This is a genomic window from Cohnella sp. OV330, from assembly GCF_900112065.1.
Taxonomy (GTDB): domain Bacteria; phylum Bacillota; class Bacilli; order Paenibacillales; family Paenibacillaceae; genus Cohnella.
In genome coordinates this window covers 115,343-173,013 of sequence record NZ_FOKE01000002.1, presented here as the reverse complement: position 1 = coordinate 173,013, position 57,671 = coordinate 115,343, and the positions used below count along the sequence as shown (strand labels likewise).

General features: G+C 61.7%; 48 protein-coding genes and 1 riboswitch (2 of these 49 running past the window's edge). Of the genes, 44 read left to right on the top strand and 4 right to left on the bottom strand.

Annotated elements, in window-relative coordinates; genetic code table 11:
• On the top strand, positions 1-1,434 hold the 3' portion of the coding sequence (ppk1, locus tag BM235_RS04600; protein ID WP_090109910.1) for a polyphosphate kinase 1. The gene continues 660 nt to the left of window position 1, outside the view; 1,434 of the gene's 2,094 nt are visible here — the last part of the coding sequence; its start codon lies beyond the left edge, outside the window; it ends in the stop codon at positions 1,432-1,434.
• An 81-nt stretch (positions 1,435-1,515) separates the two neighbouring features.
• Positions 1,516-1,677: a mechanosensitive ion channel protein MscL gene (locus tag BM235_RS04595; RefSeq protein ID WP_090109908.1), complete on the top strand. Its 162-nt coding sequence runs from the start codon at positions 1,516-1,518 to the stop codon at positions 1,675-1,677.
• 65 nt (positions 1,678-1,742) lie between these two features.
• Here BM235_RS04595 and BM235_RS04590 read toward each other — a convergent pair whose 3' ends face one another.
• Positions 1,743-3,287, bottom strand: coding sequence for a Ppx/GppA phosphatase family protein (locus tag BM235_RS04590; protein WP_090109906.1), 1,545 nt, complete (start codon positions 3,285-3,287; stop codon positions 1,743-1,745).
• A gap of 185 nt (positions 3,288-3,472) precedes the next feature.
• On the opposite strand from BM235_RS04590, the gene BM235_RS04585 reads away from it, so the two are divergent.
• The 7 genes from BM235_RS04585 to BM235_RS04555 all read left to right on the top strand — a co-directional run bounded on the left by BM235_RS04585 (position 3,473) and on the right by BM235_RS04555 (position 10,922).
• Complete coding sequence (locus BM235_RS04585; RefSeq protein ID WP_090109904.1) at positions 3,473-3,784, top strand: hypothetical protein; 312 nt, start codon at positions 3,473-3,475, stop codon at positions 3,782-3,784.
• A 317-nt stretch (positions 3,785-4,101) separates the two neighbouring features.
• Positions 4,102-5,214 (top strand): citrate synthase, encoded by a 1,113-nt coding sequence (citZ, locus tag BM235_RS04580; RefSeq protein WP_090109902.1) that lies wholly within the window; start codon positions 4,102-4,104, stop codon positions 5,212-5,214.
• A gap of 153 nt (positions 5,215-5,367) precedes the next feature.
• Entirely contained in the window at positions 5,368-6,663 is a 1,296-nt protein-coding gene (gene icd, locus BM235_RS04575) for an NADP-dependent isocitrate dehydrogenase (protein ID WP_090109900.1), read from the top strand.
• Positions 6,664-6,986: 323 nt separating this feature from the next.
• A complete protein-coding gene (gene mdh / locus BM235_RS04570; protein WP_090109898.1) occupies positions 6,987-7,931 on the top strand; it encodes a malate dehydrogenase in 945 nt (314 codons plus the stop codon).
• Positions 7,932-8,033: 102 nt separating this feature from the next.
• Complete coding sequence (locus tag BM235_RS04565) at positions 8,034-9,158, top strand: M24 family metallopeptidase (RefSeq protein ID WP_255374055.1); 1,125 nt, start codon at positions 8,034-8,036, stop codon at positions 9,156-9,158.
• Between the two features lie 12 nt (positions 9,159-9,170).
• Positions 9,171-10,403, top strand: coding sequence for an aminopeptidase (locus BM235_RS04560; RefSeq protein WP_090109894.1), 1,233 nt, complete (start codon positions 9,171-9,173; stop codon positions 10,401-10,403).
• Between the two features lie 93 nt (positions 10,404-10,496).
• Complete coding sequence (locus tag BM235_RS04555; RefSeq protein WP_090109891.1) at positions 10,497-10,922, top strand: DUF2269 family protein; 426 nt, start codon at positions 10,497-10,499, stop codon at positions 10,920-10,922.
• 264 nt (positions 10,923-11,186) lie between these two features.
• Here BM235_RS04555 and BM235_RS04550 read toward each other — a convergent pair whose 3' ends face one another.
• Both BM235_RS04550 and yfbR read right to left on the bottom strand, forming a co-directional pair.
• Positions 11,187-11,762 carry a hypothetical protein gene (locus BM235_RS04550; protein WP_090109890.1) on the bottom strand — a complete coding sequence of 192 codons (576 nt, stop codon included), beginning with the start codon at positions 11,760-11,762 and terminating at the stop codon, positions 11,187-11,189.
• A complete protein-coding gene (gene yfbR / locus BM235_RS04545; RefSeq protein ID WP_090109880.1) occupies positions 11,752-12,363 on the bottom strand; it encodes a 5'-deoxynucleotidase in 612 nt (203 codons plus the stop codon). The genes BM235_RS04550 and yfbR overlap by 11 nt, the downstream gene beginning before the upstream one ends.
• A gap of 182 nt (positions 12,364-12,545) precedes the next feature.
• Here yfbR and pnpS point away from each other — a divergent pair, with 182 nt between their 5' ends.
• The 11 genes from pnpS (at position 12,546) to BM235_RS04490 (ending at position 24,182) form a co-directional block, all read left to right on the top strand.
• Positions 12,546-14,360 (top strand): two-component system histidine kinase PnpS, encoded by a 1,815-nt coding sequence (gene pnpS, locus BM235_RS04540; RefSeq protein WP_090111020.1) that lies wholly within the window; start codon positions 12,546-12,548, stop codon positions 14,358-14,360.
• Positions 14,361-14,474: 114 nt separating this feature from the next.
• A complete protein-coding gene (locus BM235_RS04535) occupies positions 14,475-15,206 on the top strand; it encodes a response regulator transcription factor (protein ID WP_090109878.1) in 732 nt (243 codons plus the stop codon).
• A gap of 98 nt (positions 15,207-15,304) precedes the next feature.
• The gene (locus tag BM235_RS04530) at positions 15,305-17,407 is read left to right on the top strand and encodes a molybdopterin-containing oxidoreductase family protein (RefSeq protein WP_090109876.1); all 2,103 of its coding nucleotides are present in this window, start codon (positions 15,305-15,307) and stop codon (positions 17,405-17,407) included.
• 397 nt (positions 17,408-17,804) lie between these two features.
• Positions 17,805-18,203: a Fur family transcriptional regulator gene (locus tag BM235_RS04525; protein WP_090109874.1), complete on the top strand. Its 399-nt coding sequence runs from the start codon at positions 17,805-17,807 to the stop codon at positions 18,201-18,203.
• Positions 18,176-18,880, top strand: coding sequence for a winged helix-turn-helix transcriptional regulator (locus BM235_RS04520; RefSeq protein WP_090109872.1), 705 nt, complete (start codon positions 18,176-18,178; stop codon positions 18,878-18,880). Before BM235_RS04525 ends, BM235_RS04520 begins: the two co-directional genes overlap by 28 nt.
• 139 nt (positions 18,881-19,019) lie before the next feature.
• Positions 19,020-19,970, top strand: a complete 951-nt coding sequence (trxB, locus tag BM235_RS04515) for a thioredoxin-disulfide reductase (protein ID WP_090109870.1) — start codon at positions 19,020-19,022, stop codon at positions 19,968-19,970.
• A gap of 91 nt (positions 19,971-20,061) precedes the next feature.
• Positions 20,062-20,625 (top strand): peroxiredoxin, encoded by a 564-nt coding sequence (locus tag BM235_RS04510; RefSeq protein ID WP_090109869.1) that lies wholly within the window; start codon positions 20,062-20,064, stop codon positions 20,623-20,625.
• A gap of 174 nt (positions 20,626-20,799) precedes the next feature.
• Positions 20,800-21,546 carry an oxygen-insensitive NADPH nitroreductase gene (gene nfsA, locus BM235_RS04505; protein WP_090109867.1) on the top strand — a complete coding sequence of 249 codons (747 nt, stop codon included), beginning with the start codon at positions 20,800-20,802 and terminating at the stop codon, positions 21,544-21,546.
• A gap of 133 nt (positions 21,547-21,679) precedes the next feature.
• Positions 21,680-22,315: a hypothetical protein gene (locus BM235_RS04500; protein ID WP_177244190.1), complete on the top strand. Its 636-nt coding sequence runs from the start codon at positions 21,680-21,682 to the stop codon at positions 22,313-22,315.
• Between the two features lie 134 nt (positions 22,316-22,449).
• Positions 22,450-23,001, top strand: coding sequence for an NADPH-dependent FMN reductase (gene ssuE, locus BM235_RS04495; RefSeq protein ID WP_090109863.1), 552 nt, complete (start codon positions 22,450-22,452; stop codon positions 22,999-23,001).
• 212 nt (positions 23,002-23,213) lie between these two features.
• Positions 23,214-24,182, top strand: coding sequence for an aldolase catalytic domain-containing protein (locus BM235_RS04490; RefSeq protein WP_090111018.1), 969 nt, complete (start codon positions 23,214-23,216; stop codon positions 24,180-24,182).
• A gap of 97 nt (positions 24,183-24,279) precedes the next feature.
• Here the strand turns inward: BM235_RS04490 and BM235_RS04485 are convergent, their stop codons facing one another.
• Complete coding sequence (locus tag BM235_RS04485; protein WP_090109861.1) at positions 24,280-24,585, bottom strand: hypothetical protein; 306 nt, start codon at positions 24,583-24,585, stop codon at positions 24,280-24,282.
• A 156-nt stretch (positions 24,586-24,741) separates the two neighbouring features.
• Between BM235_RS04485 and BM235_RS04480 the strand changes: the two genes are divergently transcribed.
• From BM235_RS04480 to zapA, 24 genes are all read left to right on the top strand, one after another.
• Positions 24,742-25,176: a gamma-glutamylcyclotransferase family protein gene (locus BM235_RS04480; RefSeq protein WP_090109859.1), complete on the top strand. Its 435-nt coding sequence runs from the start codon at positions 24,742-24,744 to the stop codon at positions 25,174-25,176.
• A 161-nt stretch (positions 25,177-25,337) separates the two neighbouring features.
• Positions 25,338-27,032 (top strand): copper resistance CopC/CopD family protein, encoded by a 1,695-nt coding sequence (locus tag BM235_RS04475; protein ID WP_090109857.1) that lies wholly within the window; start codon positions 25,338-25,340, stop codon positions 27,030-27,032.
• 62 nt (positions 27,033-27,094) lie between these two features.
• Positions 27,095-27,964 carry a sensor histidine kinase gene (locus BM235_RS04470; protein ID WP_090109855.1) on the top strand — a complete coding sequence of 290 codons (870 nt, stop codon included), beginning with the start codon at positions 27,095-27,097 and terminating at the stop codon, positions 27,962-27,964.
• Positions 27,933-28,640, top strand: a complete 708-nt coding sequence (locus BM235_RS04465; protein WP_090109853.1) for a response regulator — start codon at positions 27,933-27,935, stop codon at positions 28,638-28,640. Before BM235_RS04470 ends, BM235_RS04465 begins: the two co-directional genes overlap by 32 nt.
• 185 nt (positions 28,641-28,825) lie before the next feature.
• Positions 28,826-30,622 (top strand): histidine kinase, encoded by a 1,797-nt coding sequence (locus BM235_RS04460; RefSeq protein WP_090109851.1) that lies wholly within the window; start codon positions 28,826-28,828, stop codon positions 30,620-30,622.
• The gene (locus BM235_RS04455; protein ID WP_158544103.1) at positions 30,615-32,171 is read left to right on the top strand and encodes a response regulator transcription factor; all 1,557 of its coding nucleotides are present in this window, start codon (positions 30,615-30,617) and stop codon (positions 32,169-32,171) included. Before BM235_RS04460 ends, BM235_RS04455 begins: the two co-directional genes overlap by 8 nt.
• A gap of 176 nt (positions 32,172-32,347) precedes the next feature.
• Entirely contained in the window at positions 32,348-33,316 is a 969-nt protein-coding gene (locus BM235_RS04450; protein ID WP_090109846.1) for an ABC transporter permease, read from the top strand.
• Between the two features lie 14 nt (positions 33,317-33,330).
• Complete coding sequence (locus BM235_RS04445; protein WP_090109844.1) at positions 33,331-34,236, top strand: carbohydrate ABC transporter permease; 906 nt, start codon at positions 33,331-33,333, stop codon at positions 34,234-34,236.
• 144 nt (positions 34,237-34,380) lie between these two features.
• On the top strand, positions 34,381-36,078 hold the full coding sequence (locus tag BM235_RS04440) for an ABC transporter substrate-binding protein (RefSeq protein ID WP_369803480.1): 1,698 nt from the start codon (positions 34,381-34,383) through the stop codon (positions 36,076-36,078).
• Between the two features lie 137 nt (positions 36,079-36,215).
• Positions 36,216-36,833: a YcnI family copper-binding membrane protein gene (locus BM235_RS04435; protein WP_090109840.1), complete on the top strand. Its 618-nt coding sequence runs from the start codon at positions 36,216-36,218 to the stop codon at positions 36,831-36,833.
• 466 nt (positions 36,834-37,299) lie between these two features.
• Positions 37,300-37,406: riboswitch (TPP riboswitch) on the top strand.
• A gap of 357 nt (positions 37,407-37,763) precedes the next feature.
• Positions 37,764-39,527: a phosphomethylpyrimidine synthase ThiC gene (thiC, locus tag BM235_RS04430; RefSeq protein WP_090109838.1), complete on the top strand. Its 1,764-nt coding sequence runs from the start codon at positions 37,764-37,766 to the stop codon at positions 39,525-39,527.
• Complete coding sequence (locus tag BM235_RS04425) at positions 39,520-40,683, top strand: ThiF family adenylyltransferase (RefSeq protein WP_090109832.1); 1,164 nt, start codon at positions 39,520-39,522, stop codon at positions 40,681-40,683. The genes thiC and BM235_RS04425 overlap by 8 nt, the downstream gene beginning before the upstream one ends.
• On the top strand, positions 40,680-41,660 hold the full coding sequence (thiE, locus tag BM235_RS04420) for a thiamine phosphate synthase (RefSeq protein WP_090109831.1): 981 nt from the start codon (positions 40,680-40,682) through the stop codon (positions 41,658-41,660). Before BM235_RS04425 ends, thiE begins: the two co-directional genes overlap by 4 nt.
• 3 nt (positions 41,661-41,663) lie before the next feature.
• Positions 41,664-42,479, top strand: a complete 816-nt coding sequence (locus BM235_RS04415; protein WP_090109830.1) for a thiazole synthase — start codon at positions 41,664-41,666, stop codon at positions 42,477-42,479.
• A complete protein-coding gene (gene thiO, locus BM235_RS04410) occupies positions 42,476-43,648 on the top strand; it encodes a glycine oxidase ThiO (RefSeq protein ID WP_158544105.1) in 1,173 nt (390 codons plus the stop codon). The genes BM235_RS04415 and thiO overlap by 4 nt, the downstream gene beginning before the upstream one ends.
• Positions 43,645-44,526, top strand: a complete 882-nt coding sequence (thiD, locus tag BM235_RS04405) for a bifunctional hydroxymethylpyrimidine kinase/phosphomethylpyrimidine kinase (protein WP_255374050.1) — start codon at positions 43,645-43,647, stop codon at positions 44,524-44,526. The genes thiO and thiD overlap by 4 nt, the downstream gene beginning before the upstream one ends.
• Before the next feature lie 122 nt (positions 44,527-44,648).
• Positions 44,649-46,055, top strand: coding sequence for a phytase (locus BM235_RS04400; protein ID WP_090109826.1), 1,407 nt, complete (start codon positions 44,649-44,651; stop codon positions 46,053-46,055).
• A gap of 242 nt (positions 46,056-46,297) precedes the next feature.
• Positions 46,298-47,425: an acyl-CoA dehydrogenase family protein gene (locus BM235_RS04395; RefSeq protein WP_090109825.1), complete on the top strand. Its 1,128-nt coding sequence runs from the start codon at positions 46,298-46,300 to the stop codon at positions 47,423-47,425.
• A gap of 22 nt (positions 47,426-47,447) precedes the next feature.
• Positions 47,448-48,266, top strand: coding sequence for a phosphate/phosphite/phosphonate ABC transporter substrate-binding protein (locus BM235_RS04390; protein WP_090109823.1), 819 nt, complete (start codon positions 47,448-47,450; stop codon positions 48,264-48,266).
• 78 nt (positions 48,267-48,344) lie between these two features.
• Positions 48,345-49,538 carry a cobalamin-independent methionine synthase II family protein gene (locus BM235_RS04385; protein ID WP_090109821.1) on the top strand — a complete coding sequence of 398 codons (1,194 nt, stop codon included), beginning with the start codon at positions 48,345-48,347 and terminating at the stop codon, positions 49,536-49,538.
• On the top strand, positions 49,522-50,010 hold the full coding sequence (locus tag BM235_RS04380; RefSeq protein ID WP_090109819.1) for an OsmC family protein: 489 nt from the start codon (positions 49,522-49,524) through the stop codon (positions 50,008-50,010). Before BM235_RS04385 ends, BM235_RS04380 begins: the two co-directional genes overlap by 17 nt.
• A gap of 474 nt (positions 50,011-50,484) precedes the next feature.
• Positions 50,485-51,519 carry a phenylalanine--tRNA ligase subunit alpha gene (gene pheS / locus BM235_RS04375; RefSeq protein WP_090109817.1) on the top strand — a complete coding sequence of 345 codons (1,035 nt, stop codon included), beginning with the start codon at positions 50,485-50,487 and terminating at the stop codon, positions 51,517-51,519.
• A gap of 53 nt (positions 51,520-51,572) precedes the next feature.
• Positions 51,573-54,026, top strand: coding sequence for a phenylalanine--tRNA ligase subunit beta (pheT, locus tag BM235_RS04370; protein ID WP_090109815.1), 2,454 nt, complete (start codon positions 51,573-51,575; stop codon positions 54,024-54,026).
• A 103-nt stretch (positions 54,027-54,129) separates the two neighbouring features.
• On the top strand, positions 54,130-57,671 hold the 5' portion of the coding sequence (gene zapA, locus BM235_RS04365) for a cell division protein ZapA (RefSeq protein WP_158544106.1). The gene runs 79 nt beyond the window's last position; the window shows 3,542 of its 3,621 coding nt (coding positions 1-3,542); the start codon lies at positions 54,130-54,132; its stop codon lies off the right edge, out of view.

Below are 57,671 nucleotides of genomic sequence, written 5' to 3'. Positions count from 1 at the left end.
GGGTATGTGACCGAATCGGTGCACGCGTTTCGCGTGACCCGCAATGCCGACCTTGCGCTTAACGAGGAAGGCGCGGAAGACCTGCTCAAGGAGATGGAAAAAGAGCTGCGGCGCAGGCGGAGAGGATTCCCCATACGGCTCGAGATCGAGAAGGGGATGTCGATTCAGGCCAAGGAGCTGCTCATGGAGGAGCTCGAGATCGGCGAGGAGGAAATTTTCGAGATCGACGGTCCGCTCGACCTGACGTTCCTCTCGAAGTTTACGGGATCGCTTCCCAATATGGAGCAGCTGCGATATCCGCCTATCGAGCCCGTTTACCCGGCCGCCTTCGACGTGTCGGAGGACATCCTTTCCGTGCTGCGGGAGCGGGGAGACGCGCTCGTCTATCATCCCTACGAATCGTTCGAGGTCGTCAACGATTTTATCAGCGAAGCAGCGGAAGATCCGGACGTGCTCGCGATCAAGATGACGCTCTATCGGGTCAGCGTCAACTCGGTGCTCGTCCAGGCGCTTGCGAGGGCCGCCGAATCTGGCAAGCAGGTGACGGTCGTCGTCGAGATCAAAGCAAGGTTCGACGAGGCTCGCAACATTGCCTGGGCCAAGCAATTGGAGCGCGCGGGCTGCCACGTCGTCTACGGCCTGGTCGGTCTGAAGACGCATGCCAAGATCACGCTGGTCGTGCGCCGGGAGGCCGGCTCGCTGCGGCGGTACGTGCACGTGGGTACGGGCAATTATAATGAAAATACGGCCAAGCTGTACACCGATGCCGGATTGTTCACCTGTCATCCGTGGATCGGCGCGGACGCTTCGGCTCTTTTTAACGAGATGACGGGCTATTCGACGCCGCACGACTGGCGCGCGTTCGCGGTCGCGCCTGCGGGTCTTCGCCCTCGGCTGTACGAATTGATCGACCGCGAGATCGCGAGCGCCAAACAAGGCAAGCCGGCGCGGATCGTCGCGAAAATCAATTCCCTATCCAGCCAGCCCATGGTAGACAAACTGTACGAGGCGTCGCAAGCGGGCGTGAAAGTGGACCTGATCGTGCGCGGCGTATGCTGCCTGCGGCCCGGCGTACCGGGACTGAGCGACAACGTGCGCGTCGTCAGCATCGTGGACCGCTTTCTCGAGCATTCCCGCATCCTGTACGTGTCCGCGGACGGCGAAGACGAGGTATTCATCTCGAGCGCGGACTGGATGAGCCGCAATCTGAGCCGCCGCGTCGAACTGCTGTGTCCGGTATACGACCGCGGCCTCCGGCTTGCGCTCCGCAACATGCTGGAACTCAACTTGCAGGATAACGTCAAGGCCAGGGAGCTCCTGCCTTCGGGCGGCTACGTTCGGGTGCACAACGATCAGCCGCCGCTTCGCAGCCAGTTCGCTTCCAGCGACATTCCGCTTTGGAAGACCATCGCCGACGCCAAAGATTTCACATGAATAACTAATTCGTCTAATCTGCCATTTACATTCCCGGCATAAGATAAGATTGCGGGACGGAAATGGAGAGGAGGGACGAGGATGATCGAGTTCGATGTCATCGTCGGAGGCGAAGTCAAAGAGACGCTCAGGCCGAACACTTCTAGGCTGAAGGAAGTCTACGACTACATCAACGAGCAGATGAAGCTGATGCGAGGGAAGTACGGTTACGAAGTAAGAGTGATGCGCAGAATTTTATATTAAAAAAAAGGAAGCCCGAAGGCGTCCTTTTTTTTATGGCGGGATATAGGCAAACATCCGGATGAGGGCTAGACAAGGCGAAGCGTCGGCGTCAGTCCCCAGCATTTCTTGAAGTCCTTGGCAAGCGCCTGAACTTCCGTCGTCTCGACGGGCAACGCGTGACTGGCGGCGGCTTCTAGCAGCAAGCGGCCGCCTGCGACGCCGGTTACGCCGGTGACGCGAAGCGACGTGATCGCTTGGGATTCGCTGCGATCGAGCGCAGCGGCAAGCTGCAGCAGCATGCCGAGCTTGGCGCAGAGTTCTTCGTCGCCGGGTCGGAGCAGCGCCCTGTAGCCGGCGAGGCTCCGCTTCAGCGCGTTCGAATTGCGATAGGAAGCGATCGCCGCGACGAGCAGCTTTTCGCGATGGGACATGCCGTTCCAGTGCGCATGCATGAGGATGTAGAACGTATGCTGGGCGCAATCGTTATAATCGAGCACGGCTCCGATCCGGAACAGCCGGGATGCCGCGCTCAGCAGGCGGCGCCATTCGGCATGTACTTCGAAGCCCGGCGCCAGCTGGTCGTAAAGGGCGAGCGAGAGCCGGTTCACCTGGTCGAGATGGCTCAAAGGCGCTCCGGGGTACAGGGCGCATAAATTGCGAATGCTTTCTTCCGCAACGGCGTCCTCGCCGTCCATCCGCAGATCGGGCAGGCAAGTATCGTAGAAGAGGCCGTCCCTAAGACCGGCGCCGCAAACGACGATGCCGGAAGAGCGGCAGGCGCGCAGCACGGCTTGAAGGATGACGAGCCCGGGCACGATGACGTCCGCGCGGTCCTTGGACAAACCAGGCAGCTTCCGGCGCTTCTCGACCGTCAGGGGCGCGAGTAGGTCGACGGCGGAAGTCAGGCTTTCCGCCGAAATCTCATACCCGTGGAGATTGGCGAAAGGGTATTCGTCCAGCCGCTGGCGCAGCTTGCCGAGCGCGCGCACGGTGCCGCCCAGACCGATGATCGGAAGTCCCGGATGCTGAGAGATCCAAGCCTGCGCCGACAGCTTGTCCAGGAGATCGGACTCCATGGCATCGAGCGTCGTCTTGGCGACGGGCGCTTCCCCGAGATCGAACCGGGTAGACGTATTGACGCAGCCGATGGGAAACGAGACCGATGAGACGATCTGGCGGTTCCGGAGCAGCGTGATCTCCGTGCTGCCGCCGCCGATATCGACGACGAAGCCGTCTTCGATGTTCATCGTCCGGAGCATGGCCAGGCTGCCGAGTCGGGCTTCCTCCTCGCCGGGCAGCAGCTCGATGACAAGGCCCGTCTCTTCGAACAGCGCGGACAGCGCCTGATCCCGGTTCGACGCTTGGCGCACAGCGGCGGTCGCGACCGTCCGGATGCGCTCTACGCCGTGAATGCGGCAAATGCGCTTGTAGTGGCGCAGCACCTCGCCGAGCTCGGACACGGCTTCGGCGGGGAGCCTGCCGTCCGCCGTCAGGCGTTGGCTGAGCCTGGCCGGCCACCGGCCTTGATCGATGACGCGGTACGCGCCATCCTCGGTCACGCGATAGACCGACAGACGAACCGTATTGGAACCGATATCGATCATGCCCGTCGTTTGGGCTGTGAATGACATAATATCCTCCTCCGGCAGCGTTCGCGCTGTAGCGAGCGACCGCCCTGAACGCTTTATCGCTTTATTCTAACATCACCGGCCCTTGCGCAAAAGCGCCGTGCATGCCGCCGATGCGCGAATGGGCATAAATCCGCTCGGCGCTTGGACACAATACGTGTAACATCACCCAGCGCGGGGAGGATCTTATGGAAAAATCCAAGTATTACGTGTCGGTCCAGGCCAGGACGATCAATACGCACCGCGGCGACGCCGCTTACGAGTTCGAGATCGAAGCGGGCGAAGAAGAGCTCGTCCAGCTCCAGGAGCTGTTCGATTCGATGGACGAATTCGATCAGGCGGGCTATTGGCGGGCGCACCTGCCATTTTTGGAGTACAGCAACGATCTGGAAAACGACGGCTACGATTATTACCTCAAAGAAATTTATCGCCGCCTGAGCGATTGGGGCACGGAGGAGACCAAGCGCCATATCGCCACGATGGACGTCGGTTCGATGTGATCGTCGGACCTGATCTAAAGAAGATTGACGCGGCGATCCGAGTGTGTCGGAATCGCCGCGCCGACGCGTCAGCGCGCGAATGTGAGAGTATTCGTCTATATATGCGATAAAGCATTTTTATGCTTCGTTCGGTTCCATTCCCAATTGAAATCGTTTATCATTAAATGAGGCTTTAAAAACCGAAAGTAATATGGGTTTACGCGGACTAAGCGGAAGGCAAGCTCTGAAGGCGCATCCGAACCGCCGGCCCCGAAATTCCGTAAAGCGCATCGTGCGCTTATTTGATTCGTTATCTTGGAATTGAAGGAGAGAGAACCATGACAGCTACCAAAGGCCTAGAAGGAATCGTCGCCGCATCCTCGTCCATCAGTTCCATTATCGACGGCGTGCTGACGTACCGAGGGTACAACATCGACGAGCTGGCCGAAAAGGCGAGCTTTGAAGAAGTCGCATATCTGCTTTGGAACGGCAAGCTCCCTACGCAAAGCGAACTGGACGCGCTGAAGTCGCAGCTGAGCGAAGCCGCCGCGGTGCCGGGCGAAGTCATCGACGGCCTTCGTCTTTATCCGAAGGGCGCGAACTCGATGGCGGCGCTTCGCACGGCGATCTCCAGCCTCGCGCTGTACGATGCCGAAGCGAACGATCCGGGCAAAGAGGCCAACTACCGCAAGGCGATCAAGCTGCAAGCCCAGATGGGCACCGTGATCGCCGCCTTCGCGCGCCTGCGCCAGGGCAAAGAGCCCGTCGCGCCGAAGTCGGGCGTCGGCGTCGCGCACAACTTCCTGTACATGCTGACCGGCGAAGAGCCGTCCGAAGTCGCGGTTACCGCGCTCGACAAGGCGCTCGTCCTGCACGCGGACCACGAACTTAACGCTTCGACGTTCGCCGCGCGCGTCACCGTCGCGACGCTGTCGGACATCTACTCCGGCGTCACTTCCGCGATCGGCGCGCTCAAGGGCCCGCTGCACGGCGGCGCCAACGAAGCGGTCATGGTCATGCTGGACGAGATCGGCACGCTGGACAACGTCGAGCCGTACATCCAGAACAAGTTGAACAACAAAGAGAAGATCATGGGCTTCGGCCACCGCGTCTACCGTACGGGCGACCCGCGCGCCAAGCACCTGCAGCAAATGTCCAAAAACCTGAGCGAGCTGAACGGCGACAGCCGCCTGTACGACATGTCCGTTCGCATCGAAGAGCTCGTGACCGGCCAGAAGGGTCTGAAGCCGAACGTCGACTTCTACTCCGCTTCCTGCTACACGCTCCTCGGCATTCCGCGCGACCTGTTTACGCCGATCTTCGCCATCAGCCGCGTCTCGGGCTGGACCGCGCACATTCTCGAGCAGCTCGCGGACAATCGCCTGATCCGTCCTCGCGCGGAATACGTTGGCCCTGTCGATCAGCACTACGTGCCGGTCGACGAGCGTTAATCGACCGCTCCAGTCAACGGCGTGCCGTACGACCATCCGGTTGCGCGGCGCGCCGGTTTGACGCGCGTTTCAGCGCGCCTTTGCGAGCGGGAACGCCTGCGTTTGCATCCTTTTCTACCCATCACTTTTTAAATTCCAGGAGGCTACCTACCCATGCAACTCGAAAAATTCGAACTGCCGCAATCCGGCGAACCGATCAAAGTCGACCAAAACGGCGTCTTAAACGTCCCTAACAATCCGATCATCCCGTTCATCGAAGGCGACGGCACGGGCCGCGACATCTGGGCCGCCTCCAAGCGCGTGCTCGACGCAGCCGTTGAAAAAGCATACGGCGGCGAAAAGCAAATCGCCTGGTACGAAGTATTCGCCGGCGAAAAGGCGTTCAACGCTTACGGCGAATGGCTGCCTGCCGACACGCTGACCGCGATCCGCGAATACATCATCGCGATCAAAGGCCCGCTGACCACGCCGATCGGCGGCGGCATCCGCTCCCTGAACGTCGCGCTTCGCCAAGAGCTCGACCTGTACGTGTGTCTGCGTCCGGTTCGCTACTTCGACGGCGTGCCTTCGCCGGTCAAGCGTCCCGAGCTGGTCGACATGGTTATCTTCCGCGAAAACACGGAGGACATCTACGCCGGTATCGAGTATCAAGCCGAGACCGCTGACGCAAAGAAGGTCATCGAGTTCCTGCAGCAGCAAATGGGCGTCAAGAAGATCCGTTTCCCCGAGACTTCGGGCATCGGCATCAAGCCGGTATCCAAGGACGGCTCCGAGCGCCTGATCCGCGCCGCGATCGAATATGCGATCAAGCACAAGCGCAAGTCGGTCACGCTGGTGCACAAAGGCAACATCATGAAGTTCACCGAGGGCGCGTTCAAGAACTGGGGCTACGAGCTGGCTGAGCGCGAGTTCGGCGATCAAGTGTTCACTTGGAACCAATATGACGCGATTAAGGCTGAGCAAGGCGAAGAAGCGGCTAACGCAGCGCAAAAGTCCGCGCTGGCCGAAGGCAAGCTCCTCGTGAAGGATTCTATCGCCGACATCGCGCTGCAGCAAGTGCTGACGCGTCCGACGGACTTCGACGTCATCGCGACGCTGAACCTGAACGGCGACTATCTGTCCGACGCTCTGGCTGCGCAAGTCGGCGGCATCGGCATCGCTCCTGGCGCGAACATCAACTACTTGACCGGCCATGCCATCTTCGAGGCGACTCACGGCACCGCTCCTAAGTACGCTGACAAGGACGTCGTCAACCCGGGCTCCGTCATCCTGTCCGGCGTCATGATGTTCGAGCACCTGGGCTGGCTTGAAGCGGCCGACCTGATCTACAAAGGTCTGGAGAAGTCCATCAACAGCAAGATCGTCACGTACGACTTCGCTCGTCTGATGGAAGGCGCGACCGAGGTCAAGTGCTCGGCGTTTGCGGATGAAATCATTAAAAACATGTAGTTGAGTGCACCCCCTAGATCCCCCATTCGGGGATGCGACAACCCCCTAGATCCCCCTTCCAAGGGGGACTCCAAGGGCTTCGCCCTCTGGACACCCTGCTAATTAACGGCTGGGGGACAGAGGTGCGTGTGCGTGGGTTAGATGGGGGAGAAGAACTGTAGATAACGATCCTCTTTGTCGGTGCTAACGTGTCGGCGAGGGGGATTGTTGTTTTTAGGGGATTAGAGCAGAGAAGGGCAAGAGGCAGACAGGAACAAGGGAAGAGTAAGGCAGGCGAGGTAACGGGTAACCTATTCGTGAGGAACTTCTAGGAGGGAATTCGAATGGCAATGAAACGGGCGAAAATTACAGTCGTGGGGGCCGGTTTTACGGGCGCGACTACGGCGTTGATGCTGGCGCAGAAGGAACTGGGGGATGTCGTGCTGGTGGACATTCCGCAGCTTGAAAATCCGACGAAGGGCAAGGCGCTGGATATGGCCGAAGCTGCGCCGGTCCAAGGCTTCGATGCCAAAATCGTCGGCACCGCGGACTATGCGGATTCGGCGGATTCGGACGTCGTCATCATCACGGCCGGCATCGCGCGCAAGCCGGGCATGAGCCGCGACGATCTGGTGAGCACGAACGCGGGCATCGTCAGGTCCGTCTGCGAAAACGTGAAAGCGACCAGTCCGAACGCTTACGTCATCATCCTATCCAACCCGGTCGACGCGATGACTTATGTCGCCAACAAGGCGCTCGGTTTTCCTAAAAACCGCGTCATCGGCCAATCCGGCGTTCTGGATACCGCCCGCTACAATACGTTCCTCGCCCAAGCGCTGAATGTCTCCGTCGAAGACGTGCGCGGCGTCGTGCTGGGCGGTCATGGCGACGACATGGTTCCGCTCGTGCGCTACACGACGGTCGGCGGCATCCCGATCGAGCATCTGCTGCCGAAGGACGAGATCGATGCGATCGTCGCGCGCACGCGCGTCGGCGGCGGCGAGATCGTCAGCCTGCTCGGCAACGGCAGCGCCTATTACGCGCCGGCAGCCTCGCTCGTCCAGATGACCGAAGCGATCTTGAAGGATAAGAAGCGGATCCTTCCGGTCATCGCCTTGCTGCAAGGCGAATACGGCTACGACAACCTGTTCATGGGCGTGTTGGCCGTGCTCGGCGGCGACGGCATCGAGAAGGTTTTCGAGCTCGACTTGACCGAAGAAGAAAAAGCGGCGCTCGCCAAGTCCGCGGATTCGGTACGAAGCGTCATCAAGATCGTCGAAAACGCCTGATCGACCGCAGCGGCTGCTCGCGCATTCCCCGACTCCAAGGTCCGACGACCTTGGAGTTGTTTATGCTCAAGCGCACAGAACAAAGAAAGGGAGTTGATCCGATTGCCATCGGAAGTATACAAGGAGCGAAGAGGTCGGCTTATTTCCTATATGGAAAAGGAAGGCATTCGAATCGGCCTGGTGACTTCGCCTACGAATGTCGCCTACCTCACGGGCTTCGCTTGCAATCCGCACGAACGATTCCTGGCGCTCGCGCTCGACAGCTCGAATCGCGCTACGAAGCTGTTCGTGCCGCTGCTGGACGCAACGGCTGCCAAAGAGGCGGCGCCGGGCCTCGCGATCGTGCCGATCTCGGACGTCGACGACGCTTATGCGCTGCTAGGCGGCCAGATGCCTGCAACAGGCGTGGCATCGATCGGCGTCGAGAAAGGAACGGTCTCGCTGGCCAAGGCGGAATTGCTCCAGGCGGTTTATCCCGGCGTGGTCTTTGCGGATCTGGAGCAAGCGATTCTGGACATGCGAATCGTCAAGAGCGCGGACGAGATCGGCCGGATTCAGCGGGCGGTCGATATCGTCGAGGCAGTCATGGCTCACGCGGTCTCGCAGGTTCGCGTCGGGATGACCGAGCTTGCGCTGGCCGCGGAGATCGAGCGCAAGATGAGAGAGCTCGGCGCGGATCGTCCGGCCTTCGAGACGATCGTGCTGACGGGGGCGCGTTCGGCGCTGCCCCATGGCGTGCCGGGCCAGCATGCGATTCGTCGCGGCGACTTTTTGCTCATCGACATCGGCGTACAGGCGGGCGGCTATTGCTCCGATATTACGCGAACCTTCGTCGTCGGCGAAGTTTCGGAGGCGCAGCGCGCCATTTACGAGGCGGTGCTGGCTGCCAACGAGGCGGGCATCGCCGCGTCCGCGGCCGGCGTCGCGGTGTCCGCGGTCGATGCGGCGGCGCGCAAGACGATCGAGCAGGCCGGCTTCGGATCTCTCTTCACGCATCGGGTCGGGCATGGCTTCGGCATGGACATTCACGAGCAGCCTTCCATGTCGGGGGCGAACGGCACGCTAATGGCGCCGGGCATGGTGTTCACGGTCGAACCGGGCGTTTACGATTCGGTCGCAGGCGGCGTACGCATTGAAGATGACGTCTATATCCAAGATAACGGCACGGCCGGCGTGCTCACGCGTTATCCGAAGCAATTGACCGTCATCGCGGCGGAAGATCTTTAAGGAGGGCTTTTCATGAGCGATTTTGCGAAAAAGTTGGATCGTTATGCCGACCTGATCGTAAAAGTCGGCGCCAACGTTCAGCCGGGCCAGACGGTCGCGGTCAACGCGTCCCTGGACAGCGTGGAGCTGGCAAGGCTGGTCGTGCGAAAGGCTTACGAGGCGGGCGCGCGTAACGTAAAGGTGTTTTGGACGGACGAGGTCGTCACGAGGCTGAAATACGATCTGGCCCAGGACGAGGCGTTCTTGGAGGAACCGAAGTGGTCGGCGGCGGAGAAGCTGGAACTGGCCCGCGCAGGCGCGGCTTCGATCAATCTGATGTCGGACGATCCGGACCTGCTCAGCGGCGTGCCGGGCGAACGGATCGCCAACGCCCAGAAGGCGGCGAGCCGCGTCATGAAGGACTATCGCGTCCTGTCACGAGGCTTTAAGTTCAGCTGGACGATCGCGACGGCGCCGTCGAAGGGCTGGGCGGACAAAGTGTTTCCGGACGCGCCTGAATCGGAGCGGATCGGCCTGCTATGGGAAGCGATATTCAAGCTCGTGCGCGCCGACCGGGAGGATACGCTGGGGGCATGGGAGACGCATCTCTCCGAGTTGAAGCGCAGGGCGGATATATTGAATGCCAAGCAGTACCGCGCGCTTCGATATGCGGCTCCCGGCACGGATCTGACGATCGAGCTTCCGACCGACCATGTCTGGCTCGGCGGGCGCAAGCAGAACGCCGACGGCGTCTGGTTCGTGCCGAATCTGCCGACAGAAGAAGTGTATACGGCGCCGAATCGGGACGGCGTGCGGGGCACCGTATCGAGCACGAAGCCGCTCAGCTACGCCGGACAAATCATAGACGGCTTTACCTTCGTGTTCGAAGAAGGACGAGCGCTTCGCACCTCGGCAGCAAAAGGCGCCGAAGCGCTCGCGACGTTGGTGCAGATGGACGAAGGCGCCGCCTATCTCGGCGAAGTCGCGCTCGTGCCGCACCGGTCGCCGATCTCGGACAGCGGCCTGCTTTTTTACAAGACGCTATTCGACGAAAATGCGTCCTGCCACCTGGCGGTAGGCGGCGCGTACTCCTCTTGCGTCGCAGGCGGGGCGGACATGAGCCAAGAGGAGCTGTCGGCCCGCGGCTTGAACAACAGTACCGTTCATACCGATTTCATGGTGGGCTCGGGCGAGCTGGACATCTTCGGCGTCACCGCGGACGGCAGCGAAGAGCAAGTGTTCGTCAAGGGCGCCTGGGCGTTTTAAAGCGAGACCTGCACGGCCTTTTTTACTTGTCCGCCCGGTTTGTGTATACTAGGGGTGACTTGTCTTATTATGGTTGTGGAGGTACATATCGCGATGTATGACGTTATGATTTTTCTGCACATCGTCGGAGCGGTCGGGATGGGGATTTATGCCATTTTGCCGTTTCTGGCCAAGCGTTTCCGTCAGCTGTCTACGCCGGCCCAGGAAGGCCTCGCCAGCGGTCTGGTGACTGCGGGGCGAATCGGTCAATACGCCTTGGTGCTGCAGCTGCTCACGGGAGGGTATCTCATCTCTCAATCGGATTACAAGGTATCGTGGATGGTTACGGTCATCGTGCTGTTCGTCGCGCTCGGCGCATTGTCGGGCATCGTGCAGGCACCGCTCAAGCGGATCGCGGCCGCGGCAGCGAGCGGTCAGGACGCTTCTGGCAACGTTTCGCGCGTGCAGACGCTGAGCATCGTGATTTTGGTCATTTTCCTTGTCGTCATTTGGCTGATGGAGAACCGTTGGTACGCTTAATGTTTTTGCAGTGTTGAGATCAAAAGGCTCTGCCCGGCGCGACAAGCGCAGGCGGAGCCTTTTGCTTTGAAGAGAACGAAAGGACCACAGGGCCGCTATTATCGCCGTTTACGCTAATTATCGCAGGCTGATGGACCGTACATCCGCTATTTCTCTTAAACAGGTCTCAAAAGACCGTTTGGAGCCGAAATAGCGGATCAACGATCCGCTAAGTTATGGAATAGATCGTTTTCGACTTCGATAGCGGATCTAAGGTCCGTTGGCTCATGGAGGGGGTTGCAAATATGTTTGTTCTCGTTCGCTGAATGCTTGTTCAATTGCCACGGCTTCTTCTATTGTGTCCGCCGGCGCGATCAGCGTAAGGCCTTTCCATTGTTTTTCGCTCGCGCCTATCGGTTCGGAAATCGTGAACTTTAGTTCCTTCATATCGTCATGCTGCCAGATTGCGCCTAACATTTCCATCTTAATGGTCCTATTTAAGTACGCGCTGTAGCCAAAGGATCCCCAACCGTTCAATACGTCGCTATTGAACTTCACCGTAAACATCGTATAATCCGCGGAAGCGGTGAAATCGTACTTATCGATCGCGATGCGTCCTTTAAAATACCGATCCCGAAACAAAGGCCGGTACAGCTTCCCCTTTACATGAATGGCCGTATGCTCCGCGGAAGACGGTTCTCCGGTCCGATATTCGACGGCCGGATAATCGGCGGCGATTCGCTTCGGAAAATGATACTTATAGCCGAATATCGCGGCGGCGATCAGTAGCGGGATGACGATCCACATCGCGTCTCTGGCGATGGACCATGCTAGCCTGAAGCCGGTCTCCTTAATCGGCATCGGCATCCCGCTCCCGTTCGGACAACTCGTCGATCGTCTTTTCGAAGCTCGGAGCGAGCCGGTTGAGGAACCAGTCTACCTCCGGCATGCCGAGCGCGGCGAGCCGGCCCTCGAACTGCCTGCGCGCGGTAGCGAATTCGCGGTTGCCGGCCGACATTTCCGATACGCATTTGAGGTAGCCGTCGAGGATATCGGCGGCTTTGACGTATCGGTTCAGCTCGTCGTCCTGCGCCTGCCGCATGAGCAGAGGCTCGTAAGCATCGATGAGCTCGGGCGGCACGGTGCCGAGGAGCCGTTCGGCGGCCAACCGCTCTAAGTCCCTGAAGTTCGATAGCAACGCGGGATTGTGATGTTTGACGGGCGTCGGGATATCCCCGGTGATGACTTCGGTCGCATCGTGGAACAGCGCGCGGCTTGCCGCTTTGTCCGGATCGACGTCCCGCCCGAATACGTCTTTGGCGATCGTGCACAGCAAGTGGGCGAGCAGCGCGGTGTGGTAGGAATGCTCGGCGACGTTTTCTTTGGTCGAGTTGCGCATAAGGCTCCAGCGTTCAATGTATCGCAGACGATATAAATACGCTATAAAATGATGCTGCTGCATATCGCGCTTCCTCCTTATTCGTTCCTCGCTTTACTATAACTTACATCTGCCGGCGGAGACATCCCTATCGGTCTGTTAAGTTGGTCTGAATTTACACTGCGCTAATACTCCTGTGTTAAGATAAAGAAAAGTCGGCAATTGGAGGATTGGCTATACGCATGGCAAGCCGCACGGGAGCGCACATGAGCAAATTCCGCTTGAAGCTGACCGCGTTGTTTATGCTGCTCATCGGGTTGTCCGTGCTGGCGGCGGGCATTTTCACGGGACAGTTTTACAAGCACAATCATCTAGAAGCGCTCGGCAGCCACATGGAGACGCAGCTTCGCGTGCTCTCTGCCGCGGCGCCTTGGCCGAAGGGCGAGTCCAAGACGGCGCAGACCGAATACCTGGAAGCGCAGGCGATCCGGTTCAAAGAGCTCGCGGACATGCGGGTCACGTACATCGCGGTTGACGGCGAGGTGGTCGGGGATTCGGATCACGCGCCGGGCACGATGGACAACCATGCCGGTCGCGAAGAAGTGCGGGAAGCGCTGGAGAGCGGCATGGGCCGGAGCATCCGGCACAGCGACACGCTTGACGAAAACATGCTGTACGTCGCATACGCGGCCAAAGACGGCGAGACCGGTGAGACGCTCGGCGTCATCCGGCTGGCCATGTCCCTGTCGGCCGTCGAGAAAAGCCTCGATCGCATGTGGATGGCGCTCGCGCTCGGCCTGCTCGCGGTATTCGCGCTGGCGGCGCTCGTCAGCTACAGGGTAGCGCTCAGCGTCACGCGTCCGCTGGAACGCATGACGTCCGCTGCGAAGCGAATGGCGGGCATGGACTATAAGGTCCGCATTCCGGACGCGGGCAAGGACGAGATCGGCGAGCTCGGCCGGGCGCTGAACGCGATGGCCGCCAACCTGCAGGATCATATGGGCGAGATTCGCAGGAACGAGCTTCATCTGCAATCGGTGCTCGATCATATGATCAGCGGCGTCGTCATGATCGGCCCGGACGGACGGATCCGAATCTACAATCGAAGCGCGGAGCTGTTGCTCGGCAGCCTGGCCCGGGAGCGGGTCGGCCGCAGCTATACCGAGGCCAAGCAGCAGTACGAGCTGCTGCAGTTAATCCGCAGCGGCTTCGATACCGGCGAGCCGATCCACGAGGAGCTCACGGTCTACTATCCGGAGGAACGGCTGCTCGAGCTTCATCTGGTGCCGATCCCGATGGACGACGATACGGCGCCGGGTTTGCTCCTCGTCCTGCAGGACGTGAGCGCGATCCGCCGTCTCGAGCGGATGCGCAGCGAGTTCGTCGCGAACGTGTCCCACGAGCTCAAGACGCCGGTCGCCGCGGTCAAAGGCTTCGCGGAGACGCTGCTTGCCGGCGCGGTCAACGATCCGGAGACGGCGCGTTCCTTCTTGAAGATCATCCAAGACGAGAGCGACAGGTTGAATCGCCTGATCGGCGACATTTTGGAGCTGTCGAAGATCGAGTCGCGCCGCTCGCCGCTGCAATTTTCCCCGATCGACCTTCGGTCTTTCCTGGAGAGGCAGTTGGAGTTCCTCGGGCCGGAGGCCGCCAAGAAGGAGATCTCCCTGGAGCTTGATGCGCCGGAGGAGCTGTTCCTCGAAGCGGACGAAGACCGGCTTGGACAGATCACGCTGAACCTGCTGCAGAACGGCATCAGCTATACGCCGGAAGGCGGCCGGGTGCGGGTGAAGGCGATCATCGTCGAGAGCGAGAGGGAAGATGGCGGGGATTTCGAAGAGCATGTCCGGATCACGGTTTCCGACACGGGCATCGGCATTCCGAAGAAGGATCTGCCCCGTATTTTCGAGCGGTTCTACCGCGTCGACAAAGCGCGCTCGCGCAGCTCCGGCGGCACGGGACTCGGGCTGTCGATCGTCAAGCACCTGGTGGAGCTGCATCACGGCACGATCCGGGTGGAGAGCACGGTAGGCGTCGGATCGACGTTCGTAATCGAGCTGCCGCTGATTCAAGACTATTAGCATTACGTTATTTTACATGGCGTTGACATTCGGATGATGCTGGATTTACGGCGGCATGATAAATTGACTGGAGAGGCCGGGACGTCAGACGGACCGATCGGACTGGAGGAGCTTATGTCGGACAAGGTGCTCATTATTGAAGACGAACCTACGATAGCGCGTCTGGTCACGTACAACTTGTCGCAGGACGGTTATGAGACCGAAGTGATAGGCAACGGCGCCGAGGGACTGCACAAGGCGATTCAAGACGAATACGCGATTATATTTCTGGATTTGATGCTGCCCGGGATGAACGGCTTCGAGGTGCTGCAGAAGCTGCGCCAGCACGGCGTGAAGACGCCGGTCATCATCCTCACCGCCCGCAACGCGGAAGAAGAGGTCGTGCAGGGGCTGAAGCTCGGCGCGGACGACTACATCACCAAGCCGTTCGGCGTCGCGGAGCTGCTCGCCCGCACGTCGGCGGTGCTGCGGCGCTCGCGCAACGAAGAAGCCAGGCCGAAGTCCGATCCGACCGGCGAAAAGGTGATCTCGCTCGGCGCGCTGCAGATTTATCCGGAAAAATACGAGGTGCAGGTCGGCAGCGAATGGATTACGCTTCGCCCAAAGGAGTTCGAGGTGCTGCTGTACTTGGCCGAGCGCCCGGGCATCGTCATCACGCGCGACGACCTGATGAATGTCGTATGGGGCTTCGACTACATCGGCGGACAGCGGACGGTGGACGTGCACGTGAGCTCGCTGCGCAAGAAGCTGGAGCTGAACCAGCAATCGGTGCAGATCGAATCGATCCGGGGCGTCGGCTACAAGCTGACGGTCAGCCGGAAAACAGGGATTGCGGGGAAGGTATAACGGGCAGTTCAAGCAGGCGGATTCGACCGTTTAGGACGGCGGATTCGTCTTCTTTGTGTTAAAATGGGAGCACGGATTTAAAGGGAGTGGATTTAGAAATGAACGATTATACTGCACGTCCGGACGGCGTGTTTCGTTCGGTTTGCTCGCTCGACTGCCCGGACCAATGCGGCTTGCTCGTGCACAAGCGAGACGGGGTCATCGTCAAGGTCGAAGGAGACCCGGATCATCCGGTCACTCGCGGCGCGATCTGCAACAAGGTGCGCAATATGGCGGCGCGCATCTATGACGACAAGCGGCTGACGACGCCGCTTCGGCGCGTCGGTCCGAAGGGCGAAGGGCGGTTCGTGCCGATCTCTTGGGATGAAGCGATCGCGGAAGTCGCCGATCGGTGGAAAGCGCTCATCGCGGAAAGAGGTTCCGAAAGTATACTTCCATACAGCTTCTACGGCAACATGGGCCGCATCGGGACAGAGGGAATGGGTACCCGTTTTTTTAACCGGATGAATGCCTCCGAGCTGGACCAGACGATCTGCGAGGCGGCGGGAACGGTCGGTTATCGATATACGATGGGCGGCAGCTACGGCACCGACCCGGAGCAGACGGTCCATGCCAAGCTGTTCATCTTCTGGGGCATCAACGCGGTCAGCACGAATATGCATCAGGTCACGATCGCGGAGCAGGCGCGCAAGGCAGGCGCGAAGATCGTCGCGATCGACGTCCACCGCAACCGGACCGGCAAGTGGGCGGATTGGTTCATTCCGCTGCGACCCGGCACCGATACGGCGCTGGCGCTCGGCATCATGCACGTGCTGTTCGCGGAAGGGATGACGGACGAGGCGTTTTTGCGCGAATATACGGTAGGTTACGAAGAGCTTCGGGCGCATGCGGCGGCCTACGATCCGGCGACCGTATCGGGCATTACCGGCGTGCCGGAAGCGGACATTTTGGAGCTGGCCAGACTTTATGGACGTACGACGCCTTCGTTCATTCGCATCGGCAACGGCATCCAGCATCACGACAACGGCGGCATGAACGTACGGGCGATCGCCTGCCTGCCCGCGCTGACGGGGCAATGGCTCGTGCCGGGCGGAGGCGCGATCAAGGGCAACGGCGGCTACGTCTCGCACAATGCGAAGGCGCTCGAACGGCCAGACCTGCGGGGCGGCCGGAAAGCGCGGCGCGTAAATATGAACCGGATCGGCAGCGCGCTGCTGGAACTGGATCCGCCGATCTCTTCGTTATACGTATACAACAGCAATCCCGCCGTCGTCGCGCCTGAGTCGAACAAGGTGCGAGAGGGGCTGGCACGGGAGGATCTGTTTACCGTCGTACACGACCTTTTCCTGACGGAGACGGCCAAGTACGCCGATATCGTGCTTCCGGCGACCTCAGCTTTCGAGAACACGGACTTGTACCATTCTTATTGGCATCATTACGTGCAGATCCAGCAGCCGGTCGTGGCGCCTTACGGGGAGAGCAAGTCGAACAACGAAGTGTTCCGTCTGCTAGCGGCGGGGATGGGGTATGAAGACGATGCGTTTAAGGACGACGACGCGGAGATGATTCGACAGGCTGTCGATTTCCCGGGCAATTCTGCCTATGCGCCGGTCACTTACGAGGCGTTGGTGGAAAAGAAATTCGTGCGCGCGGACGTGAAGCCGCTGTTTCCGGGCAGGCTGCGGACGCCGAGCGGCAAGATCGAGCTGTATTCGCAGGCGATGGAGCGCCACGGCTTGCCGCCGCTGCCGACTTATGCGCCGCTGGTAGAGGAGGGGAACGAAGCGTTCCCGTTCGCTTTTATTCCGGCGCCGAACCATAATTTCTTGAACTCGACGTTTTCCAACAACGACAAGCATGCGCGCATGGAAAAGTCGCCGAAGCTGCATATGAACGCGGCCGACGCTGAATCGCTAGGCATCGAGGACGGGGACGAGTTGCGCGTCTGGAACGAGCGCGGCGAAGCGTGGCTGACAGCCTCGGTCGGCGAGGACGTTCTGCCTGGCGTCGTCGTCAGCCAAGGGCTGTGGGCGGACAAGAGCGAAGGCCGCAACGCGACGGTCAACGCGCTCACGCCGGATCGGCTGTCCGATATGGGCGGCGGGGCGGTGTTCTTCTCCGGGCGGGTAGCGGTGGCGAGGGCGTCCTTGCATGCGGAGAAGCCGGACGTGCCGGCGGCGGCGATTGGCAGCGCGACCTGAGGCGGAATTTGACGATAGGAAGAAGCAGGGGGGGCTCCTGCTTCTTTTTTTGCGTTTGGGGCGCCGGTTGGACGCGAGTCGCCTGCTCTAGGGCAGGCGATGCGGCGAATAGACCGTGTGCGGAGCGAATCGCCTTCCCACGAGAAGGCGATGGGGCGATTTAACTGTACGCTGAGCGATTCGCCTTTTAGATAGAAGGCGATGGGACGATTGGACCGTGTGCGAATCGAATCGCCTTCCCATGAGCAGGCGATGGGCGAATAATCCTGACCGAATGGAGCGGCGACCGCTTCCTCAGACGCTTGACAAGTTCACGATATAAATTTAAACTAAATCTAAATTTAAATAATGAAATGAATTTTTACGACATTCAATTTCAAATAAAGAGGGGATTCCCATGACCAAACGCAATCTGACGGCCCCCCGCAAGCTTGTCTACGACATCGTGATGCAGGCAGACGACCATCCGACGGCGGCCGATATCATCGACCGCCTCAAGTCGCAGGGACAGTCCGTCGCCTACGCCACCGTATACAATTCGCTCCGCTATTTGACCGACGAAGGGCTTATTCACGAGCTGAAGCTCGAGGGCAAGACGAGCCGGTACGACGGCCGAGGCGAGGACCATGCGCATATCGTGTGCGTGTCTTGCGGCAAAGTCGACGAAGTGATGACGCCGCCGCCCGCGGAATGGCTCGCTAGGGTCGCAGAGGAGAGCGGGTACGCGCTGACGGAAGAACAATTCATTTTCAAGGGAGAGTGCCCCGCATGCCGGACATCCAAGCAGAAGAATTGATGGGCGCATACTGCGACACGACGCGCCGGATCGTCGTCGTCAGCGCGTACCCGGCGCGGTTGCAGCCGTTGCTCGCGGAGTTGACGACGCGCTGTTACGACGTGCTCGTCTTTCGCCACGGCCAGGAGGCGCTGCTCTCCAGTCTCCAGATCGATCTGTTGATCGCGGACCGATCGGTCGCCGGGCAGGATCCGCTGAGCGGAATGGCCGAGCTCAAGACGCCCGCGCTCTATCTGGTCGAGTCCGCTGCCCAGCAGGCTGATCCTAAAGCTTCCGATTCGGCAACCAGCCGAAGCGAAGCCTGGCCGGGCGACGTCGGCGCGCTGCTCGCCCGTATCGAAGATCTGGCCGGCAAAAGCGCCCCGCAAGCCGGACCCGACGAAGCGGCATTCAAGGACATCCGCATGGATCTCCGGCGGGTGACCGTGCAGCGGGACGGGAAGCGCGTCGAGCTGACCAAGACGGAGTTCGATATTTTGCGGGCGCTGCTGATGGCCGGCGGCGGCGTATTGTCCCGCCAGGACCTGATGGAGAAGCTGTGGGGCGAAGGCTACTTCGGCGGCAGCAACTCGATCGACGTCCATATCAAAAGCTTGCGTAAAAAGCTAAGCGACGATCCGAAAAACCCGCGTTATATCGTGACCGTTCGCGGCGTGGGCTACCGTACGGCAGACTAGCCCGATTCTTACGGCTAGGAAGGCTTCGGATTATCTTCATCAAACGTTCATGCCGCCTTCATTCGGCCTTCATGCCCGCACGGCGGTCGGGTGTTAAGATAAATTCATCGAACGCCAAGCGTTGAGAGGAGAGAGTCAAATGAGACACACGATCATCGTCGGCACGGGTCCTGCGGGACTGACCGCAGCCATCTATCTTGCTCGCGCGGGGCTCGCTCCGCTCGTCATCGAAGGCCCCGAGCCCGGCGGCCAACTGACGACCACGACCGAGGTCGAGAATTTTCCGGGATTCCCCGAAGGTATCATGGGCCCGGAATTGATGGATAATATGCGCAAGCAAGCGCAGCGGTTCGGCGCCGAATTCCGCAGCGGCTGGGTGACGAAGGCCGACCTGTCGAAGCGTCCGTTCACGCTCACGGTAGACGGCAAGGAAGAGCTGCAAGCGCAGACCGTTATCGTTTCCACGGGCGCGTCGGCCAAGTATCTGGGCATCCCGGGGGAAAAGGACAACGTCGGACGCGGCGTGAGCACCTGCGCGACCTGCGACGGCTTCTTTTTCAGAGGAAAGAAGATCATCGTCATCGGCGGCGGCGACTCCGCGATGGAGGAAGCGAACTTCCTTACCCGCTTCGCGTCGGAAGTCGTGCTGGTCAACCGCCGCACCGAGCTGCGCGCCTCGAAGATCATGCAGGAGCGCGCCCGCGAGAACGCCAAGATCAGCTGGAGCCTGAACCGTACGCCGCTTGAAGTGGTCGCCGGACCGCTCGGCGTGAAGGGCCTTAAGGTGCTGAACAACGAGACCGGCGAAGAAGAACTGATCGAAGCGGAAGGCGTGTTCGTGGCGATCGGCCACACGCCGAACACGAAGTTCCTGGAAGGTCAGCTGAAGACGGACGAGACCGGCTACATCCTCGTCACGCCCGGCACGACCGAGACGAACATCCCGGGCGTATTCGCCTGCGGCGACGTCCAAGACAGCAAGTACCGCCAGGCCATCAGCGCAGCCGGCACCGGTTGTATGGCTGCGCTGGACGCCGAACGGTTCCTGGAGGCGAACGAATCGCCGGCTTCCATCGCTTCCGTGTTTTAAGATAAAGCGTCCGTCGTTAAAACCGATATAGCCTTTGCCGGAATTGCAGACCCCTTATTCATCACACTACATCTAGGAGGATTCATCCCATATGACGACAATCGCCAATCCATACCCGTTCGCTAAAGTCGGTCTTCCCGCTCCATCGTTCAACCTGCTGTCGACGAAAAACCTCGATTCGCTCGAGGAAAAAATATCGCTTGAAGATTATCGCGGCAAATGGCTCGTGTTCTTCTTCTGGCCGTTCGACTTCACCTTCGTGTGCCCGACCGAGATCCGCGGCTTCAGCGACAGCTACGACGAATTCAAAGCGCTGAACTGCGAGGTGCTGGGCGCGTCGGTGGACAGCATCTATACGCATAAGGCATGGATCGAGACGCCGGTCGACCAGAACGGCATCGGCGCGATCAAGTTCCCGATCGTGTCCGACTTCACCAAGGAAACCGCGCATGCTTACGGCATCCTCGACGACGCTTCCGGCGCGGCGCACCGCGGCCTCTTCATCGTCGATCCCGAAGGCGCGCTGCGCTACCAGGTCGTGACCGACATGAACGTCGGCCGCAGCGTGGACGAGACGCTTCGCATCCTGCAGGCGCTCCAATCCGGCGGTCTGTGCCCGGTGAACTGGAAGCCGGGACAAAAGACGCTCGGCTAATGCCGGAAAACGGCTATAGGATGGACCGGAAGCACGACTTCCGGTCCATTTGCCCGTTCGCCGCCCGTTCGCCGCTCGGTCGCTTCAGGGGCGGGCGTTAAGGGGAAAAATGGGAAGAGGCTGGCTGCCTGGCGAAAATGGAAGCAGGCGGAAGCCGAGAGGAGGAAAAACGTGATGAACGAGGTTGTCGCGCAGCTCATGCAGCACCGCTCCGTCCGATCCTTCGATCCGGCTTCGATTCCCGAGGCTGATCTGCGGGAGATCGTCGAGGCCGGACAGATGGCATCGACGTCGAGCAATGTGCAAGCCTACAGCGTCGTCGCGGTCACGGATCCGGCGCTTAAGCGCGAGCTGTCCGTCTTGACGGGCAATCAGGCGTATGTCGAGACCTGCCCCGCGTTTCTCGTCTGGTGCGCGGATTTGAACCGGCTCTCCCGCGCGGCGGAGGCGCATATCGCGCCAGGGGAGGAGCCTTATGCGGACTCGGCGGAGAGCTTCATCGTCGCCACGGTCGACGCGTCGCTCGCCGCGCAGAACGCGGCGGTCGCCGCCGAATCGATGGGCTACGGCATTTGTTATATCGGAGGCATCCGCAACCGGATCGAGGAAGTATCGTCCCTCCTCGGCATTCCGAGCCTGGCGTATCCGGTGTTCGGTATGTGCGTAGGACTGCCAGACAAATCCAGCGGCCAAAGGCCGCGGCTTCCGGTCGAAGCGGTGCTCCATTGGAACCGTTATGACGCCGAACGGGGACATGGCCCGGTGGGCGAATACGACGAGACGATGACCAGGTATTTGAAGGTGCGGACGGAAGGCCGGAAAAGCACGCCATGGACGAAGATCATGGCGGAATGGCTGACGCGTCCCAATCGCCTTCACATGATGGAATACTTAAAAAAGCGGGGCTTCCTGAAACGATAAGACCTAGTCTTTTTTGTGACGGCGGGCCCCGCGCTTGAGATCGCATCGTCCGTTGGCCTATACTACATCTATTGCGGCACCGAATGCGACACGCCGGCTCCCATGAGCCGTTTGAAGGAGGATGGACGCGATCTTGAGTCCAATATGGAAAGGGGCGGCCGCGACTTTGCTGGCTGCGGCGCTGCTCGCCGGATGCGCGGCGGGAAGGTCCGATTCGAACGGCGAATCCGCGCCGGCCGCATCGTCCCCAGCGGCTTCCGCGCAGGCTTCGTCCTCGGCCGACCAGGCGCTGCCGGCCGACGGCGAAGCGAAGACCTACCACTTCGACCTGAAGTCTACGTCGGTCGAGCCGCTGCCGAAGTGGGCCGGCCAGGTCGATATGACCAAGAAGGATCCGCTTTACGTATCCGGCACCGATCTCGAAGGCGCGCTCGCGATCGACCTGAAGCTGACGCGCAAAGGGAACTACTTGATCGCCGGCGGAGAAGGCGTGCTATGGAACGGACAGCGTTCCGTGAAATTTGCCATGCCGGACAATTCTACGCTGATCGAGAAGCCGCTGAGCGCGGATGGCACGCTCGTGTACGGCGGTCTCCAGGCGCGTTCGGACGAGATCGACCGCGACTTTTCCTTTGACCTTCGCTTCGTTCCGGATGCGGGAGAGCTCGAGCTGCGCTTGCCGAACAAGGACGGGCTCATCCGTTTCGGCCAGAGCGCGGTGCTCGAACGGCACGAGGAAGAGGTCGCCCAGGTCGTCTCGTCTTCCTGATGTTCGAAGCCCCATCTCCCGACAGGGTGGGGCTTTTTGCGATGGACGGCGCTTGACGCTTGGGGAAGGCTGAACGTATAATTAATTAAAATCCGATGGTTAATATCGGAATAACGGAAAAGGTGTGAGCATTCATGTCCAAAATCGTCATTTTGCAAGGCAGCCCGACAGCTAAATCCAGACTTAACGGCGTACTGGATCGCGTGCGCAGCCAGATCGAGGAGAGCGGCGCCGAAGTGTCGGTCATCAACGTACGCGATCTGCCGGCGGAGGACCTGCTCCATGCCCGCTTCGACAGCCAAGCGATCGGGGAGGCGAACCGTCTCGTCGCCGAGGCGGATGCCGTCGTCATCGCTTCTCCCGTTTACAAGGCTTCCTTCACCGGCATTTTGAAGGCCTACCTCGATCTGCTGCCGCAGAAAGGCTTGGAAAACAAAATCGTCCTGCCGCTCGTCGTCGGCGGTACGATCGCGCATTTGCTGGCCATCGACTACGCCTTCAAGCCGGTGCTGTCCGTGCTGGGCGCCCGCAACATCCTGACCGGCGTATTCGTGCTGGATACGCAGGTGACCTGGGGCGACGACGGCAAAGCCCGGATCGAGGAGGACATCGCGTGCCGCATCGACGCGGCGACTTCGCTGCTCGTGCAGGAAGCGCGCTGGCAAACCTCGCGGGCGCAAGGTTAAGCGCAGGTATCCTTAATACGCGATAAATACGCAACCGACCGGAGGCGAATGCGCAGCCGGTCGGTTGCGTTTTGTTAAATAATAAGCAAAAGCTTGTGGACGACCGCCCTTTCGTTATAAAATTGATGTCATGTTGTGTCTTGCGGGGATATGTTGAGGATACGAACGATGGACGTTAGCGATAAGGCAGCCAAAAGGAGAAGGTAGTCATGATGACCATTCACAGCAAAACGAGCCATTGCAAAATCGTCGATTGCACGGTGCGCGACGGCGGACTTGTCAACAATTGGGATTTCAGCGTCGAATTCGTACAGGATCTGTACCAGAGCCTGAACGAATCGGGCGTCGAATATATGGAGATCGGCTACAAAAATTCGCCGCGCCTCCTGAAGGGCGCCGACCAAGCGGGACCTTGGCGTTTTCTGGACGACGAATTCCTGCGCAAGGTGATCCCGCACAAGCTGAACACGAAGCTGTCCGCGCTGGTGGACGTCGGCCGCGTCGACGAGAACGACATTTTGCCGAGGAGCGAGTCGCTGCTGGACCTGATTCGCGTCGCCACGTACGCGCGCGACACGGAGAAGGCGATCGAGCTCGGCACGCTGTTCCACGAACGCGGTTACGAGACGACGATCAACATCATGGCGCTGTCCAACGTGATGGACAACGAGCTGAACGAAGCGCTCGCGATGATCGGCGACAGCCCGATCGACGTCGTCTACATCGTCGACTCCTACGGCAGCCTCGACCCGGACGATATGCGTTTTCTCGTGGAAAAGTTCAAGCGCACCCTGAAGCACAAACGTCTTGGCGTGCACACGCACAACAACATGCAGCTGGCGTTCGCCAACACGCTGGCCGCGGCGGATCTCGGCGTCGAGCTGCTTGACGCTTCCGTCTACGGCATGGGCCGCGCCGCCGGCAACACGCCGACCGAGCTGCTGCTCGCCAAGCTCACGAATCCGAACTACAGCCTTCGTCCGGTGCTTGGCATGATCGAGCGCCACATGCTGAAGCTGCGGGAAAAAGAGGAGTGGGGCTACCTCATTCCCGATATGATCACCGGCACGCTCGACGAGCACCCGCGCTCGGCCATGGGCTGGCGCGCTTCGCCGGAGCGCGACAAATTCACGGATTTTTACGACAAGATGACGACGCCGGAGATTTTCCCGGGCAAATAAAGGCCGTCAGGACTGAAAAACGGGACGACGCAGCGCTGCCTGCATCGTCCCGTTTGCTTTGCCGCCGCGAACCGCGCGCGTCCGAATGCCCGGCAGGTTAGTGGTAGCCGCCGAGCTCGCCTTGGCCGCGAACGGCGGCGGCGCGCTTTTGCGGATTGGGGTGGAAAAAGGCGTCGCCGCTCAGCGACTTTCCGCCTACCGTGACCGCTTGAACGGATACGTCGATGTCCAGCGATTCGGCGAACCGCCGAAGCAGCTCTTCCTGCTGCATGCCGTCCAGCTCGATGTACCAGGAAAACGTGCCGTATTGCTGGATGACGAACAGCCGCGCCCTCTCGAAGGAGATGGGCCATTCTTCCGAGCCTTGCCGAACTAAGAGGGAAGCCAGTTCAAAAGTTTCCATTTTCGCATGATCTCCAGTCGTTAAGGAATGCCGACCCGGTTGGCGGGACGAATGAGGCGAGCTATGATAGAAAGAACGAAAGGCGCCGCGCCGCGGATGGATTCATTGTAGCCGTTCGCGGGGCATGCGCGCAACGCGGGAAGGAGCGGGGCCGGCATGCGCGATCGGCAAGCGGGGCGAGTAGGGCTTCACCGGATTTTCGTATACGGATCGCTGCTGCCCGGATTGGAGAACGCCGGCCTCCTCTGGCCTTTCGCCAAGTCGGAGCCGCAGCCGGGAACGGTTCGCGGACGTCTCGTCGCCGTCGACGGGTATCCGGCGTTGGTGCTGCCGCAGCCGGGATCGTCTGCCGATCGGCGCGTACGCGGCTTGTGGACGCTCGTGGACCGCGAGACGCTGCGACGCCTCGACCGGCTGGAGGAATACTTCGGGCCGGAGGACGACAACGATTACGATCGCGTCTGGGTGCGCGACGCCGAGCGCGACGATGTGCAAGGGTGGGTCTATATCTGGCCGGACGACAGAGGCCGGCCGTGCGCCGGAGGCGATTGGTGGCCCGACGCGAGGCGCGGCCGGACGCCCGAAGATTGAATCGGCTTACACGCTGCGTTACGATAAAGAACGATAAAGCGGACCGGCGCGGCTGTCCTGCGAATAAGATGGCCCCTTCGCGTCATGCGGAGATGCCGCGCAATCCCTTATACTGATAGTTACGAATTTTACGGAGCGACGGAAGGCGGTCATGCGGCGATATGAGAACCATTGAAATGGCGGGGACGGGCAACGGCGATTCGCGTAGAACGTTCGCGCGGGCGGCCCGACGGACGGGGATGCTGGCGTTATGGCTCGTCCTCATCGCTTCTTTAACGGCGCTTGTCGCGCCTGCGGCCTCCGCGCACGCGATATTGGAGACGGCCTCGCCGGTACAGGACGCGCAGCTCGCGGAGAGCCCCGACGCCGTCGAGTTGACGTTCAACGAGCGGCTCGACGGCGGTTCGTCCGCGCGCCTCGCCGTCTTGAACGGCGACTCCAAGACCGTGGCGTCGGGCAAGCCGGAGCGTACTTCCCAGGGGAAGGGGCTTCGACTTGCGCTGCCCAAGCTGGGCGAAGGTCACTACACGGTGAGCTACTCGGTTATTTCCGCGGACGGGCATCCCGTCGAAGGGGCTTACGTCTTTACGGTGGGCAATCCCCCGCCGCTGACGGACGCGGCCGAACTCGATCCCCATGCCCAGCTCGGGCATAACTCCCACAATCACGGGGGCGACCAGGATCTGACGACGACCCGCTTTATTTTCTATGCCAGCCGGGTGTTGTTTTTCGCTTCTCTGCTCGTGCTGACCGGACTGCTGCTGTGGGGGCTGCGGCGCGAGCCGTCCGCCGCGGAGCGATTGTCCCGGGAGACGTGGATCGGCTGGACGGCCCAGTTCGGCGCGCTTGCGACGCTCGTCTACGTCGTGCTGCAGATGTCGAATCTGACCGAGGGCGAGCCGTTCTCCGAGTGGGGGCGTATCTTGACCGATACGACGGTCGGCCGCCTCTACGCGGCCCAGCTCATACTGGCGTTCGCGGCGCTGCTGCTTCGCGGGATGGGCGCATATGCAAGGCTCGTCTGGACGCTGCTCGCGCTCGTAGCGGAGGCATGGAACGGACATGCCGCGGCATTCAGCCCGGAAGCCTACACGCTGGCGCTCGACTTCGTCCATCTGCTCGCCGCGGCCGTCTGGTCGGGCGGACTCGTGCTTCTCGCCGCCGTCTGGCATCGCGAGCGACCCGAGGCGGGCAGGTTCGCGATCCGCTTTTCCAAATGGGCGCTGCTCTCCTTCCTGCTGCTCGCCCTGACCGGCGCGCTCAGCACGCTGCAGTATTTGCCCACGCTCTCCTATCTGTTCGAGACGTCCTGGGGAACGTGGCTGCTCATCAAGATCGGACTGTCGCTGCTGGTCGTCGTCACCGCGTTCCTCATCCGCTTGCGCCTGCGCAAGGGCGAGCTGCCGCGGGCCGGCCTGCTGCGGGCCGATCTCGGCTTGCTTGGCGCCATCGTGCTGAGCGTCGGCGTGCTGACTTACCAGAATCCGCTGCCGGCCAACCAGCCGATCTCCTACCACGAGATGGGGACGGACATGCACGTGACGCTTCGCATCTCGCCCGGAGCGCCGGGAGACAACGCGTTTACGCTGAAAATATGGCTGCCCGACAACGTCGGCGCGCCTAAGAAGGTCGCGCTTCGCCTTCGTCCGCTCGGCGGCGGGGACGTCGGTTTTATCGACGTGCCGCTCCAGGCTTACGAAGATTCGGAGCTCGACGACTTCCCCGACTTCACGAAGGCGACCTTTCAATCGAAGGGCCCCTATCTCGCGTTCCGGGGACGCTGGGAGGCGCAAATCCGGGTGACGGACAGCACCGATACCGAGATCGTCAAATCCACGGCTTTCAAAATTTATTGACGTGTCGCGCACTTGGCGTGTCGCGGACGACGCCGCAGCAAACGGGGACGGGAGAGAAGCCGATGAACGACCGCCGGATCAAATGGATGATCCTGCTCATCCCGACGCTGACGATCGGCTTGTGGGAGTATGTCCGGCATGCGTTTTTGCTGCCTTACATGACGATGGACCTCGGCAATTTTCTCGCGCCTTTCATCGTGCTGGCCGTGACGCTGACGCTCGTGCGCGGACTTTTCGCCAGGCTGGAATCGTCCCAGCGGGCGCTGCAGCGCGAACGCTCGCTTAGCGCCGCGCTGGAAGAGCGGGAGCGGCTCGCGGGCGAGCTTCACGACGGCATCGCGCAGTCGCTGTTCCTGCTGGCCGTCAAGCTGGACAAGCTGGATGCGTCGCCGAACGAGGCGGCGCGCGCCGCGACGGCCGGCGAGCTGCGGGAGACCGTCCGCGACGTGCACGAGGACGTGCGTCAGGCGATCGCGAGGCTGCGTCTGCCGCCCGAAGCGGCCGACCATGCCTGGGTCGAGCCGCTGCGCGAGCTGCTCGGCGAGACGGCGGCCTTGACCGAGGCGCAGGCGGAGTTCCGCTGGGAGATTCCCGAGGACATGCTGGGCGCCAAAGAAAAAGTCGAGCTGCACGCCTGCCTGCGCGAAGCGCTGGTCAACGTGCGCAAGCACGCTCGCGCGGACCGCGTATACGTCGTCGGCGAGCGGACGGCGGAAGGCGGCTTCCGCTGCGCGGTCATCGACGACGGCGTCGGCTTTGCGGGCGAGCCGCTCGAGGCGCCGGGCAGATTCGGCTTGCGCATGGTTCGCGAGCGCGCAGGCCGCATGGGTTGGACGTTCGGCGCGACCTGCGGGGGCGGCCTGACGGTGATCGAGTTGACCAAAAAAGGAGCGGACAAATATGGACGGCGGATGGCGGATTCTGCTCGTTGACGACCACCGGCACGCGAGGCAGGGCATGCGGGAGATCGTAGAAGGATGTCCCGACTTCACCGTCGTCGGGGAAGCCGCCAGCGGCGAGGAAGCGATCGGACGCATGCCGGATGCCCGGCCGGACCTCGTGCTCATGGACATTCACATGCCGGGCATGGGGGGGCTGGCGGCTTCCAAACTCATCAAGGAAGCCTATCCGTCGGTCAAGATCGTCATCGTGACCGTGTCCGACGAGCCCGCCCACCTGTTCGAGGCGCTCAAAAAGGGCGCGCAGGGCTACCTGCTCAAAAACCTCAACCCTTCGGCCTGGCGGGAATATTTGCGCGCCGTCGCTTCGGATGACGCGCCCCTGAGCGCGGATATCGCGCTGTCGATCCTTAGAGAATTCGCCGGCCGCGGAGGCGCAGGCGGCACAGCGGCCGACGCGCGAGGCCCCGGCAAGCGAACCGAGGGGCCGGAGATCGGCGAGCCGCCGCGAGAAGACTTGACGCCGAGGGAGAAGGAAATTCTCCTGGAGGTGGCGCGAGGTCTCACGAACCGGGATGTCGCGGCCGCGCTCGGCGTGTCGGAGCATACGGTCAAAAACCATTTGAAAAACATTTTGCAGAAGCTTCATCTCGGCAATCGGGTGCAGCTCACGCGATATGCGTACGAGCAGGGGATCGTTGAACCGTGACGATCCGCTGCTTTTTTCATGCCTTCATAGCCCAGATTCCTTCGCTTTTTCAGAAAAAACGCTGATTATGACATGAAAAATAGTATACTAGTTAAGGTTACCGGTACTTGCAAGTCTGGCTACAATCAAGCTTAGCGGAAATGATAGCGCTTACCTTCGTTGGATGCGCGAAAGCGGGGCGGAACATGCGGACTTATTTCCGCCACTTCACCAATCACATGAAAATCCGGAACAAGCTGATCGTTTCCTTTATCGCCGTCGTATTGGTGCCCACGCTGATCGTCGGCGTCTATCTCACCGTGGAGCTGCGAAAAATGGCGCTGCGCGGAGCGGCGGAGCAGATCGAGACGAATATGGATCGGGTCAAGAAGCGGACGATGGACCTGCTCAACGTTTCCTACGATATCTCTTACCGTCTGTCCAACGATACGCGTCTCGGCCAGCTCGCCAACGGCGCCTACGATTCGACCTACAGCGTCGTGGATGCCTACCGCGAATATCCCGACTTCAAGGAGTACGTGAACCTGTACCGAGAGATTACGAGCATGCGGCTGTACGTGGACAACCCGACGCTCCTCGACAATTGGGAGATCATCCCTACCGACGAGCAGACGAAAAAAACGGACTGGTACCAATGGGCGAAAAAATCGGACGGCCTGATTCGTTGGAGCTATGTCACCGACTCGCGGGACGGCTTGCGTTATCTCAGCCTGATCCGGCGCATCGATTTTTACAAGCATTCCACGAACGGCGTGCTCGTCATCAACACGAATTCCGCGATGCTCAACGGCATCCTGAGCCAGGAATCGTTCGATACGATGCTCGTCGCGGACCGCGATATCGTAGCGGCGAACCATCCCGAGCTGGTCGGCACGACGCTGCAGGACCTGGCGATCGGTCCCGATATCGTCGACCGGCGAAGCGGCGCGTTCATGACCAAGCTTGGAGATCGGCGCGTGCGGATTCAAATCGCGGATCTCTATCCGGACAATCCGCTGATCAATCTGCGCATTCTGTCCGTTTTTTCGGTCGACGATATCGTACGCGAGCCCAATCGGATCATTCGGTCGGCGCTGGCCGCGATCGGTCTGGGTCTTGTCGTCGCCCTCGTTCTGATCCTGATCCTGTCCAAGCTGATCGGCGACCGGCTGCTCCGCTTGAGCAAACACATCTCCAGGGTCGCGACGGGCAAGCTCGACCTGAGGCTGGCAATCGACGGCAAGGACGAGATCGGGCAGCTGTCCCGCCAATTCAACGCGATGCTAGGCAGCATCCGGGCGCTGATGGGGGAAGTGAACGAATCCAATCGGCAGAAGAGAGAGCTGGAGACGAGGCAGAACGAGATCAAGCTCCGGATGCTGGCCAGCCAGATCAATCCTCACTTTCTGTTCAACACGCTTGAGTCGATCCGCATGAAGGCGGTCGTGAGGAAGGAAGCCGATATCGCCCGGACGGTGAAGCTGCTCGGCAAGATGATGCGCAAAAACCTCGAGGCCGGCAGCGGCGTCATTCCCGTATCCGCGGAGATCGATATGATCGGATGTTACCTGGACATTCAAAAATTCCGTTACGAAGACAGGCTGCAGTACAAGCTGAATATCGATCCGGAGGCCTCGTCCGAGCGCATCCCTTCGCTCGTCATTCAGCCGATCGTCGAGAATGCCGTCATTCACGGCATGGAGAACAAAGAGGAGGCGGTAACCGTGGAGGTCACGCTGCAAAGCCGCGCCGACGGCCTGTTCGTCGAGGTGCGGGACGACGGCGCCGGCATGTCCGGGGACCGATTGGCGGAGGTGACGGCAAGCTTGAAAGACCCCGGGGGCGCGGAAGCCTCCGACCATATCGGCCTGCGCAACGTCAACGCTCGCCTCGAGCTGTCTTACGGCGCGGAGCATGGTCTCGCGATCGAGAGCGCGCCCGACGAAGGTACGCGCGTGCGATTCGTCATCCCAAGGGGAATGGGGGACCAGACAAATGTTTAAGGTTATTCTGGTCGACGACGAGCCCTCGATCCGGGAGGGGCTCGCGGAGCTGCTCGACTGGGAAGCGCTCGGGTACCGGATCGCCGGTTCGGCAGCGAGCGGCAAGGAAGCGCTGCTCCTGAACGCGCGAATCCGCCCGGATCTCTTGATCGTCGATATTCGAATGCCGGGCATGGACGGCATGGAGCTGATTCGCGAGCTGAAGAAGGAGGACGCCGACGTCCGCGTGCTCGTGCTGAGCGGTTATGCCGATTTTAATTACGCGCGGCAGGCGATCGCGCTCGGCGTCGACAATTATTTGCTGAAGCCCGTGGACGAGGATGAGCTGGCGGACAACTTAAGCACGATCAAACGGGCGCTCGACGAAAGAGAAGCGAAACGCGAAGCGGAGAAGCGAACGGAAGAAGAGCGTCTTTCCGAGCGTCTGGAAGCGATGCTGTCAAAAGCGCCTGAGCGCGCCGAGACATGGGCGTCGGAGATGGCTTCATGGCGCGGAGAAGGCGCAGGCTTTCGTGTCGTGCTGATCGAGATCGCCGCGGACGGCGGAGAGTCGGCGCTAGCTCGGCGGCAGATATACGAACGGCTGAAGGCTGCATACGAGAAAACGGGCGCGGGCATCGTCTTTGATGCAGGCGTCCCGATCGGACTGCTGCTTGCGGACAGCGTGCTCCGGGATTCCGCCCGCCGCAGGCTGACGGCGTCTCTGCGCGACTGGGGCGAGCTTGCCGGCTGCCGAATATTCGCGGCGGCAGGCGAAGGTGCGCCCGATGCCGCCGGCATTCCTTTATCGTTCGCGACGGCCAAGCTGCGCGCGCAGCGCCGCTTCTTTTACGACGGCGCGGACTTTATCGACGACGAGACGGCGCGGCGGCTGCCGTCCCCGGAGGCGGGCCCCCTCGATCCGGACCTGCTGCTACGGCAGGCGGAGCGGCTGTACCTGGCGGTCTGCACGGGCGGCGAAGCCCGCGTGGCGCCGATCGTCGAGGAGATCGGCGATCTCATGCTTTGCGCCGGCGAAGGAGAAGATTCGCTCAAAGCCCGGTTCGTCCAGCTGCTGACGCGACTGCTCGAGAAGCTGTCGGCCCGTCAGCCGGGCGCCGGCTCCGCCCCGACGCTGCTTGAGTCGAAGCTGCTGGCGATCCACCGCGCATGCGGATACCAGACGATGCTCGCGCAAATCTCCGGCCTTCTCGTTGAAGCGATTCGACTGACGGACGACGGCGGAGGAGAGCGTCAGATTCGCAAGATGACGCAGCTGATCGATGCCCACTACAAGGACAATCTGAAGCTGGAAAAGCTGGCCGAGGCGTTTAATTACAACAGCGCTTATCTCGGGAAGCTTTTCAAGTCCGTGACCGGGGATTCGTTCAATACCTATCTCGACAAAGTCCGGATCGCCAAGGCCAAGCAGCTGCTCCAGACGGGACTCAAGGTGTACGAGGCGGCGGAGCAGGTCGGCTATCCCAACCCGGATTATTTCCACGGCAAATTCCGCAAATACGAAGGCCTGTCGCCCGGCGCGTACCGCAGCCGATTCGAATCGTCATGATCGAGAAGAGAAGGACGGACAAGGCAGCCAATTCAGCTGTTTTGTCCGTCTTTTTTAGCGGCTTTCTGAAAACGTTTTCTGAAATCGCTGATTTTAACAGGAAAGCGGGGCGGATTTGACGGGTAGGAGCGTTGAAAGCGTTCTCTTATAATAAAACCAAGCAAGGAGGTAATCGAATGAGGACAATGACGGCAAGCCAAGAGAGACGAATGGAGGGCGTGTCACGGAAAAAAGGCGGCACCTTTTGGAGAAAGTTTTTCCAGCAGCGGTATCTGTATCTGATGTCCGTGCCGTTCGTATTGTGGGCCTTCGTATTCAGCTACTTGCCGCTCTGGGGCTGGACGATGGCCTTCCAGAAATTCAAGCCCGGCATCGCCTTCGGGGATCAGAAGTGGGTCGGCCTTCAGTACTTCAGGGAGCTGTTCGCCGACGAGCAATTCTACCGGGTGCTGCGCAACACGCTCGCGATGAGCACGATGGGACTCGTCGCCGGCTTCGTCGTACCGATCGTGTTCGCGGTCGTCCTGAACGAAGTGCGGGCGATGCCGGTCAAACGGTTCGTGCAGACCGTCTCCTATCTCCCTCACTTCGTCTCTTGGGTGGTGGTGGCGGGGATCGTCACGAAGATGCTGTCGACCGAGGGCGGCGTGGTCAACGAGATTTTGATCTCGCTCCATATCGTCGACGAGCCGGTCCAATTCATGGCCAAGGGCGGGCTGTTCTGGTACATCGTCACCGCATCGGACGTGTGGAAGGAGATGGGGTGGAATACGATCATCTACCTGGCGGCCATCGCGGGGATCGGTCCCGACTTGTACGAGGCGGCCAAAGTGGACGGGGCCAGCCGACTGCGCCAGATCTGGCACATTACGCTGCCCGGCATTCGCCCGACGATCGTCGTCCTGCTCATTATGTCGATCGGACATCTGGTCGGGATCGGCTTCGAAAAGCAGTTCCTGCTCGGCAATCCGCTCGTGAGCGACTATTCGCAGGTGCTCGACCTGTATGCGCTCAATTACGGCCTGGGGCTCGGGCGCTTCTCGTTCGGCACCGCCATCAACATTTTTAATTCCGTCATCAGCGTGTTCCTGCTCCTTATCGCCAACGGCATATTCAAGCGCACGACCAAAGAAAGCATCTTCTAAGGAGGCCGGCCTGCATGCAAGCGATCAGACGTTTTGCCGGCCGTCCATGGTCGGATCAGCTATTCGAAGTCATCGTGTATCTGATATTGATCACCGTTACCGTCGTTACGCTTTACCCGTTTCTCAACGTGCTGGCCATCTCCCTGAACGATTCGACGGACAGCGTACGGGGCGGACTGACGATCTACCCCCGGGTGCCGACGTTCAAAAATTACGAGACCATTTTCGCCTTCGGCGGCCTGATCACCGGGCTCAAAATATCGGTGCTGCGGACGGTCGTCGGCACGCTGCTGGGGCTGGTCAGCGCTTCCATGCTTGCGTTCACGATCAGCAGGGCGGATTTTCAGGGCAGACGGTTTATCTCCGCTTTCCTGGCGCTCACCATGTACGTGTCGGGCGGATTGATCCCGTTCTACATTCTGATCCGCGACCTCAACATGATGAACACGTTCGCGGTCTACGTGCTGCCCGGACTCGTGAGCGCCTTCAACGTCTTTATCATCCGTTCGTTCATCGACGGCATTCCCTATGCGCTGCAGGAATCCGCGAAGCTCGACGGCGCGAACGACTGGACCATTTTCTGGCGCGTCATCCTGCCATTGACGAAGCCTGCCCTGGCCACCATCGCGCTTTTCCTGGCGGTAGGACAATGGAACGCCTGGTTCGACACCTATCTGTACAACGGCTCGAACGAAAAGCTTACCACGCTGCAGTTCGAGCTCATGAAGGTGCTTCAGAGCACGACGACGAACGCCGACCAGTTCCGCGGACGCAACATGACCGAGGTGATGCGGCAGATCTCTCCCGAATCGGTCAAAATGGCGATCACGATCGTCGTGACCGTGCCGATCCTCGTCGTTTATCCCTTTCTGCAAAAGTACTTCGTCAAGGGCATGACGCTCGGCGCCGTCAAAAGCTGACGCCCGTCAGCAGTACGCCGCACCGAACCGAAGGGATCCGCAGGATTCGATCCTGTCCAAATACGATCCATCATCACATTAAACGGAGGGTTCCAAGCGATGAAAAAGATAATGAAGGTAAACACGCTGCTGCTCGCCGGCGCCATGACGCTGAGCTTTCTGTCCGCCTGCAGCAAGGATAACGGCGGCAACGGCGGCGCGGCTTCCGGAGCTGCGCCATCCGGATCGTCGAAGGCAACGGAAGCGGCCAAGGAAGGCGAGGATCTTTCGCCCGTCACTTTTACTTACTTTTCCGAAGACCCGAATCCGAACTGGAACAACATGCAGGACGACGTCTCCAAGGAGATCACGAAAAAGACCGGCGTCACGCTCGATGCCGAATACGCGATCGGCGACCCGGCGCAAAAAGTGGCGCTCATGGCAGCCAGCGGCGAGTATCCCGACATTATCGCGGCCAAAGGCGACATCGGCAAGCTCGTCGACGCCGGCGCGGTGCTCGACCTGACCGAGCTGATCGACAAATACGCCCCCAATATCAAAAAGGTGCTCGGGCCGTATATGAGCCGGGCGAAGTATACGACCGAGGACCAATCGATCTATTCGATCCCGACCTGGTCCGCGGTGGACGAGGTCAAGGCGGTCGCGGGCGGCGGCTTCGAGCTCCAGCACCGCGTCGTCAAGGAAGCGGGTTACCCGACCATTCGCACGGTACAAGATTACGAGAAGGTCATCAAGGACTACCTTGCCAAGCATCCGACGGACGAAAACGGCAATAAAAACATCGGCCTGTCCCTGAATGCGGACGACTGGCATATGTACATCTCCGTTACGAATCCGGCAGCCTTCGTCACTGGGGGCTCGGACGACGGCGAATATTTCGTCGATCAGCAGACGAACGAAGCGATCTACCATTTCCGGCGCCCGGAGGAGAAGGAATATTTCCGCTGGCTGAACCATATGAACGCGGAAGGACTGCTCGACAAGGAAAGCTTCGTGCAAAAATACGATCAGTACAAAGCGAAGGTCGCCTCGGGCCGCGTGCTCGGACTCATCGACCAGGACTGGGATTACAACGACGGTCAGCAGGCGCTGAAGACCGCGGGCAAATTCGACCAGACGTACGGCCACTATCCCGTTACGATGGGCGAACAGTTCAAGGAGACGTCGTTCTGGCCGACGGGCTTCATGGGCGGGTACGGCATCTCGATCTCCAGCAAAGCCAAGGATCCGGTGCGCATCATCAAGTTCCTCGATTACCTCGCTTCGGATGAAGGTCAAATTCTCAATAACTGGGGCGTCGAGGGCAAGCATTACGTCGTCGAGAACGGCAAGCGCGTCGTGCCCAAGGAAGTCCAGGACCGCATCAACAACGACAACACCGCGTTCACCAAGGAGTCCGGACTCGGCTTTTACTGGAACATCATGGTCCACTACGGCGACGGCGTGAAAGACCCGACCGGCAATTATTATACGAAAAACAGCCCGGAAATGATCACCGAGGGTTATAGCGACGTTGAGAAGGAAACGCTGGCAGCCTACAAGGCGAAGACTTGGAAGGACTTGTTCCCGAAGGAAGACGAGTTTAACGTGAAGGCGTACGGCGCCGCATGGAACATTCAAATTCCGGGCGAAGACGAAGTATCCATACTCGGGAACAAGATGAAGGACATCACCTGGAAGCGGATCCCGGAGGCGATCCTCGCGAAGCCCGAGGACTTCGACAAGATTTGGGACGCCTATCAGAACGACCTTATCAAGGCAGGCGTCGAAAAGATGGAGAAGGGCTACACCAAGTACGTGCAGGACCGCGTGAAGCTGTGGGGCGCGGACGAAGGAAAATGACGTTAAGCGAGCCTCCGCGCCCTCTCCGGGCTGCGGAGGTTTTTTCATTTGCGGTCATGACTCTTTGGGGTCATGCGCTTCGAGGAGGACGGCCTCTATAATAGGCATATCCCATAGAAACGAAAGGTTGATCGTAAATGAAAAAAATCGGAGCCCTGCTCTTCGCCGCTACGCTGGCGTTCGGCTATACGGGCTTGGCGAGCGCGCACGTCCGGGTCGAGCCGGCGGAGGTGGCGCAGAACGCGTACCAGGTGTTCACGATCCGCGTCCCGAGCGAAAACGAGGGCGTCAATACGACGCAGGTCAAGCTGGACGTTCCGGCAGGCGTGGAAGTGTCGCGCTTCGAGCCGTATCCCGGCTGGACGAGCACGACCGAGAAAGACGCGGACGGCAAAGTCGTCTCCGTCACCTGGAAGTCCGACGGCCAAGGCATCACGGAGACGGAGTTCGTGCAGTTTATGTTCCAGGGACACGTCGCCGAGGACGCGAAAGAGCTGGTGTGGAAGGCGCATCAGACTTACTCCGACGGCGCCGTCGTCGACTGGAGCGGCGCGCCTGATGCCGATACGCCGGCATCGGTGACGGCGGTAACCGCGGCTGCGGCCGGCGGCGACGGGCACGGGCAAACCGGATCCGCTTCGACGGAAGCGTTGGACAGCGATCGGGATCCGCTGACGCTGGGCCTTGCGATCGCGGGCCTGGTGGCGGGGCTGGCCGCGCTCGCGACCGCGCTGCTGCGCAAGAAATCGCGCTGAACGCGAGGGTGCTCGGGCGAGCAATAGCGGCATTGAGTGCCGTTATTGGCTGGGCGGGGCGCTCGGAATCGAGCAATAGCGGTCCTGAGTGCCGTTATTGGCTGGCCGGGGCGCTCGGAATCGAGCAATAGCGGTCTTGAGTGCCGTTATTTGTGGCAGGGAGCGATATTTGCGAGCAATAGCGGTCCTGGATGCCGCTATTCGATGGCGGGGGCATTTGGATTCGAGCAATAGCGGTCTTGAGTGCCGTTATTTGTGGCAGGGAGCGATATTTGCGTGCAATAGCGGTCCTGGATGCCGCTATTCGCTGGACTGGCGCTCAGGATCGAGCCATAGCGGTCCTGAGGACCGCTATTCGTCGGCGGGGAGCGCTTTTGCGAGCGATTCATCTTGCTACGCTTTTCAGCGCTTACGGGGAGAATAGACGGATTGACACCCGGTCCTCGGCCGTGTACATTTGAAACATGAATTCCACTGGGGGCGCCCGCAAGGGCTGAGATAAGGCAGCGATGCCTTGGTCCCTTTGAACCTGATCTGGGTCATGCCAGCGTAGGAAAGTGGACCAATGTGCGTAGCAAGCTGCATCGGATTGTAGCGACGCGAGCCGATAGGCCGTGTCATACAGGCGAGTCGCTCTTTCCGTAACCGCGGGAAGCGTTCGTCCTCTCGTCCGCCCCATGCAGTTCGAAGCTGCTCGTTTTGGCCGCTCCCGACGGGGCGGCTTTTTTTGCATCGCATGCAAAGCCGCGTCTCGTACGGGGGCAGTCCATCCAGGCGTATCGATGTCCGCCGACGGCCGCATCCGTCTCCGGGCGCAATCGTCGTTTGCAGCCTTGCCTAACCGTCATTGTGTTTCTTTTTTTCGCATAGCGCCCTTGTCGGCCTCCCGGAGGAATTCGTTTGAATTCATTCCAGGGAGGTTTTTTAGCGATGGCGATCTTAAATCGGGCACTGCCCGGCAGCCGCAAAGTTTACTTGAACGGGGACGGGGGCATTCGCGTGCCGATGCGCGAAATCCGCCTATCCGTCAGCACAGCGAGAGACGGCTCCTCGCAGCCGAACGCGCCCCTGCTCGTTTATGACGCCAGTGGTCCTTACACGGACGACGGCTACGAGGCCGATATCCGAAAAGGATTGCCGACGATCAGGGACGCGTGGATCGCGGCCAGAGGGGATACGTTCGAATACGAGGGAAGGGAGCCCGTACCGTCGGACGACGGCTACAGCTCGGAGGCCCGTGCCCGCCTGCGGCAAGACACGCAGTCCTATCCCGGACTTAAGAGAAGGCCGCGCCGGGCGGCGGAGGGGCGCAACGTCACGCAGCTTCATTATGCGCGCCGCGGCATCGTTACGCCCGAGATGGCTTTTATCGCCGTCCGGGAAGGGATGACGCCCGAATTCGTGCGGGACGAGGTGGCTGCCGGACGCGCCGTCATCCCGGTCAACGTCAACCATCCGGAGTGCGAGCCGATGATCATCGGACGGCATTTTCACGTGAAAATCAACGCGAATATCGGCAACTCCGCCGTCGTCTCCTCCATCGAGGAGGAGGTGGAAAAAATGACATGGGCAACCCGTTGGGGCGCGGATACGATCATGGATTTGTCGACGGGCAAAAACATTCACGCGACGCGAGAGTGGATCATGCGCAATGCCCCGGTCCCCGTCGGCACGGTGCCTATTTACCAAGCGCTCGAAAAAGTCGGCGGCCGGGCCGAAGCGCTCACCTGGGAAATCTACCGCGACACGCTCATCGAGCAAGCGGAACAGGGCGTCGATTACTTTACGATTCACGCAGGCGTACTGCTTCGCTATATCCGGTTGACGGCCGAGCGGGTGACCGGCATCGTGTCTCGCGGCGGCTCCATCATGGCGGCCTGGTGCCTCGCGCATCACGAGGAGAACTTCCTCTACACGCATTTCGAGGAGATCTGCGAGATCATGAAGGCGTACGACATCACCTTCTCGCTCGGCGACGGCCTCAGGCCCGGCTCGATCGCGGACGCCAACGACGAGGCGCAGTTCGCGGAGCTCGAGACGCTTGGAGAGCTTACTCGCATCGCTTGGAAGCACGACGTACAGGTCATGATCGAAGGTCCGGGCCATGTGCCGATGCACCTGATCAAGGAAAACGTCGATCGGCAGATGAAGGTGTGCCAAGAGGCGCCGTTTTACACGCTCGGACCGCTCACGACGGACATCGCGCCCGGCTACGACCATATTACGTCGGCCATCGGCGCGGCGATGATCGGCTGGTTCGGCACGGCGATGCTCTGCTACGTTACGCCCAAGGAGCATCTGGGCTTGCCGAACAAAGAGGACGTGAAGGACGGCGTCATTGCCTACAAGATCGCGGCTCACGCGGCCGACCTGGCCAAAGGCCACCCGCGGGCCAAGCTCCGCGACGACGCGCTGTCGAAGGCGAGATTCGAGTTCAGATGGCGCGACCAATTCCATCTGTCGCTCGATCCGGAGCGAGCGATGGCCTTCCACGACGAGACGCTGCCTGCCGAAGGGGCCAAGACTGCCCACTTCTGCTCGATGTGCGGACCGAAGTTCTGCAGCATGCGGATCACGCAGGATATACGCGACTATGCGGCCGCCCGCGGATTGAACGACGAGGAGGCGGTGGAAACCGGCATGCGCGAACAGGCGGACGGCTTCAAGGCGGCGGGCGGACAAATTTATGTCTAGCGCCGGGTTCGGAGCGCCGACAACATACAGCGCCAGTGCAGATCCCGGTGAAGTCGTCATCGCGCATGACGGGTCCTTGTCCAGGTACGACCGGCAAATTCGCTTCGCGCCGATCGGAGCCGAAGGTCAGCGCCTGCTCGGCGGCGCGGCCGTCCTCGTCGCGGGGGTCGGCGCGCTCGGGTGCGCGCTCGCGCAGCAGATGACGCGGGCCGGCGTGGGCACTGTCAGGCTGGCGGACCGCGATTTCGTCGAACGCGGCAACCTGCACCGACAGTCGCTGTTCGACGAGGCGGACGCCGCGGCGTCGACGCCGAAGGCCGTCGCTGCGGCAGCGCGTCTTCAAAGGGTGAACGGTGCCGTCCGCATCGAGCCGTACGTGTCCGAGATCGGGCCCGGGAACGTCGGGGAGCTGCTCGCCGGCGTTGACCTGGTGCTCGACGGGACGGACAATGCCGAGACCCGCCTCCTATTGAGCGATGCCTGCTTCGTCAGGGGCATTCCTTTCTTGTATGGCGGAGCGACGGGATCGGCCGCGAGCGCGGCATCGCTCGTGCCGGGCCGGACGCCATGCCTACGCTGCCTGATCGGCGGAGAAAGCGAAGCGGAGGCGGGGGACACGTGCGACACGGCGGGCATCGTCGGCCCGGCGGTCGAGCTGGCCGCTTCGCTTCAGGCGGCGGAGGCGCTCAAGTGGCTGAGCGGCAATCGCGGCGCGATGCGGCGTACGTGGATCGCGGCGGACGTTTGGCATTTCACGCTGCGGGAGACGAAGCTGCCGCCGGGCAGGGCTTCCTGCCCCTACTGCGGAGATGCGGACGCAGCCCTCGTCCGAGCGTCGGAGCAGCCCGCATCGGAGCTGGAAGCGACCGTCCTGTGCGGACGAGGCACGATCCAGGTGGCGACGGGCGGCGCGCTCGCGCCGCATGCTTGCGCGGATCGCCTCGCGCGCCGCGGCTGCCGGATTCTCGCGGCCAACGACTATCTGGTCCGGGCGCGGACGCCGTGCGGCGCCACGCTGGCCGCGTTCGGCGACGGCCGGGTGCTCGTACGAAGCGAGTCCGGCATGCAGAACGATGTAGACGAGGCGATCCGGCTATGCCGGACCTATGTGATGGAGGCGCCCGGATATCCGGGGCCGAAGGAGGAGCTGCATTGAGAGCGATCGAGGACTGCAAGCTGTACGTGATAACAGGCGAACAATACCATCCGGGCAGGCCGCTCGGCGAGGTCATGGAGTCCGCGATCGCCGGCGGAGCGGACATCGTTCAGCTTCGCGTCAAAAGCGGTTCGTCCGCGGAGCGGCTTGCCAAAGCAAAGTCGCTGCGAGCGTTGACCCGCCGCCACGGCGTGTTGTTCATCGTCAACGACGACGCGGAGCTCGCGATTGCCGCAGATGCCGACGGCGTTCATCTCGGCCAGGATGACATGCCTCTCTCCGAAGCGAGGCGGAGGGTCGGCAAAGGTATGCTGATCGGCATTTCCACGCACGAGCTGTCGCAGGCGCTGGAGGCGGAACGCTCCGGTGCGGATTACGTCGGCGTCGGGCCGGTTTATCCGACGGCGACGAAGCCCGGCAGGAATGCCGTTACGACCTCCTATGTTTTCGAGGCTGCCGCGCAGCTGCGGATTCCCTTTTTCGCGATCGGGGGCATCTCGCCGGCGACGGCCGACGAAGTGCTTGCGGCAGGCGCGCGGCGGCTGTGCGCGGTGTCCGCCGTGGTCGGGCATCCAGATCCGGTTGCCGTATGCGTCTCGCTGAAGCGCAGCATCGAGCGATGGGAGGCGCGAGATGCCCGGCTCATAAACGGTTGGACGACGGCCGTGAGCGTGGAGTCTGAGGAGACCATGGAGACTGCGGGGACCGTGGAGACAGTGGAGATCGCGAAGCCGGAGGCTGTCCTCCCCCCGGGAGCGGCAAATGCCGACCGCAAGCGAATCCCGTTGCTGCTGAACGGCAAGCAAACCTGGTGCGAAGCTTCCACGCTTGGCGCGCTCGCGTGGTCTCTCGGCCTTGCCGGACGAAGAGTGATGGCGGAGCTGAACGGCGAAGCGGTGCCTAGGGCGGACTGGGAAGCCGTGTCGATCCGCGCGGACGATCGCGTAGAGTTCGTACAATTCGTAGGAGGTGGATAATCGATGCACTCGGCAACATCGCGGCTCGAGATCGGCGGCATCGCGCTCAGGTCCAGGCTGTTTCTGGGCACGGGACGATATCCGAGCCCAGCCGTTATGCGCGAGGCGCTGGAAGCATCGGGCGCGCAAGTCGTCACCTTCGCGGTACGCAGAGTCGACCTCGACGTCACCGAGGACGACCCGCTGCTGCGGCAGACGGAAGGGAAGGACCTGGTCTACCTGCCGAATACGTCAGGCGCGTCGACGGCTGAAGAAGCCGTCCGGATCGCCCGTCTGGCGAGGGAAGCAGGGCTCGGCAATTGGGTCAAAGTCGAGATCAGCGGCCACCCGCGCCTGCTGCTTCCCGATCCGGCCGAGACGCTGAAGGCGACGGAACGTCTCGCGCGCGAAGGTTTCACTGTTCTGCCCTATACGTCCGACGACCCGATGCAGGCGCTCCGGCTGGAGGCGGCGGGAGCGGCGGCCGTCATGCCGGGCGGATCGCCGATCGGCACGGGGCTCGGCATTCTCAATCCTTATAATCTAGGCTTGATCGTGGAGAATGCAGGCGTGCCCGTCATCGTCGACGCCGGTCTCGGCTCGGCCGCCGACGCCGCGACCGCCATGGAGATCGGCGCCGACGGCATTCTGGTCAATACGCCGGTGGCGAAGGCGCGGGATCCCGTCTCGATGGCCGCGGCCATGAGACTCGGCGTCGAGGCCGGATGGCTGTCGCGGCAGGCAGGCCGAATCCCGCGGCGCGCATACGCTTCGGCGAGCAGCGACGAGGCCGGCGCGTGGTTCGCGAAGCCCACGGCGGCAGGGGGGACGCGGCCTTGAAGCGCACCTTGCTCGTGCTGGGCGGCGGCATCGTCGGATTGTCCTGCGCCTATGAAGCGCTGAAGCAAGGCTGGCGCGCGATCGTCGCCGACCGCGGCGAGATCGGCGGACAGGCGTCGGGGGCGGCTGCGGGGATGCTCGCGCCTTACTACGAGAGCGGCGACGGTCCCGACGCCTTTTTCCGCCTGTGCATGGACAGCTTCGACCGATATCCGGCTTGGACGGCGGAGATCGAGGACGCTGCCGGCATGCGCGCGGGCTTGGTCCGATCCGGCAGCTTGCACGTCGCGCATCGCGACGCGGATCGGCTGTCGCTGCTCGGACGGCTCGCGTGGCAGTCAGGTCTAAGCAAGGGCATGGAGTGGCTGGACGAGGAGGCATTGTCGCGGATCGAGCCGTCTTTGCCGCGAGGGCTTGCGGGTGCGCTGTATTGTCCGGAGGAAGCGCACGTGCAGGCGCCTCTGTTGGTCAAGGCGCTCGCCGAAGCGTGCACGCGGCTTGGCGCGCAGCTGCTGCCGCATGCGGGGGAGATGACCGTCATCGGGCAAGACGCGTCGAACGGACTCTCCGTCCGCTTCGAGGCGTGCGGCAAGATCGGCGCGGACGCGCTCTGCTGCTGTCTCGGGGCCTGGAGCGGCCAGCTGGCGGATTGGCTGGGACTGCGCATTCCCGTCCATCCGATACGAGGGCAAATTTGCGCCTACGACCCGGCGCCCGTCTCCCTGCGCCATATCGTGTTCGGTCCGCAGGCGTACTGGGTGGGCAAGCCGGACGGCTCGCTGGTTTGCGGCGCGTCCGAGGACGAAGCCGGCTTCGATCGGACGGTGACCGCCGGCGGCGTCGGAAGGCTCGTTCGCGCGGGCGGGCGGATGTTCCCCGCATTGGAAGGCGCCGCGCCGGCCCGGAGCTGGGCGGGGCTGCGTCCCGCCACATTGGACGGATGGCCGCTGATCGGCCCCGTGCCTGGCAAATCCGGCGTATTTGTAGCCGCCGGACATTATCGCAACGGCATCCTGCTGAGCCCGGCGACGGCAGCCGCGTTCGGAGGGTGGCTGGCTGCCGGAGGCGGAGCGCACGGCGTAGGCAGCGAAGCGACGAGCCAGGCATTCCGGCCCGATCGCTTCGGCCGCTATACGGGAGACGAGAGGAAGGAGGCGTCGTCCGTATGAATGATTCGGCGATGGCCGACCGGGCAGAAGCCGAACGCATGGGGCGCTGGAGCTTGCCGGCCCGCGCGCTCACGATCGCCGGCTCGGACGCCGGCGGCGGGGCGGGCATCCAAGGCGACTTAAAAACCTTTCAGGAGCTCGGCGTCTACGGCATGAGCGTCGTCACGGCGGTCACGGCGCAAAACAGCCTGGGCGTGCAGCTGGCCGAGCCCATGCCGCCGCGGCTCATCGCGGCCCAGCTCGACAGCGTGCTCTCCGATTTGGGCGTGGACGCGGCTAAGACAGGCATGGTTCCGACGCCGGAGGCGGCGGAGGCCGTCGCCGGCGCGCTGAGGCGCTTCGGCGTCCGCAGGCTCGTGGTGGACCCGGTGCAGCTGTCCAAAGACGGCTTCGCGTTAGCCGGACCCGGAGCCTTCGAAGCGACGGCGAAGCTGCTGCTCCCGCTGGCGGAGCTGGCGACCCCCAACGTGCCCGAGGCCGCGGCGCTCCTCGGCATCGCCGAGGCGGACCTCGCCGGGCTAGGCGCCCGCGTCGAGGCCGCCAGGTCGCTGCTCGCTTGGGGACCTCGTTACGTGTTGCTTAAGGGCGGGCATGCCGATGACGACGCATGCACGGATATTTTGGTCGGCGCCGCGGACGGCGGCGCCGAGCCGACGCTGCTCCGCGGTCCGCGCCTGCCGGGATCCGGCGCTCGCGGCACGGGCTGCGCATTCGCCGCCGCAGCCTGCGCCGCCATGGCGCTCGGCCGGGACGTGCCGGCCGCTTGCCGCAGCGCCAAGGCGTTCGTCGCCGCTGCGCTCGCGGCGAGTTTCCGGCTGGGCGCCGGGACGCCAAGCCTGAATCACGCGTGCGGGAAGCCGAAAAAATGGTCCGAATGAAGAACGGAGCTGGCCGCCAACGCGAATCGATTTTTACAAAAGTCGCGTCATTGTTTAATGCCGTGTTTACCTCCATCGTATAAAGTGGAGCAAATCAACGATGGAGAGGAACATGGATCCGTATGCATACTTGGAAAACGACACTGGCGGCGCTGCTCATCGCGGGCGCGCTTCTCCCCGCCGCATCGTCGGCTCGCGCGGCAACTGCCTCAACGGTGCAAGGTTACGAGCCGCTTCGCATTCAGATGGAGCAGATCGGCGCGACGATCACCTGGGACAGCGACGATAAATCCGCTTTGGTCAAGCTGAAGAACGGACTCGCGGGCACCTTCACGACAGGCGAGAAGGCGTACCGGCTGGCCGGCAAGGCGGGCGAGACGACGGAGGAGGTTAAGATCGTCGGCGGCAAGATGTATATCCCAACCAAGCTGCTGCAGGCCATCCTCGCCGAGAATGCCAAGTTCGCCGATCCGGCGGACATCATCGTCCCTTATTCGGTTACCGCCAAGGCTGAGACGACCGCCGTGGAGGATGGCGAGGATGCGGCCGACGATCCGGCCATCTGGCTCGATCCGAACGACGCCGCTCAATCTAAAATCATCGCAACCAACAAGGGCGGCGGCATCCTCGTTTACGATCTGAACGGCAAAGAGCTTCAGAACTACAAGGTCGGAAAGATGAACAACATCGACGTGCGTTACGGGTTCCAACTCGGCGGCAACAAAGTCGATATCGTCGGCGCGACCAACCGTACCACGAACACGGTCGACATTTTCAAGATCGACGGCGCGACCGGCGAGCTCACCGACATCGTAGCGGAGCCGATCAAGGCCAAGATGGAGGAGGTGTACGGATTCAGCCTGTATCACAGCCTGCGGACGGACAAGTTCTATGCGCTGGTGCTCGGCAAGGAAGGCGAGTTCGAGCAGTACGAGCTGAAGGATGACGGAAAAGGGAAACTCGCAGGCAAGCTGGTCCGCGAGTTCAAGCTCGCTACGCAATCCGAAGGCTTGGCGGCGGATGACGAATACGGCATGATGTATATCGCGGAAGAGGACTATGCGGTCTACAAATACGTTGCCGAGCCGGACGGGGGAGCCGATCCGCTGTCCACGGTGGACGTAGCGGACGGCCGCCGGCTGCAAGACGATATTGAAGGGCTGACGATCTACTACGGCGCGGACGGCCGCGGCTACTTGATCGCGTCCAGCCAAGGCAGCGACAGCTACGCTGTATATGATCGCGAAGACGACAATGCTTACATCGCCAGTTTCAAGATCGCGGACGGCCCGTCGACCGATGGCACCTCGGTCACGGACGGCATCGACGTGCTGGGATTCGGGCTGGGCGAATCATATCCCTACGGCGTGTTCATCGCCCAGGACGACGCCAATATCGACGGCGGCAAAAAGCTCAACCAGAACTTCAAAATGGTCGCTTGGGAACAGATCGCGCGCGGAGCGAAGACGCCGCTTCTGCTCGACAATCAGGTGGACCCGCGCATGCTCCAGAACCGCAGCGCCAAGTAATCGTTCACGGCGGTTCGTCATATCCTGATCGCGCCGAGCGCCGGAGGCTATTCCTCCGGCGCTTGTCTTTGCGGCGTTTGGACGAGGAGATAACCGCTGGCGGCGATTTTATTCCATTCTGTCATGAGCGACATGAAAATCGCTCCTATCCTATTAAGGTTATGATATATTTATTTTCGGTATGGTAGTCGAGCAGCAAGCACATCGTCTTTTCCATCATGTGGGGAAGGAAGGGGACTTTTATGAATCAGGTTTATCAAGAAGGCAAGGCTTTTGCAAAGTCCTACATAGAACCCTTCACGGAGCGGACGGACGCGGAGTCGAGATTTCCGGAGGAATCCTTTAAGGCGTTGGCCGAACAAGGCTTTCTGAAGCTGCTGGTACCGGAGGCGTACGGCGGATCGGGCAAAGGGCTGGAGGCGCATGCCCAGGCTTGTCTGGCATTTGCGGAGACGTGCGCCACGACCGCGCTTTGCTATATGATGCACAATGTCGCGGTCATGTGCCTGGTCACGCACGGCAGCGAGGAGCTGAAGAAGCGGGTTTTTGCGGACATCGTCGATAACGGAAAGTTCATGGCGCTGGCCTACAGCGAATTCGGAACAGGCACCCACTTTTATATTACGGAAATGACTGCCGAGGTTAACGGCGAATACACCACGTTCAACGGAAAAAAGAGCATGGTCACGTCCGCTTCCTATGCGTCCTACTATCTCGTGCTTGCGCCGTCTGTCGACGAAGGCAAAATCAACAACTGGGTGTTCCCGCTGGAGTCCAAAGGTCTGTCGTTTGGATTGTCGGAATGGAACGGCCTGGGGATGAGGGGCAATTCGTCTTGTCCCGTGAACATCGATCATATAACGCTGGATTCGACGCATCGCATCGGAGCGGAAGGTTCGGGCCAGGAACAGGTGTTCAATGTCGTCGCTCCGTTCTTCATCACGGGGCTGGGCGCGATCTACAGCGGCACGGCCTTGCATATGTTCGAGATCGCTAGCGGACATGCTTCGGGCAGGAAATACCCCGATGGAAGCACGTTGTCCAATATCGAAACGGTTCAAATTCATATCGGGAGCATTTACAAGCAGGCGTCAGCCGCAAAGGCCATCACGATGGAAGCCGCCAGAGCGGGCGCGAGCGGAGAGGCCGACGCGTTGGCGAAGATTTTATCGGCCAGAATCTTTGCCTCGGAAGCCGCGATCGAATGCGGAAGACTGGCCATGAGAGTCGGCGGCGGGAAAGCCTACAATAAGGCGCTTCCGCTCGAAAGACTGCTCAGGGACGCCTATGCCGGCCAGATCATGGCGCCAAGCGCGGACGTCCTGACCGTCTGGCTGGGTAAAGCATTGACGGGCCAGATGATCCCATAAACACGCAAAGGAGCGAGCGCGGTTGAGCAAGGATCCGATTAAAGTCGGGGCGGTTATCTACGATCCGCGGGTTACCGTGATCTGGGGCATCATCGCCGATTTTTTCAAAGCGGAAGGTCTCGAGATCGAATGCGTTTACTACAAGGATTATGAGGGACAGGTCGACGGCTTGATGGAGCGGGAGATCGATATCGCCTGGAATTCCCCGCTGGCCTGGCTGGATACGTACTTAAGGACGGACGGCAAGTGCCTGATGGGTTCTATGAGAGATACGGACCGGGACAGAAAGACCGTCTTCGTCGTTCGAAAAGACAGCGGCATCGACGATTTAGATGGACTGAGGGGAAAGAAGATCGGCTTCGGCGCGATCGATTCTCCGCAAGCCCGATTGATTCCGATTAATCATCTGCATCGGCATGGACTTGAATACGGAGCGGATTATACGGAGCAAAGGTTCGATATCGGCGTCGGCCTCCACGGCGACCACGTCGGCGGAGAGCTGGACGCGATGAAAGCGTTGATGGCGGGAACGGTGGACGCCGCCGTCGCGCTGGATCTGAACTGGGAGGCGTGGAAGGCGGACGGCACCGTCGACGCCAATCAGCTGGTCTGCATCGATGCGACGTCATTGTTCGACCACTGCATTTTCACGGCGCATCCCGACTTTTCGACGGAAAGTTTCGCGCAATGGCAGCAGGTGCTCCACCGGATGGACTACGGCAACGAAGCCCACCGGAAGATGATGGACATGGAAGGCTTGAAGGAATGGGTGCAGGGCAGAATCTCGGGATTCGAGCAGCTGCGCGAAGCCAACGAATATTTGAAGTTTCTGAATACCTAAGACCGTTGAAAAGAGAAGCGTGGAAGCCTCCGCTACTTCTCTTTTCCCTATTTATATTCACTTCGGGAGATCGAGCCTATGAAAAAGCCGTTGCCGCTGTTCCCCGCTTCCTTGATCGGAAGCATGCCGAGATCCAAAGAGGTGCTTAGCGCCTTAAGAATGACGAGAAGCGGAAGGATGGAACCCAGCGACTTCGACCGGCTGATCGAGGCGGAAACGCGCAAAGTCGTCCGGTTGCAGGAGGCGTCGGGGATCGATATCGTCACGAGCGGCGAGTTGGGGCGGGATAACTACGTATCCTTCGTCGCAGGCAAAATCGGCGGCGTTCGAATGATGAGCATGAGCGACATGCTCGAATATATCGACGATAAAAAGGCGTTCGAGGACATGCTGACCGCGCTCGACGTGCCGGCCGTGAGCATTAAAAACGCGATTTGCGTAGGCCGGCTGCAGTACGAAGGGGAAATCGTCGCGAGCGAGCTTCGGATGCTTAAGAGGCTCACTGACAAACCCGTCAAGATTACGTTGCCGGGTCCCTATCTGCTGACCCGATCGATGTGGCTTCCGAATCTCTCCGGCCAGGCATACGGGAGCAAGGAAGAGCTTGGACAGGATGTCGTCCGGATCTTGAAGGAAGAGATGGACAACCTGGCGAGCATCGGCGTCGACGTGATTCAGTTCGACGAACCGGTATTGACCGAGGTCGTATTCACGGAGGGCAAGCCCAGGTCCTTTATGTGCGCGGCGCTCTCCGAGAGAAAGGATCCGAAGGAGGAGCTCGAATTCGCCGCTTCCTTGATCGGACAGGTCATGGCGCACGTCGACCGAACCCAGACCGTCGCTTCTTTGCATGTGTGCAGGGGCAACTGGAGCAAAAACGAAAGCACGCTGTTGACAGGTCCTTACACGCCGCTACTTGAGCTGTTCGCCAAGGTGAATCCGGACCTGCTGACTCTCGAATTTTCGACGCCAAGAGCAGGGGAGCTGAGCTCCTTGTTGGCCGATCCGAGGATTGCGGCGCATACGGCGCTCGGTCTAGGCGCGATCAATCCGCGTACGGATGACGTCGAAACGATAGATTCGATCATCTCAAAAGCGCAAGAGGCTGCGACCTATCTGCCGGTCGATCGAATATGGCTGAATCCGGACTGCGGCTTCGCTACCTTCTCCAATAGTCCTGTCAATGTACTGGAGACGATCGCAGGCAAAATTCGTTCGTTAACGGAAGCGGCTTCCGTGCTAAGGAGCAAGCATCATGAAGCGAACGGATGACCGATTAAACGCCTTGTACGAGTCCAAGATGTTCAATATGAACTTTAGAGGCACGTCGACCGACCTCTCCTCCGTAAAAATTTATACGAATAAAAACAGCGTTCAGGTCGAAAAGCAAATCAGCTTCGACTCGGAATACAAGCCGATCACCAGTCTTGAATATTTCGCGGGATCCGTGTTGAGCAGCATCCTGTTGGCGTTTTTGGAGCGGCCGAATAAAAGGGGCTCCGTCGTTGAAGAGATTGAAGGCGTATTGAACCTTTCTCTGGAGAACCCTTTATCTCTGGTTGGCGTCAAAGGGTACGAGGAAGAACCGCGTATAACCAAAATGACGGTGACCGTCTTTCTATACGTTGACTTGGAGGACAAGGCTTTTGACGATTTTTGCTCGGGCGCGCTTGCGCATTCTCCGATTTACAATACGTTAAAAAGATCGATGTCGCTTGAAGTCCTGTTTAAGAAGCTAGTCTGAGGCGATCAGTCTGCGACCGTCGCCTCTCTCCGCGGGGACGCCGAGCAGCGGTTTTAGCCGTCCGCTTGCTTGACGTGGCGCGTTCCCCTATAATAGTCAGTAATTCAAAGCAAAAATGGATAAATGCGACGATGGAGACAAGTAAGCAGCGCCTGCCTGACCAGGGAGGGTACGCCGAGACTGAGAGCGTGCCCGAGGAGAAGAGCTGCCGAATTTCACTCCGGAGCAGTCGCTTGAACGCCGACGATGCCAAGCGCGTGGGCCAGTAGAGCGGACCGGCAGCGGCCCGTTACGCCGTTCGAGCGGGAATTCCGGCTTGACGATGTTGCCGAATCGGCAGGTTGTCGTCAGCAAGTTTCCAATTAGGGTGGTACCACGGTCCTTTCGTCCCTTTTACGGGGAGGAAGGGCCTTTTTTGTCGGTTCGCCAAGGGCGAGCCGGCCGATAGACCAAGCGATAAAGGAGAGAGGCATCATGAAGGAACGGTTGGAGGCGCTGCGCGTCGAAGCGTTGGCGCAGCTGCAGGAGGTGGCCGATGCCGGCCGCTTGAACGACCTGCGCGTGCATTATTTGGGCAAAAAGGGCCAGCTCACTGAGATTCTCCGCGGCATGGGCGGACTCAGCGCCGAGGAGCGTCCGGTGATCGGGCAGGTCGCCAACGACGTACGGGCGGCTATCGAGGAAGTGCTCGCCGACAAGCAAGCCGCCTTCGACCGCGCCGAGACGGAGCGGAGGCTGGCCGCGGAGACGATCGACGTCACGCTGCCGGGCAGGGCCGTCGCGACCGGCAGCGTCCACCCGCTGACCAAGGTCACGCAGGAGATCGAAGATATTTTCCTCGGCATGGGCTACACGATCGCGGAAGGCCCCGAGGTCGAGACCGACTACTTCAACTTCGAGGCGCTGAACCTGCCGAAGGACCATCCGGCGCGGGACATGCAGGATTCCTTCTACATTACGGACGAGATTCTGCTTCGCACGCATACCTCTCCGGTTCAGATCCGCGCGATGAAAAACGCGGACGGCGCGACGCCGCTCAAGGTCATCTGCCCGGGCCGCGTCTACCGCCGCGACGACGACGACGCGACGCATTCGTTCATGTTCCACCAGATCGAAGGTCTGGTCGTCGGCCCCGACATCCGCATGAGCGACCTGAAGGGCACGCTGCTCCAATTCGTCCAGGCGATGTACGGGCCGCAGGTGCAAATTCGCCTTCGTCCGAGCTTCTTCCCGTTCACCGAGCCGAGCGCAGAGGTCGACGTCACCTGCACGCAGTGCGGCGGACAAGGCTGCCGGATGTGCAAGCAATCGGGCTGGATCGAGATCCTCGGCTGCGGCATGGTGCACCCGAAGGTGCTCGAGCACGGCGGCTTCGACCCCGAGCAAGTGTCCGGCTTCGCCTTCGGCATGGGCGTCGAACGCATCGCCTTGCTGAAGTACGACATCGACGATATTCGTCACTTCTACAACAACGATCTGCGGTTTCTCGGGCAATTCGCCCGCATGTGACGGCTGCGGCCGGTATCTCAGCGAAGGTGGAAAAGGAAGGGGCGGTATAACACGTGAACGTATCCTATCAATGGTTAAGCGAATATATCGATCTCGGCGGCATCGAGCCGCAAGAGCTCGCCGATCTGCTCACGAGGGGCGGCATCGAGATCGACGGCGTCGTCTCCCGCAACGCAGGAGTCACCAAGACGGTCGTCGGGTATGTTTTGGAAAAGGAAAAGCACCCTGACGCGGATAAGCTGAACGTCTGCAAAATCGATGCCGGCACCGGCGAAACGCTGCAAATCGTCTGCGGCGCGCCTAACGTCGCGGCGGGGCAAAAGGTGCCCGTCGCGCTCGTGGGCGCGAAGCTGCCGGGCGACCTGCAGATTAAGCGCGCCAAGCTGCGCGGCGTTGAGTCTCAGGGTATGATCTGTTCGGCCAGAGAGCTCGGCATCAACGACAAGCTGCTCCCCAAGGAGCTGCAAGAGGGCATCCTCGTGCTGCCTGCGGACACGGCGGTGGGCACGGATATCGCCGACTTGCTCGGCTTGAACGACGCGGTGCTGGAGCTCGATCTGACGCCGAACCGTTCGGATTGCCTGAGCCTGCTGGGCGTCGCCTACGAGACCGCCGCGCTGACCGGCCGGCCGTTGACGCTGCCGGAGCCGGAAAAGGCGCTGTATTCGGCGGCCGACAAGACCGCGGACGCGATCAAGGTCGCGATCGAGTCGAGCGAGGCTTGCAGCCACTACGCGATGCGCGTCGTGAAGGGCGTCAAGATCGGCCCGTCCCCGCTCTGGCTGCAGAACCGGCTGATCGCCGCGGGCATCCGGCCGATCAGCAACGTCGTCGACGTCACCAACTTCGTCATGCTGGAGTACGGCCAGCCGCTGCACGCGTTCGACGCCGCCAAGGTCAAGGGCGCCGTCCGCGTTCGTTTCGCCCGCGAAGGCGAGACGCTGGTCACGCTCGACGGCCAGGAACGGAAGCTCGAACCGCACATGCCGGTCATCGCCGACGACGAGCGCGCGATCGCGCTGGCCGGCGTCATGGGCGGTCTCGATACCGAAGTGACGCCCGACACGGTCGATATTCTGCTTGAATCCGCCAGGTTCGCGGGCGCCGCGGTACGCAAGACGTCGCGCCAGCTGGGTCTTCGGTCCGAAGCTTCGGCGCGCTTCGAGAAAGGCGTCGATCCGGAGCGCGTGCGCGGCGCGCTGGACCGCGCGGCTTCGCTGATCGCGCAGACGGCCGGCGGGCTCGTCACCGACGGCGTCTCCGAGGTTCGCCTCGCTGCGCCCGAGCCGGCCGTCATCGAGCTGTCTCTCGAGCGGATCAACCGGATGCTCGGCACCTCGCTCTCCTCGCTCGAGGTCAAGACGATCTGGTCGCGGCTTCAGTTCGCGGCCGAGCCGGCCGGCGAAGGCGTATGGCGCCTGACCGTGCCGACGCGCCGAGGCGATATTACGCGCGCGGTGGACCTGATCGAAGAGGTCGCGCGGCTCAACGGCTACGACCGTATCCCGACGACCCGCATCGAAGGGCCGACGACGACGGGCGCGCTTACGAAGCCCCAGTCGATCCGCAGAGAGCTGCGGAAGCTGCTGTCCGAAGCCGGGCTTAGCGAGGCCGTGACGTATTCGGTCACCTCCGCAAGCCGGGCCGCGCTGTTCCCGGCGCTGTCCGGGGCAGCCGAAGGCATGCGCCCGATCGGCCTTGCGATGCCGATGAGCGAGGAGCGCAGCGCGCTTCGCGCGACGCTGCTGCCGAACCTGCTGGAGGCCGCTTCTTACAACAAGTCTCGCCGCAACGCGAGCGCCGCGTTGTTCGAGATCGCCAGCGTGTATCATTCCGCCGAAGAGAAACTGACGACCCTGCCTGCGGAGCATCCGCGTCTGGCCTTCCTGCTGACGGGCAATCGCGAGGGCTCCGGCTGGAACCAAGCGGCGACGGCGTACGACTTCTACGATGCGAAGGGCATCGTCGAAAAGCTGCTGACGCGGCTCGGCCTGACCGGCGCGGTCCGCTTCGAGCAGGCGCAGCCCGCGGACTTCCATCCGGGCCGCACGGCGGCGTTGAAGCTCGCGACCGCGACCGGCGAAGTCGCGATCGGTTATGTCGGGCAGCTGCATCCGGAGCTTCAACGCGAGTTCGACCTGGGCGACGCCTATGCCGCCGAGATCGATTTGAAGCCGCTCTACGAAGCGGCTGACGCACGCATCGTCTACGGCACTTTGCCGCGCTTCCCGTCCGCGGAGCGGGACCTGGCCGTCGTCGTCGACGGATCGGTGCCGGGAGCGTCCCTGGTAGAGGCCGCTCGGCAGGCTGCGGGCGAATGGCTCGAGTCCGTCCGCGTGTTCGACGTCTACGCGGGCGAGCGTCTCGGCGCAGGCAAAAAGAGCGTGGCGCTCTCGATCGTTTATCGTCATCCGGATCGTACATTGAACGATGAAGAGATCGCCGAAGCGCAGCAATCCGTCGTTTCGCGACTGGAACAATCTTTCAGCGCGGAGCTTCGCAAATAAGCAGGAAACGGCGCAAAGCGCAGCGAATACATCAGAACGCGAAAAGCGGGCTGAGCGACGTTCGCTGCGATTTTGCTTAAGTTGGAACGTGGGAGGAATAACCGTGAATGCTGACGACAAGACACGCGTAACGGTTGACATATACGGCACGCAATACACGTTGACCGGACACACCAGCAGCGAGTACATGAAGCGGGTGGCCCTGCTCGTCAGCGATCAGATGCACAAGATCGCGAGCGGCTCCCCGCGGCTCGACCTCGCGAGGCTCGGCGTGCTCGCCTCGGTCAATATGGCGGACGAGCTCATGCGCATCCGCCGGGAGAACGAGCGGCTCCTCCACGAGGAAGTAGAACGCAAACGGCTGTCGGCGGAGATCGAGACGCTGCTGGCCGATTGGGATAAACACAAGGCGGAGAGCGCGGCGGCATTGGAAGCGGCGGAGCGGGATTTCGCCGAGCGGCAGGCCGAGTCGAAGCGGCAAGCCGAACAATCCGTCGCCGAAGCGGCGGCCAAGGCGGACGAAGAACGCGAGCGGCTGCGCAGCGTTCATCAGGCCGAGCTCGACAGGATCATGGCCGACCACGCGGCCGAAGCCGAGCTGTACGCCGAAGAGGCCGAAGCGCTTCGGTCGGCGCATGCGGCGGAGCTCGAGCGAAAGACGTCGGGCCATGAAGCGGAGCTTGCGAGCTTGAAGTCCGCGCAGCGCGCAGAGCTTGAGCGTCTTCAGGCGGCGCAGGCGACGGAGCTCGAACGTATTCGCTCGGCGCACGCGGACGAACTGGAGCACGCGACTGTCGCGCTGCGCGCGGAGCTGGATGACGCGGCCGAGAGACACGCGACCGAGCTTGAAAGCGTCGTCTCCGCGCACGGCGCGGAGCTTGAGCGGATCTTGGCCGACCATGCTGCCGAAGCCGAGCTGTACGCCGAGGAAAATGAAGCGCTCAAACGGGCGCATGCCTCGGCGACGGACGAGCTCAAAGCCGCGCACGCGGCGGAGCTGGCGCGGTTCCGGTCCGCGCAGGAAGCGGACCGCGAGCGGGTTCGGGCGACGTACGAAGCCGAGCTGCGCGACGAGCGCGCCGCCCGCGCCGAAGCGCTCGAATCCGCAAGCGCGGCGCATGCGGCGGAGCTGGCGGCGCTGAAGGACGGGCACGAGCGGTCGCTGGCCGAGCAGACCGGACGGCACGACGAAGAGCTTCGCACGATGCGGCAAGGCTATGAGGACGAGCTGGCGCTGCTGCTGGAGGGCAAGCAGGAAGAATTGCAGCGGCTGACGCTGACGCTCGAGACGGCGCTGCGGGAGCGGGAGGAGATTCGCGCCCGCATGCAGGACGCCTTGGACGCGGCGCTCGCCGAGAGCGAGGACCGCGTGAACGTTCTTCGGGATAGCCATGCGGCGGAGCTGGCCGGGCTCGAGGCGCGTCAGGCCGAGGAGCGGGAGCGCGCCGAGGCGGCTCGCGCCTCCGAGCTCGCGGCGCTGAAGGCCGGTCACTTGGCGGACCTGGAGCGGCTAGGCGCGGGACACCGGGCCGAGCTCGAGGAGCTCCGCCTGGAGCTGGAGCTCGAGCGCGAAGCCCGCGAGACGGAGGGCGCCGCCGCCGGCGCGAAGCTGGCCGAAGCGTTGGATAGCGCGGCGGCGGAACGGGAAGCCGCGGTCGCCAAGCTGCGCGCCGAGCACGCGGAAGAGCTCGAGCGCGCGCTCGGGCAGAGCCGCGGCGAAGCGGAGCGCCTGCGTGCCGCCCATCAGGCGGAGCTGGACGCGCTGCAGCGCGAGAGCCTTGACGCGCTTGAAGCGGTCAAGGGCGAGAGCAGGGACGCGCTGGAGGCGGCGAAGACCGAGCTCGGCGGCGAGCTCGAAGCCGCCAGGGCGACGGTAGAGCGCCTGCATGCGCAGCTGGCCGAGCAGATGTCCGCGGCCAGGCAGGCCGTGGCGGCGGCGGAAGCGAACTTCGACGAAGAGCGCCGCGCGATGACGGAGCGTCTGGATGCCGCCATGCAGGATGCCGAGGCGGCCAAGCAGGAGACGGTCGTCGCGAAGCAAGAGGCGGTCGCGGCCAAGCTGCGAATCGATGCCGATGCGCGGAATTTCGCGGAGGAGCGCCTGAAGCTCGCGGAGCAGGCGGAACGGCAGCTCGCGGATGCAGCGGCGCTGCTGGAAGAGCGTCTGCGCGAGGCCGGCGAAGAGGCGGAGCGGCGTATCGCGCAAACGAAGGCGGAGGCTGCGTCCGAACTTGAGGCTGCGCTCAAGGAAGCCGCGGCGCCGCTTGAAGCCGAACTGATTAAAGCAAGGCAAGCAGCGGACGATGCGGGGCTGGAACTGGAGCTGCTGCGCGAGGAGCGCGACGAAGAGCTGGCGCTTCTGCGCGCGGCGCATTCCGAAGAGCTGGCGAAGCTTCGCGAAGCGCAAGCCGGCGAGCTGTCGCGGCTTGCGGCCGAACGCGCGGCTGCGCTCAAGGAAGCCGCGGCGCCGCTCGAAGCGCAGCTCGCTGAGGCGCGGCAGGCAGCGGACGACGCTCGGCTGGAGCTGGAGCTGCAGCGCGAAGAGCGCGACGAAGAGCTGGCGCGATTGCGCGCGTCGCAGGCCGACGAGCTGGCGAAGCTCCGCGAAGCGCAAGCCGGTGAGCTGTCGCGGCTTGCAGCCGAACGCGCTGCCGCCCTCAAGGAAGCTGCGGCGCCGCTCGAAGCCGAGCTGGCCGAGGCGAAGCGCGCGGCGGACGACGCGCGTCTGGAGCTGGAGCTGCTGCGCGAAGAGAGCGGCGAGGCGCTGATGCGCCTGCGCGCGGCGCAAGCCGAAGAGCTGACCAGACTCCGCGATGCGCAAGAGGAGGAGCTGTCCGGTCTCCGCGACGCGCAGGCCGAAGAACTGTCGCGAATTCGCGCCGCGCAGGAAGAAGCGGTGCGACGGGCGACGGCCGAGGCAGAAGCGGGAGCGGCCTCCGGGCGCGAAGCGATCCAGGAAGAGCTTCGCGTGACGCAGGAGCTGTACGAGGCCGAGCTGAAGCAGGCGCTCGGCGGTCGCGACGCCGCGCTGGCAGCCGCCGAGACGGCGCGCGCCGAGAACGAACAAGCGCAAGCGCGCTGGTTGGAGCGGGAGCGCGAATGGCAGTCGCAGCGCGCGAAGCTCGAAGCCGAGACGGAAGCGCTGCGCGCCGCCGCGGAGCAGCGCCTTCAGGCGGCGGCCGCTCAGGAAGCGGCGCTGATCGAGGCGGAAAAGGCGGCTTCCGAGCGATTGCGCGACGAAGCCGACGCCCGCGAAGCCGCCGAGCGCGAAGCGAATCGGCTTAAGGAGCTGGCGGACGAGCTTGCCGAGCGCGAGCAAAGCGCGGCCGACGCGATCCGGCAGCTCCAGCGGCGGGCCGAAGAGGCGGCGCGGGAGCGCGATGCCGCCTCCGAGCGGCTGGAGTCGCTCGAGAGCAAGCTCCGCCAAGCTGCCGGCGAGCAGCAACGTGAACGCGAATCGCTGCTTCGCGCCGGGGAAGAGCTGAGATCCGCCCGCGAGCAGGCGGCGGCAGCCGTCGCATTGCAGGCCGAGCGCGATGCGCTCGCGCGGCAGCTGCAGGCTGCCGGCGAAGCCGCTCCAAACCCGGTTGACGCGGAAGAAGCGGAGCGGACGGCGCAGGAGCTGGATCGCGTCCGCCGCGAGCA

Coding starts and splice junctions, on each gene's coding strand:
- BM235_RS04595 (WP_090109908.1), top strand. CDS start 1,516: ATGATCGAGTTCGATGTCATCGTCGGAGGCGAAGTCAAAGAGACGCTC.
- BM235_RS04590 (WP_090109906.1), bottom strand. CDS start 3,287: ATGTCATTCACAGCCCAAACGACGGGCATGATCGATATCGGTTCCAAT.
- BM235_RS04585 (WP_090109904.1), top strand. CDS start 3,473: ATGGAAAAATCCAAGTATTACGTGTCGGTCCAGGCCAGGACGATCAAT.
- citZ (WP_090109902.1), top strand. CDS start 4,102: ATGACAGCTACCAAAGGCCTAGAAGGAATCGTCGCCGCATCCTCGTCC.
- icd (WP_090109900.1), top strand. CDS start 5,368: ATGCAACTCGAAAAATTCGAACTGCCGCAATCCGGCGAACCGATCAAA.
- mdh (WP_090109898.1), top strand. CDS start 6,987: ATGGCAATGAAACGGGCGAAAATTACAGTCGTGGGGGCCGGTTTTACG.
- BM235_RS04560 (WP_090109894.1), top strand. CDS start 9,171: ATGAGCGATTTTGCGAAAAAGTTGGATCGTTATGCCGACCTGATCGTA.
- BM235_RS04555 (WP_090109891.1), top strand. CDS start 10,497: ATGTATGACGTTATGATTTTTCTGCACATCGTCGGAGCGGTCGGGATG.
- BM235_RS04550 (WP_090109890.1), bottom strand. CDS start 11,762: ATGCCGATTAAGGAGACCGGCTTCAGGCTAGCATGGTCCATCGCCAGA.
- yfbR (WP_090109880.1), bottom strand. CDS start 12,363: ATGCAGCAGCATCATTTTATAGCGTATTTATATCGTCTGCGATACATT.
- pnpS (WP_090111020.1), top strand. CDS start 12,546: ATGAGCAAATTCCGCTTGAAGCTGACCGCGTTGTTTATGCTGCTCATC.
- BM235_RS04535 (WP_090109878.1), top strand. CDS start 14,475: ATGTCGGACAAGGTGCTCATTATTGAAGACGAACCTACGATAGCGCGT.
- BM235_RS04530 (WP_090109876.1), top strand. CDS start 15,305: ATGAACGATTATACTGCACGTCCGGACGGCGTGTTTCGTTCGGTTTGC.
- BM235_RS04525 (WP_090109874.1), top strand. CDS start 17,805: ATGACCAAACGCAATCTGACGGCCCCCCGCAAGCTTGTCTACGACATC.
- BM235_RS04520 (WP_090109872.1), top strand. CDS start 18,176: ATGCCGGACATCCAAGCAGAAGAATTGATGGGCGCATACTGCGACACG.
- trxB (WP_090109870.1), top strand. CDS start 19,020: ATGAGACACACGATCATCGTCGGCACGGGTCCTGCGGGACTGACCGCA.
- BM235_RS04510 (WP_090109869.1), top strand. CDS start 20,062: ATGACGACAATCGCCAATCCATACCCGTTCGCTAAAGTCGGTCTTCCC.
- nfsA (WP_090109867.1), top strand. CDS start 20,800: ATGAACGAGGTTGTCGCGCAGCTCATGCAGCACCGCTCCGTCCGATCC.
- ssuE (WP_090109863.1), top strand. CDS start 22,450: ATGTCCAAAATCGTCATTTTGCAAGGCAGCCCGACAGCTAAATCCAGA.
- BM235_RS04490 (WP_090111018.1), top strand. CDS start 23,214: ATGACCATTCACAGCAAAACGAGCCATTGCAAAATCGTCGATTGCACG.
- BM235_RS04485 (WP_090109861.1), bottom strand. CDS start 24,585: ATGGAAACTTTTGAACTGGCTTCCCTCTTAGTTCGGCAAGGCTCGGAA.
- BM235_RS04480 (WP_090109859.1), top strand. CDS start 24,742: ATGCGCGATCGGCAAGCGGGGCGAGTAGGGCTTCACCGGATTTTCGTA.
- BM235_RS04475 (WP_090109857.1), top strand. CDS start 25,338: ATGAGAACCATTGAAATGGCGGGGACGGGCAACGGCGATTCGCGTAGA.
- BM235_RS04470 (WP_090109855.1), top strand. CDS start 27,095: ATGAACGACCGCCGGATCAAATGGATGATCCTGCTCATCCCGACGCTG.
- BM235_RS04465 (WP_090109853.1), top strand. CDS start 27,933: ATGGACGGCGGATGGCGGATTCTGCTCGTTGACGACCACCGGCACGCG.
- BM235_RS04460 (WP_090109851.1), top strand. CDS start 28,826: ATGCGGACTTATTTCCGCCACTTCACCAATCACATGAAAATCCGGAAC.
- BM235_RS04455 (WP_158544103.1), top strand. CDS start 30,615: ATGTTTAAGGTTATTCTGGTCGACGACGAGCCCTCGATCCGGGAGGGG.
- BM235_RS04450 (WP_090109846.1), top strand. CDS start 32,348: ATGAGGACAATGACGGCAAGCCAAGAGAGACGAATGGAGGGCGTGTCA.
- BM235_RS04445 (WP_090109844.1), top strand. CDS start 33,331: ATGCAAGCGATCAGACGTTTTGCCGGCCGTCCATGGTCGGATCAGCTA.
- BM235_RS04440 (WP_369803480.1), top strand. CDS start 34,381: ATGACGCTGAGCTTTCTGTCCGCCTGCAGCAAGGATAACGGCGGCAAC.
- BM235_RS04435 (WP_090109840.1), top strand. CDS start 36,216: ATGAAAAAAATCGGAGCCCTGCTCTTCGCCGCTACGCTGGCGTTCGGC.
- thiC (WP_090109838.1), top strand. CDS start 37,764: ATGGCGATCTTAAATCGGGCACTGCCCGGCAGCCGCAAAGTTTACTTG.
- BM235_RS04425 (WP_090109832.1), top strand. CDS start 39,520: ATGTCTAGCGCCGGGTTCGGAGCGCCGACAACATACAGCGCCAGTGCA.
- BM235_RS04415 (WP_090109830.1), top strand. CDS start 41,664: ATGCACTCGGCAACATCGCGGCTCGAGATCGGCGGCATCGCGCTCAGG.
- thiD (WP_255374050.1), top strand. CDS start 43,645: ATGAATGATTCGGCGATGGCCGACCGGGCAGAAGCCGAACGCATGGGG.
- BM235_RS04400 (WP_090109826.1), top strand. CDS start 44,649: ATGCATACTTGGAAAACGACACTGGCGGCGCTGCTCATCGCGGGCGCG.
- BM235_RS04395 (WP_090109825.1), top strand. CDS start 46,298: ATGAATCAGGTTTATCAAGAAGGCAAGGCTTTTGCAAAGTCCTACATA.
- BM235_RS04385 (WP_090109821.1), top strand. CDS start 48,345: ATGAAAAAGCCGTTGCCGCTGTTCCCCGCTTCCTTGATCGGAAGCATG.
- BM235_RS04380 (WP_090109819.1), top strand. CDS start 49,522: ATGAAGCGAACGGATGACCGATTAAACGCCTTGTACGAGTCCAAGATG.
- pheS (WP_090109817.1), top strand. CDS start 50,485: ATGAAGGAACGGTTGGAGGCGCTGCGCGTCGAAGCGTTGGCGCAGCTG.